Origin of the sequence: Burkholderia sp. Bp8998, from assembly GCF_003854235.1 — a bacterium.
Lineage (GTDB): Bacteria > Pseudomonadota > Gammaproteobacteria > Burkholderiales > Burkholderiaceae > Burkholderia.
Window position 1 is genome coordinate 113432 of the sequence record NZ_QTQF01000009.1, and the last position, 55608, is coordinate 169039.

At 65.7% G+C, this 55608-nt stretch carries 51 protein-coding genes and 1 pseudogene (1 of these 52 running past the window's edge); 14 read left to right on the forward strand and 38 right to left on the reverse strand.

The genetic code is table 11. The annotated features are described in order from the left end of the window. Window positions 1-377 carry the beginning of a M23 family metallopeptidase gene (locus DIE06_RS12335; protein ID WP_124661658.1) on the reverse strand. 994 nt of this gene lie to the left of the window's left edge, so only the first 377 of its 1371 coding nucleotides appear in the window; its start codon is at window positions 375-377; the stop codon falls past the left edge of the window. Window positions 378-705: 328 nt separating this feature from the next. Between DIE06_RS12335 and DIE06_RS12340 the strand changes: the two genes are divergently transcribed. Then, window positions 706-1581, forward strand: a complete 876-nt coding sequence (locus DIE06_RS12340) for a mechanosensitive ion channel family protein (protein ID WP_124661659.1) — start codon at window positions 706-708, stop codon at window positions 1579-1581. Window positions 1582-1636: 55 nt separating this feature from the next. On the opposite strand, the gene DIE06_RS12345 is transcribed toward DIE06_RS12340, so the two are convergent. Further along, the gene (locus DIE06_RS12345) at window positions 1637-2782 is read right to left on the reverse strand and encodes a branched-chain amino acid ABC transporter substrate-binding protein (RefSeq protein WP_124661660.1); all 1146 of its coding nucleotides are present in this window, start codon (window positions 2780-2782) and stop codon (window positions 1637-1639) included. Window positions 2783-2853: 71 nt separating this feature from the next. Next, window positions 2854-3891 (reverse strand): histone deacetylase family protein, encoded by a 1038-nt coding sequence (locus DIE06_RS12350; RefSeq protein ID WP_124661661.1) that lies wholly within the window; start codon window positions 3889-3891, stop codon window positions 2854-2856. A 125-nt stretch (window positions 3892-4016) separates the two neighbouring features. On the opposite strand from DIE06_RS12350, the gene DIE06_RS12355 reads away from it, so the two are divergent. The 5 genes from DIE06_RS12355 to dbpA all read left to right on the forward strand — a co-directional run bounded on the left by DIE06_RS12355 (window position 4017) and on the right by dbpA (window position 8941). Then, on the forward strand, window positions 4017-4505 hold the full coding sequence (locus DIE06_RS12355; RefSeq protein ID WP_057926304.1) for an Lrp/AsnC family transcriptional regulator: 489 nt from the start codon (window positions 4017-4019) through the stop codon (window positions 4503-4505). A gap of 60 nt (window positions 4506-4565) precedes the next feature. Further along, complete coding sequence (locus DIE06_RS12360) at window positions 4566-4886, forward strand: hypothetical protein (RefSeq protein WP_124661662.1); 321 nt, start codon at window positions 4566-4568, stop codon at window positions 4884-4886. 540 nt (window positions 4887-5426) lie between these two features. Then, on the forward strand, window positions 5427-7088 hold the full coding sequence (mqo, locus tag DIE06_RS12365) for a malate dehydrogenase (quinone) (protein WP_185733392.1): 1662 nt from the start codon (window positions 5427-5429) through the stop codon (window positions 7086-7088). A 261-nt stretch (window positions 7089-7349) separates the two neighbouring features. Next, window positions 7350-7547, forward strand: coding sequence for a hypothetical protein (locus DIE06_RS12370; protein ID WP_124612887.1), 198 nt, complete (start codon window positions 7350-7352; stop codon window positions 7545-7547). Beyond that, window positions 7544-8941: an ATP-dependent RNA helicase DbpA gene (gene dbpA, locus DIE06_RS12375; protein ID WP_124661664.1), complete on the forward strand. Its 1398-nt coding sequence runs from the start codon at window positions 7544-7546 to the stop codon at window positions 8939-8941. Before DIE06_RS12370 ends, dbpA begins: the two co-directional genes overlap by 4 nt. Window positions 8942-8981: 40 nt before the next feature. Here dbpA and DIE06_RS12380 read toward each other — a convergent pair whose 3' ends face one another. After that, window positions 8982-9806, reverse strand: coding sequence for a phosphate/phosphite/phosphonate ABC transporter substrate-binding protein (locus DIE06_RS12380; RefSeq protein WP_124661665.1), 825 nt, complete (start codon window positions 9804-9806; stop codon window positions 8982-8984). A gap of 296 nt (window positions 9807-10102) precedes the next feature. Here DIE06_RS12380 and DIE06_RS12385 point away from each other — a divergent pair, with 296 nt between their 5' ends. Continuing rightward, window positions 10103-11128, forward strand: a complete 1026-nt coding sequence (locus DIE06_RS12385) for a fatty acid desaturase (protein ID WP_124661666.1) — start codon at window positions 10103-10105, stop codon at window positions 11126-11128. Between the two features lie 227 nt (window positions 11129-11355). Beyond that, window positions 11356-12558, forward strand: coding sequence for a benzoate/H(+) symporter BenE family transporter (locus DIE06_RS12390; RefSeq protein WP_124661667.1), 1203 nt, complete (start codon window positions 11356-11358; stop codon window positions 12556-12558). Window positions 12559-12592: 34 nt separating this feature from the next. Here DIE06_RS12390 and DIE06_RS12395 read toward each other — a convergent pair whose 3' ends face one another. The 3 genes from DIE06_RS12395 to DIE06_RS12405 all read right to left on the reverse strand — a co-directional run bounded on the left by DIE06_RS12395 (window position 12593) and on the right by DIE06_RS12405 (window position 15671). After that, entirely contained in the window at window positions 12593-13480 is an 888-nt protein-coding gene (locus DIE06_RS12395) for an NAD(P)H-binding protein (protein ID WP_124661668.1), read from the reverse strand. 257 nt (window positions 13481-13737) lie between these two features. Beyond that, window positions 13738-14403 carry a hypothetical protein gene (locus tag DIE06_RS12400; RefSeq protein WP_221624049.1) on the reverse strand — a complete coding sequence of 222 codons (666 nt, stop codon included), beginning with the start codon at window positions 14401-14403 and terminating at the stop codon, window positions 13738-13740. Between the two features lie 350 nt (window positions 14404-14753). Then, window positions 14754-15671, reverse strand: a complete 918-nt coding sequence (locus DIE06_RS12405; RefSeq protein WP_124661669.1) for an AraC family transcriptional regulator — start codon at window positions 15669-15671, stop codon at window positions 14754-14756. A 192-nt stretch (window positions 15672-15863) separates the two neighbouring features. On the opposite strand from DIE06_RS12405, the gene DIE06_RS12410 reads away from it, so the two are divergent. Further along, entirely contained in the window at window positions 15864-16061 is a 198-nt protein-coding gene (locus DIE06_RS12410) for a hypothetical protein (protein WP_124661670.1), read from the forward strand. Between the two features lie 50 nt (window positions 16062-16111). Here DIE06_RS12410 and DIE06_RS12415 read toward each other — a convergent pair whose 3' ends face one another. After that, the gene (locus DIE06_RS12415; RefSeq protein ID WP_124661671.1) at window positions 16112-17065 is read right to left on the reverse strand and encodes a LysR family transcriptional regulator; all 954 of its coding nucleotides are present in this window, start codon (window positions 17063-17065) and stop codon (window positions 16112-16114) included. Window positions 17066-17165: 100 nt separating this feature from the next. Here DIE06_RS12415 and DIE06_RS12420 point away from each other — a divergent pair, with 100 nt between their 5' ends. Beyond that, on the forward strand, window positions 17166-18524 hold the full coding sequence (locus tag DIE06_RS12420) for an NAD(P)/FAD-dependent oxidoreductase (protein ID WP_124661672.1): 1359 nt from the start codon (window positions 17166-17168) through the stop codon (window positions 18522-18524). Between the two features lie 324 nt (window positions 18525-18848). Next, window positions 18849-19283: a phosphatase gene (locus tag DIE06_RS12425; RefSeq protein ID WP_124661673.1), complete on the forward strand. Its 435-nt coding sequence runs from the start codon at window positions 18849-18851 to the stop codon at window positions 19281-19283. A 95-nt stretch (window positions 19284-19378) separates the two neighbouring features. Here DIE06_RS12425 and DIE06_RS12430 read toward each other — a convergent pair whose 3' ends face one another. The 18 genes and pseudogenes from DIE06_RS12430 to DIE06_RS12510 all read right to left on the reverse strand — a co-directional run bounded on the left by DIE06_RS12430 (window position 19379) and on the right by DIE06_RS12510 (window position 38458). Further along, window positions 19379-20491, reverse strand: a complete 1113-nt coding sequence (locus DIE06_RS12430; protein WP_409364498.1) for a porin — start codon at window positions 20489-20491, stop codon at window positions 19379-19381. Window positions 20492-20635: 144 nt separating this feature from the next. Then, entirely contained in the window at window positions 20636-21388 is a 753-nt protein-coding gene (gene pepE / locus DIE06_RS12435; RefSeq protein WP_409364499.1) for a dipeptidase PepE, read from the reverse strand. Window positions 21389-21445: 57 nt separating this feature from the next. Beyond that, window positions 21446-22126, reverse strand: a complete 681-nt coding sequence (locus DIE06_RS12440) for an AroM family protein (protein ID WP_124661676.1) — start codon at window positions 22124-22126, stop codon at window positions 21446-21448. Between the two features lie 7 nt (window positions 22127-22133). Beyond that, on the reverse strand, window positions 22134-23072 hold the full coding sequence (locus DIE06_RS12445) for a DUF1177 domain-containing protein (RefSeq protein ID WP_124661677.1): 939 nt from the start codon (window positions 23070-23072) through the stop codon (window positions 22134-22136). Between the two features lie 14 nt (window positions 23073-23086). Next, complete coding sequence (locus DIE06_RS12450; RefSeq protein ID WP_124661678.1) at window positions 23087-24679, reverse strand: OPT/YSL family transporter; 1593 nt, start codon at window positions 24677-24679, stop codon at window positions 23087-23089. Window positions 24680-24877: 198 nt separating this feature from the next. After that, window positions 24878-25462, reverse strand: a complete 585-nt coding sequence (locus tag DIE06_RS12455) for an IclR family transcriptional regulator (protein WP_260433605.1) — start codon at window positions 25460-25462, stop codon at window positions 24878-24880. A 39-nt stretch (window positions 25463-25501) separates the two neighbouring features. Continuing rightward, window positions 25502-25651 (reverse strand): annotated as a pseudogene (locus tag DIE06_RS39540) (helix-turn-helix domain-containing protein); the annotation flags it as partial. Between the two features lie 201 nt (window positions 25652-25852). Further along, entirely contained in the window at window positions 25853-26662 is an 810-nt protein-coding gene (locus DIE06_RS12460) for an ABC transporter permease subunit (RefSeq protein ID WP_124661680.1), read from the reverse strand. Next, window positions 26659-27621: an ABC transporter permease subunit gene (locus DIE06_RS12465; RefSeq protein WP_124661681.1), complete on the reverse strand. Its 963-nt coding sequence runs from the start codon at window positions 27619-27621 to the stop codon at window positions 26659-26661. The genes DIE06_RS12460 and DIE06_RS12465 overlap by 4 nt, the downstream gene beginning before the upstream one ends. After that, complete coding sequence (locus DIE06_RS12470) at window positions 27618-28772, reverse strand: ABC transporter ATP-binding protein (RefSeq protein WP_124661682.1); 1155 nt, start codon at window positions 28770-28772, stop codon at window positions 27618-27620. The genes DIE06_RS12465 and DIE06_RS12470 overlap by 4 nt, the downstream gene beginning before the upstream one ends. Before the next feature lie 66 nt (window positions 28773-28838). Then, entirely contained in the window at window positions 28839-30320 is a 1482-nt protein-coding gene (locus DIE06_RS12475) for a DUF3138 family protein (RefSeq protein ID WP_124661683.1), read from the reverse strand. A gap of 95 nt (window positions 30321-30415) precedes the next feature. Continuing rightward, window positions 30416-31534, reverse strand: coding sequence for an extracellular solute-binding protein (locus tag DIE06_RS12480; RefSeq protein WP_185733393.1), 1119 nt, complete (start codon window positions 31532-31534; stop codon window positions 30416-30418). Window positions 31535-31547: 13 nt separating this feature from the next. Then, window positions 31548-33128 (reverse strand): hydantoinase/oxoprolinase N-terminal domain-containing protein, encoded by a 1581-nt coding sequence (locus DIE06_RS12485; protein WP_124661685.1) that lies wholly within the window; start codon window positions 33126-33128, stop codon window positions 31548-31550. Beyond that, window positions 33125-34216, reverse strand: coding sequence for a DUF917 domain-containing protein (locus tag DIE06_RS12490; RefSeq protein WP_124661686.1), 1092 nt, complete (start codon window positions 34214-34216; stop codon window positions 33125-33127). Before DIE06_RS12490 ends, DIE06_RS12485 begins: the two co-directional genes overlap by 4 nt. A 237-nt stretch (window positions 34217-34453) precedes the next feature. Continuing rightward, complete coding sequence (locus tag DIE06_RS12495; protein ID WP_124661687.1) at window positions 34454-36031, reverse strand: PucR family transcriptional regulator; 1578 nt, start codon at window positions 36029-36031, stop codon at window positions 34454-34456. Between the two features lie 317 nt (window positions 36032-36348). After that, window positions 36349-36591 carry an energy transducer TonB gene (locus tag DIE06_RS12500; RefSeq protein ID WP_260433610.1) on the reverse strand — a complete coding sequence of 81 codons (243 nt, stop codon included), beginning with the start codon at window positions 36589-36591 and terminating at the stop codon, window positions 36349-36351. Between the two features lie 130 nt (window positions 36592-36721). Further along, window positions 36722-37021, reverse strand: coding sequence for a hypothetical protein (locus tag DIE06_RS38975; RefSeq protein ID WP_260433606.1), 300 nt, complete (start codon window positions 37019-37021; stop codon window positions 36722-36724). A 546-nt stretch (window positions 37022-37567) separates the two neighbouring features. After that, window positions 37568-38458 carry a LysR family transcriptional regulator gene (locus DIE06_RS12510; RefSeq protein WP_124661689.1) on the reverse strand — a complete coding sequence of 297 codons (891 nt, stop codon included), beginning with the start codon at window positions 38456-38458 and terminating at the stop codon, window positions 37568-37570. Window positions 38459-38801: 343 nt separating this feature from the next. Here DIE06_RS12510 and DIE06_RS12515 point away from each other — a divergent pair, with 343 nt between their 5' ends. The 3 genes from DIE06_RS12515 to DIE06_RS12525 all read left to right on the forward strand — a co-directional run bounded on the left by DIE06_RS12515 (window position 38802) and on the right by DIE06_RS12525 (window position 42576). Next, window positions 38802-39620: a recombinase family protein gene (locus tag DIE06_RS12515; RefSeq protein ID WP_124661690.1), complete on the forward strand. Its 819-nt coding sequence runs from the start codon at window positions 38802-38804 to the stop codon at window positions 39618-39620. Window positions 39621-39777: 157 nt separating this feature from the next. Next, window positions 39778-41064 (forward strand): MFS transporter, encoded by a 1287-nt coding sequence (locus tag DIE06_RS12520; protein ID WP_124661691.1) that lies wholly within the window; start codon window positions 39778-39780, stop codon window positions 41062-41064. A gap of 63 nt (window positions 41065-41127) precedes the next feature. Further along, window positions 41128-42576 carry a tetratricopeptide repeat protein gene (locus tag DIE06_RS12525; protein ID WP_260433607.1) on the forward strand — a complete coding sequence of 483 codons (1449 nt, stop codon included), beginning with the start codon at window positions 41128-41130 and terminating at the stop codon, window positions 42574-42576. Window positions 42577-42662: 86 nt separating this feature from the next. On the opposite strand, the gene DIE06_RS12530 is transcribed toward DIE06_RS12525, so the two are convergent. The 12 genes from DIE06_RS12530 to DIE06_RS12585 form a co-directional block, all read right to left on the reverse strand. After that, window positions 42663-43829 carry a porin gene (locus DIE06_RS12530; RefSeq protein ID WP_124661710.1) on the reverse strand — a complete coding sequence of 389 codons (1167 nt, stop codon included), beginning with the start codon at window positions 43827-43829 and terminating at the stop codon, window positions 42663-42665. A gap of 404 nt (window positions 43830-44233) precedes the next feature. Beyond that, a complete protein-coding gene (locus DIE06_RS12535; protein WP_124661711.1) occupies window positions 44234-44938 on the reverse strand; it encodes a response regulator transcription factor in 705 nt (234 codons plus the stop codon). Window positions 44939-45010: 72 nt separating this feature from the next. Continuing rightward, complete coding sequence (locus tag DIE06_RS12540) at window positions 45011-45271, reverse strand: GlsB/YeaQ/YmgE family stress response membrane protein (RefSeq protein WP_124661692.1); 261 nt, start codon at window positions 45269-45271, stop codon at window positions 45011-45013. Window positions 45272-45295: 24 nt separating this feature from the next. Then, entirely contained in the window at window positions 45296-45709 is a 414-nt protein-coding gene (locus DIE06_RS38980; protein ID WP_124661693.1) for a hypothetical protein, read from the reverse strand. Between the two features lie 147 nt (window positions 45710-45856). After that, window positions 45857-47206 carry a tetratricopeptide repeat protein gene (locus DIE06_RS12550; protein WP_124661694.1) on the reverse strand — a complete coding sequence of 450 codons (1350 nt, stop codon included), beginning with the start codon at window positions 47204-47206 and terminating at the stop codon, window positions 45857-45859. Window positions 47207-47506: 300 nt separating this feature from the next. Continuing rightward, a complete protein-coding gene (locus DIE06_RS12555; protein WP_185733395.1) occupies window positions 47507-47836 on the reverse strand; it encodes an H-NS family nucleoid-associated regulatory protein in 330 nt (109 codons plus the stop codon). Then, window positions 47833-49026 carry a DUF2827 domain-containing protein gene (locus DIE06_RS12560; RefSeq protein WP_124661696.1) on the reverse strand — a complete coding sequence of 398 codons (1194 nt, stop codon included), beginning with the start codon at window positions 49024-49026 and terminating at the stop codon, window positions 47833-47835. Before DIE06_RS12560 ends, DIE06_RS12555 begins: the two co-directional genes overlap by 4 nt. Then, window positions 49023-49586, reverse strand: coding sequence for a hypothetical protein (locus tag DIE06_RS12565; protein WP_124661697.1), 564 nt, complete (start codon window positions 49584-49586; stop codon window positions 49023-49025). The genes DIE06_RS12560 and DIE06_RS12565 overlap by 4 nt, the downstream gene beginning before the upstream one ends. A gap of 5 nt (window positions 49587-49591) precedes the next feature. Further along, entirely contained in the window at window positions 49592-50725 is a 1134-nt protein-coding gene (locus DIE06_RS12570) for a DUF2827 domain-containing protein (protein WP_124661698.1), read from the reverse strand. Continuing rightward, window positions 50722-51861, reverse strand: a complete 1140-nt coding sequence (locus DIE06_RS12575; protein WP_124661699.1) for a DUF2827 family protein — start codon at window positions 51859-51861, stop codon at window positions 50722-50724. Before DIE06_RS12575 ends, DIE06_RS12570 begins: the two co-directional genes overlap by 4 nt. Window positions 51862-52122: 261 nt before the next feature. Next, on the reverse strand, window positions 52123-52818 hold the full coding sequence (locus DIE06_RS12580) for an OmpA family protein (protein WP_124661700.1): 696 nt from the start codon (window positions 52816-52818) through the stop codon (window positions 52123-52125). A gap of 93 nt (window positions 52819-52911) precedes the next feature. Beyond that, a partial coding sequence (locus DIE06_RS12585; protein ID WP_185733396.1) for a YadA-like family protein occupies window positions 52912-55608 on the reverse strand: 2697 nt, incomplete at its 5' end.

Sequence of the window (55608 nt, forward strand, 5' to 3'; positions counted from 1 at the left end):
GCATCGCAAAGGACAACGTACGGCGCACAGGCGCCGGCACGCGCGACGAACATGCCGGGATAGGTCTCCGCACGCACCCGCGCCGCCTGCGATTCCGGCGCGATGCCCGCCACCACCGTCGATGCAAGCAAGCCGCCCCAGAGGGTCCGGGCGGAATTGAAGAAAGGCACGTCGACAAGGTCGGCCGCTTGCACCGCCACGGGCGTGGACGGCTCGGCATCGGCGGATGCCAGCGCCATCGCGCCCTGCGTGCCGGCAAGCCATGCCGCCGCAACGACACCGCGCAGCAGCGCGCGGCGAATCGGGAAGCGGAGGGCGCCGCATTGCGCGGATCGACCTTGTTCGCGTGCGAGACGTAAACACAGGTCGAACCGCATCGCGTCGTCACTCGCTATCAATGAAAAACTGGAAAAGAACCGGATATTGCGGACGAGAGATCGTCGCGATCCGGGAACCTGACAGCGAGTGTATCGGCGCAATCAACATCGCCGAATAGGATCAATCCGATTTGTCCATATAACGGCTTCGTACTCGAACGAAAGCGAAATTTCGCCGTGAAATCGCGCGAGATCCGCCCCCATGCGTTCGCGCGAACCGCCACACGCCGTGTACAGTCGAGGGCTGCCCGCGACCGCGCGCATGCCCGCCCGACCACGGCGGGTGCGCCGCCCGTCGCGCCTTCCGTCCTCAACCCGGAATCCCGTCATGTTTCTCGATCATCTTCATCCGGAACGCTGGACGTTCCTGTGGAACGCGTTGTCCACGCTTTCACTCAGGCTCTGCGCCGCCCTCGCGCTGCTCGTCGCGGGCTGGTGGCTGTCGAAACGCATCGGCAACTGGCTGAGCCGGCTGCTCGCGAACAAGGAGCGCGTCGACGATACGCTGCGGCCGATCCTCTGCGACGTCGCCGTATGGGGCATCCGCATCGTCGCGATCGTCGGCGCGCTGTCACAGCTGGGCATCGAAACCGCGAGCATCGTCGCGGTGCTCGGCGCGGCCGGCCTCGCGATCGGGCTCGCGCTGCAGGGCACGATGCAGAACATCGCGGCCGGCATCATGCTGTTGCTGCTGCGGCCGTTCAAGGTCGGCGACTACATCGACGGCGGCTCGAGCGTCGCGGGGACGGTGGACGAGGTCGGGCTGTTCATGACGCGGCTGACGAAGCCGGACGGCATCTGCGAATACGTACCGAACAGCGCGTTGTGGGGCAGCGCGATCCGCAACTACACGCGCAATCCGACGCGCCGTCTCGATCTCGAAGTGGAAGTATCCGTGCACGACGACATCGATCGTGCGCTCGACGCGCTGCGCGCGCTGGCCGAAGCCGACCCCGACGTGCTGACGGAACCGGCGCCGGACGTGATGGTGATGCGCTTCGACGACAGCACGGCGATCGCGAACATGCGCCTGTGGACGCACACCGACAAGTTCTGGGCGATGCGCTGGCGCCTCGCGCGCCAGGTGCGCAAGACGCTCGCCGATGCCGACTGCGCGCTGCCGATCCGCACGCGCGAGCTGCACATCGTGCACGACGCCGAACAGCAGCACCGGGCCGCTCCGCGCCGCGTACAAGCGTCGTGAGACTTCGGGGGCGCCCGACCGCGCATGCCGCACAGCGCCGCGCGCCCCGGCTTCGTCACATCCTGACGATATCGAGCAGCGCCTTCTTGCCGCTCTTGTACGTGAACACCGAGATCGCGCCGTGCTTCAGGTCGCCCTGCGGCGTGAAGCTCGTTTCGCCGATCACGCCGCGATAGTCGGTCGCCGGCATCGCGGCCAGCACTTTCGCCGGGTCCGTCGAGTTCGCGCGCTTCATCGCGTCGACGATGATGGTCACCGCGTCGTACGAGAACGGCGCATACACCTGCATCGGCTGGTGATAGCGCGCCTCGTAGCGCTTCACGAACCCCGCGCCGCCCGGCATCTTCTCGAGCGCGATGCCGGCTTCCGAGCACACGACGTTGTCCGATGCCGGGCCCGCGAGCTTCGGCAGATCGGTCGAGCACACGCCGTCGCCGGCGAGGATCTTCGCGCGCAGGCCGAGCTGGCGCGCCTGCTTCGCGAGCGGGCCGCCCGTCGCGTCCATTCCGCCATACATGATCGCGTCGGGGTTCTCGCCCTTGATCTTCGTGAGGATCGCGCGGAAGTCGATCGCCTTGTCGTTGGTCGCGTCGCGCGAGATGACCTTCATCCCGGCCGATTTCGCCGCCTTTTCGAACTCGGTCGCAAGCCCCTGGCCGTACGCGGTCGAATCGTCGACCACGGCCACCGTCCTGATGCCCATGTGCTTCGCCGCGTACATCGCGAGCGCGGGCCCTTGCTGCGCATCGGTCGCGACCACGCGATAAGTGGTCTTGAAGCCCTGCTGCGTATACATCGGATTGGTCGCGGCCTGCGAGATCTGCACGACGCCGCCGTCGCGATAGACGCGCGACGCCGGAATCGACGTACCCGAGTTGTGATGGCCGACGACGCCGACCACCTTGTCGTCGACGAGCCGCTGCGCGACCTGCGTCGCGGTGCGCGGGTCGCCCGCGTCGTCCTGCGCATCGAGCTGCAGCGTGATCTTCTTGCCGCCGATCACGAGCCCCTTCGCGTTGATCTCCTCGACCGCGAGCCGCGCACCGTTCTCGCTGTCCTTGCCGAGGTGCGCGATCGCGCCGGTCAGCGGCGCGACGTGCCCGATGCGCACGACTTCGTCCGCGTGCGCGGACAGCGCGGACAATGCGCATGCCAGCGCCGCCGCGGTCGCGCATGCCGTCTTCTTCCGATGTCGCTTCATGTTCGTCTCCTTCCTTTGTCGCTCTTGGTTCGTGATCCGGAACGTCGTTGATGGCAGGCAAAGCGATGCGGTCACGCGCGCCCCTCGAAGCCGAGCAGCACGTTCACCGCGTTGATACCGATTTCGTCGACCATGTAGCCGCCTTCCATCACGAACAGCGTCGGCAGGTCCAGGCGCGCGAGCGCTTCGCCGATCCGCAGGTAGTCGGGCGAGCGCAGCTTGAAATGGCTGATCGGGTCGTGCTCGAACGTGTCGACGCCGAGCGACACGACGAGCAGGTCGGGCGCGTGCTTCGCGATCGCGGCGGTGGCCTGGCCGAGCGCCGCCGAGTAGGTGTCCCACTGCGTGCCCTTCGGCAGCGGCAGGTTCAGGTTGAAGCCTTCGCCCGCGCCCGCGCCGCGCTCGTCGGCATAGCCGGAGAAGTACGGATACGACACCGCCGGCTCGCCGTGCAGCGACGCGAACAGCACGTCCGACCGCTCGTAGAAGATGTCCTGTGTGCCGTTGCCGTGGTGGAAGTCGACGTCGAGCACCGCGACGCGCGACGCACCGCTCGCGATGCCGTGCTGCGCGGCGATCGCCGCGTTGTTCAGGTAGCAGTAGCCGCCCATGTACTCGCGGCCCGCATGGTGGCCGGGTGGGCGGCACAGCGCGAACGCCGCGCGCGCGCCGCCGTTCGACAGCAGGTCGGCGCCGGTGAGCGCCGAGTTCGCGCTCGCGCTCACCGCGTCCCACGTGCCGGCGTTGATCGGCGCCCCGGCGTCCATCGCGAAGAAGCCGAGCTTGCCGTCGATGAAGTCGGGCAGCGTCGCCGCCGACGGCATCGCGCGCACCGGCCACACGAGCGGCAGCGCCTGGCAGGTGCGGCCGGTCGCGGTCCATTCGTCCCACGCGCCGGCGAGGAAGTCGACGTAGCGCGCGCTGTGCGCGCCGGCATAGCTCGCGCGGTCGAACGCGCGCGGCGCGATCACGTCGCCGAGGCCGGCCGCGCGGACCTGCGCGAGCACCGTTTCGGCGCGAAGGGGGTTCTCGAACGATTCGGTGATCGCGCCGTCCTTCAGTTCGACGCCGCGATGCAGATGGTGATCGCTGCTGTAGACCGTGAGCATGGTTGACCGTTGCAGTGAAGGCTGTGAGGGGTGGCAATAGTCTATTGAGGCCGGCCGGCAATAACTTTGCTTTTCACCTCTTCGTTTCATACAATTTTGAGAAAACCGCCTACGGAGACCCGGGAATGAGCAAAAATCGCGCTTCGGTGGAACTGGACGGCGTCGACCGCGCGATGCTCCGGCTGCTGCAGGAAGATGGCGCGCTGTCCAACGCGACGCTCGGCGAACGGCTGTCGCTGAGCGTCACGCCGTGCTGGCGACGGCGCAAGCGGCTCGAGGACGAAGGCGTGATCACCGGCTACCAGGCGAACCTCGACCGCCGCGCGCTCGGGATGAACGTGTTCGCGTTCGTGCAGGTCACGTTCAACATGCATTCGGACCAGGATTCGGATCACTTCGAGGACGTGATGCGGCGCCACGACGAAGTGACGTCGTGCCACAAGATCACCGGCGCGGCCGACTACATCCTGCAGGTCGTCGCCACCGATCTCGACGCGTATGCGGAATTCGTCGAACGCGTGCTGCGCAAGCAGGCCGGCGTGTCGTCGATCCAGTCGAGCCTCGCGCTGCGCGAGGTCAAGTTCTCGTCGCGCGTGCCGGTGCCGGATGCGTGATCATTCATGCGCCCGCGCAGGGCATCCGCTGTCGACCTTCATCCCATGGAGCGCCACCGTATGAAACATCTCATTCCTTCCGCGTCGCTTGCCGCCACGATCGCTCTTGCGTTTGCGTTGGGCGCGTGCGCGACGCAACCGCCTGCCCCGCTCCCGCCCGATGTCGCCGGGCAGGACACGCAGGGCGCACAGACCGCCCAGGCCGCGCCGCCGATGGTCGGCGGCGATCGCGATGCGCATGGCTGCATCGGCTCGGCCGGTTACGCATGGTGTGAACACACGCAGCAATGCGAGCGTCCATGGGAACTCGCGAAGACGCGTGGCTTCGCGAATTCGGCGCAGGGGTACGAGCAGTTCTGCCGGAACGGCGCAGCGCAGTGAAGTGACGTGATGTGATGTGATGTGATGGGATGTGACCGGGTCGCGGTGCAACGCCGCGGCTCGATGAAGTGCAAGCGCGATGCGCGACATGCCCGTCGCGCGCATTTCGCCCCGCCGATCCCCGCCGTTTTTCCCGTTCCCCGCGCCGTCATTCCGGAAACCCGGACACGCAAAAACCCCACGAAAACAAGGATATTCCGCGCGTGCGACACGGCAATCGAGTTCGGTTATATTACGCGCCCCTTGCCATCCCGCCCCCGCGGAACGCCTTGCGCGCGGCCGCTTTCGACGCGGTCCGAAACGCCTTCCGGCGAGGCCCGCAGCAAGGGCCTGCGCGCCCGTCGCACGACCGGGAAGCCTGCGGTTGCACGGGCGCATGAAGCCGATCCGAAGGTGTCCTTCGCAACGGCTTCGCGTGCGCAAATGCAACGGCGAACGCGGTCGGTCCGGAATTCCGGATTCGCGGTCCGGATCTCCGGATACGCGAGCCGGTTTCGATTCCGCGTCGGCCGGGCGGCATGGCAAACCGATGCATCCAAGTTGAAAAAGGGATCTGCTGTGATCAAAACGTTACGGGTAATACTGTCGGCGCTCGCGCTGTGCGTCGCGGCGTCGTCCGCGCATGCCGCCGATACGAAGAAGATCGACGTCCTGCTGGTGGGCGGCGGCATCATGAGCTCGACGCTCGGCGTGTGGCTGCACGAGCTTCAGCCCGAGTGGTCGATGACGATGGTCGAGCGCCTCGACGGCGTCGCGCTGGAAAGCTCGAACGGCTGGAACAACGCGGGCACCGGCCACTCGGCGCTCGCCGAACTGAACTACACGCCGGAGAAGGCGGACGGCAAGGTCGACATCTCGAAGGCGATCGAGATCAACGAGTCGTTCCAGATCTCGCGCCAGTTCTGGGCCTGGCAGGTCAGGCAGGGCGTGCTGAAGAACCCGCACGCGTTCATCAACTCGACGCCGCACATGAGCTTCGTGTGGGGCGACGACAACGTCCGCTTCCTGAAGAAGCGCTATGACGCGCTGCAGGCGAGCCCGCTGTTCCGCGGGATGCAGTATTCGGAAGACCACGACCAGATCAGGCAGTGGGTGCCGCTGATGATGGAAGGCCGCGACCGCAGCCAGAAGGTTGCGGCGACGTGGACGCCGATCGGTACCGACGTGAATTTCGGCGAGATCACGCGCCAGTTCGTCGGCTACCTGAAGACGCAGCCGAACTTCACGCTGTCGCTGTCGAGCGAAGTGCGCGAGATCTCGCGCAACGCGGACGGCACGTGGCACGTGTCGTGGGTCAAGCTGCATTCGGATGAACCGCCGCAGGCCGTCGACGCGAAGTTCGTGTTCATCGGCGCGGGCGGCGGTGCGCTGCACCTGCTGCAGGCGTCGGGCATCCCCGAGGCGAAGGACTACGGCGCATTCCCGGTCGGCGGCTCGTTCCTCGTGACCGACAACCCCGAGGTCGTGAAGCGCCACCTCGCGAAGGCGTACGGCAAGGCGTCGGTCGGCTCGCCGCCGATGTCGGTGCCGCACCTCGACACGCGGATCATCGACGGCAAGAAGATCATCCTGTTCGGGCCGTTCGCGACGTTCTCGACCAAGTTCCTGAAGAACGGCTCGTACTTCGACCTCGCGAAGAGCACCAACCTGCACAACGTCGCGCCGATGATGCGCGTGGGCGTCGACCAATTCCCGCTCGTCGAGTACCTGGCCGGCCAGCTGATGCTGACCGACGACGACCGCTTCAACGCGCTGAAGGAATATTTCCCGGACGCGAAAAAGGAAGACTGGCGCCTGTGGCAGGCCGGCCAGCGCGTGCAGATCATCAAGCGCGACCCGAAGAAGGGTGGCGTGCTGAAGCTCGGCACCGAGATCGTCAGTTCGCAGGACGGCAGCATCGCGGGCCTGCTCGGCGCGTCGCCGGGCGCATCGACGGCCGCGCCGATCATGCTGAACCTGATGCAGAAGGTGTTCAAGGACAAGGTCGCGACGCCCGAATGGCAGCAGAAGATCCGCCAGATCGTGCCGAGCTACGGCACGAAGCTGAACGACAGCCCGGCGAAGGTCGTCGAGGAATGGACCTATACGAGCGACGTGCTGCAGCTGTCGCCGCCGCCGAAGATCGACATGAATGCGCCGTCGCCGGCGACGGGCACGGCCCCGGCGCGCCCCGCGAAGGCATCGGCCGACATGGCGCTGTAACGCGTCCGGCCCCGTTTCCTCGCCTCGCACGGCCGCCCTCCGGGGCGGCCGTTTTTCATGGCGGACAGGGCGCCCACTGCCCGCCCCCCGCATCCGCTAGAATTGCGGGCACGCGCGACGCCGTCGCCACCCGATCCACCATCCGCATCGACGCGGTCCACGCGACCGCCGGTGCGGCCCGCGCCCGAGCCGCGCGAGCGCCGCACGCCGTTGCCGCGCCCGCCGGGCGCGCCATCAACCGAATTCAGCTGGAGAAAGACCGTGTTTACTTGCCGAAACCAGAGCTGCGGCACGCAGTGGGAGACGTCCGACGTCGTCATCAAGGACGAAGGCCAGGGGCTGCTGTTCCGCTGCCCGCTGTGCGGCGCGCGCAACTATCTCGAACGCTTCGAGGACGACGAAGGCACGGTCGTCTACGAACAGATGGAAGGCCGCCCCTATCTCGGAGACCTCTCTTGAGCCAACCGACCGCCACGCCGTTCAGCGCGCTGTCGCTGACGCCCGCCACGCTCGCGAACCTCGCGCAGCTCGGCTACGTCGACATGACGCCGATCCAGGCCGCGAGCCTGCCGATCGCGCTGGCCGGCCACGACCTGATCGCGCAGGCGAAGACGGGCAGCGGCAAGACCGCCGCGTTCTCGCTCGCGCTGCTGTCGCGCCTCGACGCGCGTCGCTTCGACGTGCAGGCGATGGTCCTGTGCCCGACGCGCGAGCTCGCCGACCAGGTCGCGCAGGAAGTGCGGCGCCTCGCGCGCGCCGAGGAAAACGTGAAGGTGCTGACGCTGTGCGGCGGCACGCCGATGCGCCCGCAGGCGCAGAGCCTCGAGCACGGCGCGCATATCGTCGTCGGCACGCCGGGCCGCATCATGGATCACCTCGACCGCGGCAACCTGAAGCTCGACGCGCTGAACACGCTCGTGCTCGACGAAGCCGACCGGATGCTCGACATGGGCTTCTTCGACGACATCGCGAAGGTCGCGCGGATGTGCCCGACGACGCGCCAGACGCTGCTGTTCTCGGCCACCTATCCGGACGGCATCGCGAAGCTGAGCCAGCAGTTCCTGCGCAACCCGAAGGAAGTGAAGCTCGAGGAGCGTCACGATAACAGCAAGATCCGCCAACGCTTCTACGAAGTGACGGAAACCGAGCGGCTGCACGCGGTCGGCCAGTTGCTGAACCACTACCGGCCGGTGAGCACGATCGCATTCTGCAATACCAAGCAGCAATGCCGTGACCTGCTCGATGTGCTGCACGCGCAGGGCTTCCACGCGCTCGCGCTGCACGGCGAGCTCGAACAGCGCGAACGCGACCAGGTGCTGATCCAGTTCGCGAACCGCAGCTGCTCGGTGCTGGTCGCGACGGACGTCGCGGCGCGCGGGCTCGACATCGCGCAGCTCGAGGCGGTGATCAACGTCGACGTGACGCCCGACCCCGAAGTGCACGTGCACCGCATCGGCCGCACCGGCCGCGCGGACCAGGAAGGCTGGGCGCTGAGCCTCGCCAGCATGGACGAGATGGGTCGCGTCGGCGCGATCGAGCAGGCGCAGAAGCGCGACGTCGAATGGCATCCGGTCGCGGAACTGAAGCCGGCCGGCAACGACACGCTGCTGCCGCCGATGGAAACGCTGCAGATCCTCGGCGGGCGCAAGGACAAGATCCGCCCGGGCGACGTGCTCGGCGCGCTGACCGGCGATGCAGGGTTCGACGGCAAGCAGATCGGCAAGATCAACGTGACCGAGTTCTCGACCTATGTCGCGATCGAGCGCGGCGTCGCACGTGATGCGCTGCGCAAGCTCAATGCGGGGAAGATCAAGGGCAAGCGGGTCAAGGTCCGGTTGATGGACGAAGAGTGACCGCAAGCGGCGCGGCCGTGATGGCAGCCGCGCCGCCACATCAAGCCAGCTCGGGATACCCTTGCGCGGCCGCGTCCCGCGCGAAGCGGGCAATCGTGTCGTATGCGCCCGGCGGCAGGCGCTCGAATCCCTTCAGCCGCAGGACGTGCGCCCGTTCCGGATCGGCCGCGACCGCGTGATCGAGCGCATCCTGCAACGCCTCTACGCGCTCTCCTTCCAGCGCCTTCGACGCAATCAGCGGCAACCCCGGCGCCGACGCCGTCATGCCGATGATCCGGATCTCGTTCAACCACTCGGGCAGCGCGTCGCGCACATACGCGAAGGTCACGCAGTCGATCGCCGCGCAATCGGCTTCGCCGGCCGCCAGCGCGCGCAGCACGTTCAGGTGCGAGCCGAACGACACGACCGAACCGAAGAAACGTCCGCCATGCGCATGCGGCGCGACCGCATGCCGGAACGCGTTCATCCCGCTGTGCGAATCCGCGCCGTTGAATGCGGCCCGCAATCCGCGACAGGCAGCCAGCGTCGTCGCGCCGCCCGCATGCACGCGCGCCGACACGACCAGCACGCTGCTGTAGCGGGCGCCGTCGCAGCCGGGCGCATCGAAGGCCGGCGTCGCAATCAAGTGCACGGCATCGCGCAATCCGAGCATCCGGTACGGATAACCGCACGTCTGCGACAGCAGCAGGTCGTCGCGCCGCCACAGCGCGTGCAGATCCCCGAACGGCTCGTCGAGCAGCGCGACACCGGCAGGCCCGCCGGTACGCGCGAACGCGTCGAGCGCATCACGCAGCAGCGCGCGCCACAGTGCGGCGTGGCGCGGCGTCACGTTGTACATCGGCAGTCCGGCGATCCATGGGTTCATACGGGCATTCTACGCATCGGTGGCGCCTTGGAGAAAGCCCGTTCGCTTGCGCTTCGGCGGGGTCCGGCGCACGGCGGGGGCGGTCAATGCTTATCGGCGGGACAGCGATAAGCAAATGCGAATTGCTTGGTTGGCCTGGCTACGCGGCCCGGTTAGCGTTCGAGTGTCGCGATGCCGTCTCATGCCGCTTGAGCGGCTGGCCGCAAGCCGCGACGCATGCCGGCCAATCGCATCGTGCCCCGTACGGGCGCGATCATCCGCTACCCGCATCGCCTGTTTCATCCCGCCCCAGCACCATGGCCGAATACTTCGACGTCGACCACGCCCGCGCGATTGCCGCGCTCGACGCCCGCTTCACTGCCCGCACCGAGTGGCCGACCTGGCTGCTGGTCGTCGCGATCTACGGCGGCTGGCTCGCCGTGCTGCTGCTCGTGCGTGCCGAGCGCCTGTCGCTCGCGGCCGCGACGCCGCCGCTGATCCTGCTCGGCGCGTGGCACCTGTCGCTGCAGCATGAGCTGCTGCACGGCCATCCAACGCGTTCCGCGTTCGTGAACCGGCTGCTCGGCTATCCGCCGCTGACGATCTGGTATCCGTACACGCTCTATCGCAACACGCACCTCGACCATCACCGCGACGAGGACCTGACCGTGCCGGGCGTCGACCCGGAAACGAACTACGTGTCGCGCGAGCAATGGGCGCGGCTGCCGCGTTGGCGTCGCGCGCTGACGGTTGCGCGCACCACCTTCGCCGGACGTCTCGTGATCGGGCCGCCGACCAGCATCGCCGCAATGTTCGCCGACGCGTTCGCCGCGTTCCGGCGCGGCGACTTCCGCCATCTGCGGATGTGGCTGATGCACGCCGCCTGCGTGGTCGCGCTGCTCGCATGGCTGCAGTGGGCGATCGGCGTGCCGTGGTGGTACTACCTGCTGGCGGTCACGTGGCCCGCGCTGTCGCTCGCGATGATCCGTTCGCTGTACGAGCATCGCGCCGCGCGGCATCCGAAGGCGCGCATCGTGATCAACGAGGCCGGCTTCGCGATGCGGCTGCTGTACCTGAACAACAACTATCACCTCGTGCATCACGACCTGCCGAAGCTGCCGTGGTACGACCTGCCGCGCGCATACCGGATGCGACGCGACGCGTATGCGGAGAAATGCGGCGGCTTCGTGATTCGCGGCGGGTATCGCGAACTGCTGGCGCGCCATGCGTGGACGCCGACCGACACGCCCGTGCATCCGTACGACCAGGGCACGGCGTCGCTGTCGACCGGCAGCGGTGCGAAGGTCGCCGCGGTCGACGGGTATCTCCAGATCAGTACCTAGCATACGATCGGGCGCGCTTCGCCGTGAAGCCGCCCGATTCGGCGACGCACGCACAAGGCCGCACCGCCACCCCACGCGCATTTCTTACGAAACGCCGACAACACCGATCGTGATCGGCGAATTGCCAATTCCGCCGGCAGTGCCCAGAATGACGGCTCGACCGGGGCTTCCAACAATCATTCGCCCCGACTCAGCCTCCCGGCCGCGCGCCGCACTCCCCTACGACGATGCAACCGAACACCTCGCCCGGCGCGATCCGCTCGATCGGCAACGACTGGTCCGTCTCCGCGGTCACCGCGGGCTTTCTCGCGGTGCTGATTTCCTACGCGGGCCCGCTCGCGATCTTCTTCCAGGCATCGCAGGCCGCACATGCGTCCAACGAGATGGTGGCGTCGTGGGTCTGGGCGATCTCGATCGGCGCGGGCGTGTCGGGCCTGTTCGCGAGCTGGAAACTGAAGGTGCCGATCGTGACCGCGTGGTCGGCGCCCGGCACCGCGCTGCTCGTCGGCCTCTTTCCGCAGCTGACGCTGAACCAGGCCGTCGGCGCGTACATCACGGCCGCGCTGATCATCCTCGTGATCGGCATCACCGGCTATTTCGACCGGCTCGTGCGCCATATTCCGCGCGGCATCGCCTGCGGGATGATGGCCGGCATCCTGCTGCCGTTCGGCATGCGTGCGTTCTCCGCCGCGACCGCACAGCCGGTGCTCGGATTCGGGATGATCGCGGCATACGTGATCTTCAAGCGCCTGCTGCCGCGCTACAGCATCGTGCTCGTGCTGCTGACGGGCGCCGCGCTCGCGACGCTGCTCGGCATGGCGCATCTCGGCAACGTGTCGCCGAGCATCGCGCGGCCGATCTTCATCGCGCCCGAATGGACGCTCGGCACCACGCTCAGCCTCGCGCTGCCGCTCGTCGTCGTCAGTCTCACCGGCCAGTTCCTGCCGGGGATGACGATCCTGCGCGTGTCGGGCTATCACACGCCCGCGCGGCCCATCATCACCGCGACCAGCGTGATGTCGCTCGTCGTCGCGTGCTTCGGCGGGATCACGATCGTCGTCGCGGCGATCACCGCGGCGCTCTGCACCGGCAAGGACTCGCACGAGGATCCGGACCGGCGCTACATCGCGGGCATCGCGAACGGCCTGATCTACCTGATCGGTGGGCTCTTCGCGGGGACGATCGTCACGCTGTTCTTCGCGCTGCCGAAGGCCTTCGTCGCGATCCTCGCGGGGCTCGCGCTGATCGGTGCGATCGGCGCGAACGTGCACGGGATCTTCGAGGACGACGCGCATCGCGAGGCATCGGTGATCACGTTCCTCGCGACCGCATCGGGGATGACGTGGCTCGGGCTCGGCTCCGCGTTCTGGGGGATCGTGATCGGGTCGGTCGCGTATGTCGTGACGAGCCGGGTGCGGCGGGCAGCGTAACGCGCGTCGCGCGCCTTTTCAGCCGCCACGTCGCTCACCGCGCATGCTCGCGCACCAGCGTCGCGAATGCCTGCGCCGGTGTCGTCGTGCCATACACGCGCTCCGACACGCCGGCCTCGACATCGATCTGCCCCGCGTTGTGCACGTCATAGAGATCGACGATCAGTTGCGCATGACGCTCGCTGAGCCCCGCGCGCAACAGCGTCGCGGTCCATGCGTCGCGCGGCAGTTCGCGCGCGACGATCTCGTGGTCCGCGACCGCACCGAGCGTATCCGCGATGTCCCGCACGCTCATCCGCCGCGGCCCTTCGATGCTGACGATACGCGGCCCGTTGCCGGTTTCGGCGGAATCGGGCAGCAGCCGCGCCGCCGCGACACCGACATCGGGTGCCCACACCGTCGGAAACACCTTGTCGACCGGATGGTGAAAGCTCGGCAGCACGCCGGTTGCGAATGCGACGGGCAGCACGCGTGTCCAGTTCTGCAGGTGTTCGGCCGAGCGCAGCAGCGTGAGCCGCGTCGGAACTGTCCTCAGCCTTTCTTCAAGACCATGAAAGAGCCGCGTGATGCCCGTGTTGCCGTCACGCTCCGCGCCGTAGTCCGACAGCGCGAGCAGCGCCGGCGGCGGATTCGCGACGAGCGCGCCGGTCACGATGTCGATCGTTCGCTCCATCGTTGCCGCCGGGTCGCTGTCGGCGACCGGCACCGGGCACAGCATCTGCACGGCTTGCGCGCCGTCGATCGCCGCGGCAACCGCGTGGGCGTCCGTCAGGTCGGCGATCGCGACGTCGCAGCCGAGTTGAGCGAAGCGTTCACGCCGGCGTGCGTCGCGCAGCACCGCGCGCACGGGATGGCCTGCCTGGCGCAAGGTCGTTACAGTCGACAGTCCGACGTTGCCTGATGCTCCGAAGATCACGAACACGATCCGCTCCCGGGGGATGAAGGTGCAGTGATTGTCGGCACGCGCGGCCGTGACGGCGCGCAAGGATGGATGAAGTGAACAGGAAAGGATGACGGGATGCACGTGCTAACACACCCACGATGACAAACCTCGCATCATCGCAATGGATAGCGGCAGCATGTCGGCTTCCATCTATCTGAACGACATCCGCCGACTGCCATGAGTGGTACAGGCCGGGAAGCCAGCGACCTACGCTCAAGCAGGTTGAAAAAAGCGCTCTACGGTTTCGCCTTGATCGTGGCCAGCACAATTTGTGATTGGCTGACCCACATCGCCGTCAGGTTGCAGCGATGGTGAACCAGCGACATGATCGTCGAGTAGTCCTGCAACAGATTGCGGGTAAAGATCGGTTCGTGATGGGCGATGCGATTGCGCAGCTTCCGAATGTCTTCGAGCTGACCGTAGATCATCTGCCGATGTGCGGCCACCGAAGTGCTCGCGTCGAGATTCGGAAATACTCGGCGCAGGTGGGGATCCCAAAGACGGGTATCGTTACGAACGGTGAACATCTTCTGCCAAAACACGAACTTGAGTTCCGGGATCACCTTTCCTACCGTCGTCACTCCCTGTCGAGCGGACGTGAGGTCATTCCACTGACTGTATCCGGTTCGTGACCGTGGAAGGCTTCGCTCGAAACCAGGCGACCAGGGCCATCGCGGCCCATACACGGCTTCGAGCACATCGGAAACGGCGTTGCGAACTGCGACCTCGCATACGTGCAACACGGGCAGTAATGCCCCCGACACGGCTGCATTCCACGCGTATAGCTGCAGCGATGCCATGTCTTGGTCATTTGATGGGCGTGCAACTGCGTCGAATGTCGCCATCCGCGGGCGCGACAGCGCGGCGGTGACGGCATCGATGACATCCTTGTTGTTTGACATCACTTTTGGATTTGGATACTATCGGCCTCACTAGCTACGGGATTCGCGGGCGAAAGCCTCCCCCCGTGGACAGACGATAGTATCGAAGAAACCCGCTCCGTGCGGGTTTTTTCATTTCCCGACCCCATTTCTGAGAGCCGTCTGGCTTGGCGCTCATCGCCCCAGCCGCAGAACAAAAGCGCCCGTAGGCTCGGCTTGCTCACTGACGTGGTTAGCCTGCGCTGCGGGGGAACGGACGAAGCTCTGCTGCCAATATCCGCGGTCGAATTACTACGTTCCGGGGCTGGGATAAGCCACGCAACGAATCGAACACTGCGGCCGCAACGCCACGCCACGCCGCATCCACCCGGTTACACTCCGCTCCCACCGTCCTCGCCGTCATAAGCGAGCCGCAGCCCGCCCCGCGCCGCCGACCGCACGATCTCCGTCGGTGTCACGCCCAGCACGCGATTCATCCAGTTCGCCATGTGGCTCTGATGCGCAAACCCGGCTTCGAGCGCGATCTGGCTGATGCTGAGCCGGCCTTCGAGCAGCAACGCCTTCGCACGCTCGACCCGGCGCCGCACCACATACTGATGCACCGGCATCCCGAGCGTCTCGCGAAACAGCACCTTGAAATGCGGCACGCTGATCGACACGAGCGCCGCAAGCTCGGCAAGCGTCATCCGGCGTTCGAGGTTGGCCTCGACATAGTCGATCACGCGCGCCGCCGCTTTCGGCGCAAGCGTACGCCGGCGCTCGCGAAACGCCGGCGGGCTGTCGACCAGCCGCGCGACGAGCGCCGTGCACAGGCTCTCCGCATAGAGCGGGTCCGACGCGTCTTCCGCTTCGAGTTCGGCGGCCATCGCCCACGCGATGTGCTGCAGGCGCGGATCGCGCACCTGCAGCCGCCGGCGGATCTGCGCCTGCGACGGCTTCAGCTCGAGTTGCTCGAACGTGCGCCGCACGAACGTGTCGCTGAGCGCGACGTGCAGGATCCGGCAGTCGGCACTGTCGGTCCACTGGCCCGGCAGGCCGGCAGGAATCACGTCGATGTCTCCGTGGGCCTGGATGCGCGACACGCGTTCGCCGTCGCACACGCAATCCGCGCGCACCGGCGAGCCGATATGCACGCCGATGCGGTGATGCTCGGCGGCCGGGATCCGGTACGTGCCCGCGCGAATCTCCAGCAGCGACGCACCGAAGCCGCGCCAGCCAAGCCCGCGGCTGGAGCGCAGGCTGACCGGCACGCCGTTGTCGGTCGGCGCCGCGAGAATCGGATCGCTCATGGTTCCCCTCCACCAGATCGGGTGTCGAACGCGCATTGTGACGCTTTTCCGGGCCGCTTGCCGGGCTTGCATGGCGATGCCCGCGCCGAGCGGAAAAGGATCATCCGTTTCTGCTCCCGCCCATCCTTGCATGCGCGCCGGCGGGCGCCGCGCCGCTTACGATGGCGTCATCCGACACCTACGGAGACCGTCATGCCCCATTACTGCCCGCAACGCGCGGCGCTTACACCCGCTTCGCCGTCCCGCGCCGCCAGCCGTCCTGTCCGCCCCGCTCCCCGCAACGATCGGACCACCCTCGCCGCGCAATGCCTGCGCATGATCGGCTGGTACCGGCTCGAACGGCTGCTCGCGTCGATTCCCGACAGCAACGACGACTTCGGGATCGTTTGACCGCCGCAACACACGGCAACACACGGCACGCACACACCGCCCTCGTCCGCCTACTTGCGCCGCCGCTCGTGCGGCGCCACCGTCGCGCCGTCGATCACCGGCGCGCCCTGCTTGATCAGGAAGTCGCGGAACAACCCCGTCACCTGCGAGATCCGCCGGTCGGCGAGCGTGACCACATACCATTCGCGCTCGATCGGGTTGCCGGGAAACGGCAGTTGCCCGAGCAGCCCCGTGCGCAACTCGAGTGCACACGCGTGCAACGACAGGAACGCGACGCCGAGCCCCGCTTCGGCCATCTGCTTGATCGCCTCGTTGCTCGACAGTTCGGAGCCCACATGGAAACGATGGCCGGCCGTCTTGAACAGGCTCTCGACAGTCGAGCGCGTGCCCGCGCCGCGTTCGCGCACGAGCAGGTGCGCGGATTCGAGATCCTTCAGCGCGACGCGCTTGCGCTGCATCAGCGGATGGCCGGGCGCCGCGACGAACACCATCGGATGCTTCGCGAACTCGACCGCGTGCGTGCGCAGCTCCTTCGGCGCGCTGCCCATCACCGCGAGATCGATTTCATGCGTCGCGAGCATGCGGATGATGTCGTCGCGATTGCCGACCTTGAAATAGGTCTTCACGTGCGGACGCGTCGCAGTGAATTTCACCAGCAGCGGCGGGATCAGATACTCGGCCGTCGTGATCGCGCCGATCCGCAGCGTGCCGCCGAGATCGCCCGTCAGCGCGGCCACTTCGTCGCCGGCTTCGCTCCACAGATGCAGGATCTCGCGCGCATAGCGCGACACGATTTCACCGGCCGCGGTCAGCTGCACGCCGCGCCCCACCCGCTGCAGCAGCGCGGCGCCCACCGCATCCTCGAGCAGGCGAACCTGCAGCGACACGGCCGGCTGCGTCAGGTTCAGCTCCTCGGCCGCGCGCGACACGCTGCCGAGCCGCGCGATCATGTCCAGCGCCTTCAGCTGCCGGAACGTCGCGGTCTTTCCTATAAGTGAATACATATGAGTCGCTTATAAACATTAAATTGTTCGCGTAGGTTCAAAACTATATCGTCGGTTCTTGAGCAATGTCATCCGAATCGTCATCAGCGGGAGCCACAACATGGACACCATCACGCCTACCCTTGCAACGGATCGCGCACCGCGCGTGCCGCGCATCGTGATCGTCGGCGGCGGCGCCGGCGGCCTGCAGCTCGCCACGCGCCTCGGCGACACGGTCGGCCGCCGCGGCCAGGCCGACGTCGTGCTCGTCGACCGCTACCCGACGCACTTCTGGAAGCCGCTGCTGCACGAAGCCGCGTCCGGCCATCGCGATCCGGCGTCGCATACGATCGAATACGCGGCGCAGGCGAAGCGCCACGGCTTCCGGTTCGTGCAGGGCGCGCTGCGGCGGGTCGACCGCACGGCACGCACGGCGACGATCGCGGCGGTGCAGGACGCGGACGGCACGGAGATCCTGCCGCAGCGCGAGCTCGGCTACGACGATCTCGTGCTGGCCGTCGGCAGCGTGACGAACTTCTTCAACGTGCCGGGCGCCGCGCGCCACGCGTTGCCGCTCGAAAACCTCGACCAGGCCGAGGATTTCCGCCGCAAGTTCCTCGCCGCCTGCACGAAGGCGAACCATCTGGCCGAGCAGCAGCCGGCGCGGCGCGCGGCACCGATCTGCATCAACGTGATCGGCGCGGGCGCGACGGGCGTCGAACTGGCCGCGGCGCTGCGCCATGCGATCCAGCAGCTGACGACGTATCGCTTCAAGGCGCTGGTGTCCGCACGCGACGTGCACATCCGGCTGATCGAAGGCGGCCCGCGCATCCTGCCGGCGCTCGACGCCAGGCTGTCGGCCAAGATGCACGCGCAATTGCGTACGCTGAACGTCGACGTGCTGACGGAGACGCGCGTCGCGGAAGTCGGCGCGGATGCGGTCACGACGGCGACCGGCGAGCGGCTCGCAAGCGACATCACGATCTGGGCGGCCGGCGTCGCGGGCCCCGCGATCCTGCGGGAACTGGGCGACATCGCGCTCAACCGGTCGAACCAGGTGATCGTGACCGAGACGCTGCAGACGCCCGACGATCCGCACGTGTACGCGTTCGGCGACTGCGCCGCGTGCCCGTCGGCCGATGCGAGCGGCTTCCTGCCGCCGCGCGCGCAGGTCGCGCACCAGCAGGCCGTGTACCTGGGCGAAGCGCTCGGGCGGCGCCTCGCCGGCAAGCCGGTGGCGGGTTTCACGTTCCGCGACGCGGGCACCGTCGTGTCGCTCGGCCAGGCCGGCGCCGTGTATCAGGCCGACCTGGGCGTGCGTTCGCGCTCGCTGATCGTCGACGGGCTCGCCGCGATCGGGCTGTACAAGTTCCTGTACCGCAAGCACCTGTTCAGCGTGTACGGACTGAAGCGTGCGTTGTTCCAGTCGCTGAGCCACTGGCTGCAAAGCCGTAACCAGCCGTCGATCAAGCTGCATTGATCGCGGACTGCTACGCGGCATCGCAAGACGGCGTATCGGGCACACCTCGCCCGATGCGCCGTTATCTTATCCGCACACATCCGGTGCATTCGTTGCGTGCGCACGTTTGGTGCATCACATTGAAACCCGTCGATGCGGCGCAAATCATCCGCAAAACATCGGATCACACGCATCCCGCGCCGGCATTGGCTCGCCGCCCCATTCATTAGTCGAATCGTATGAGTCCACTATAAATATTAATTGGTCGCAATTTCCGGATCGACGCTAAGGTGTGGGGCATTCCCGTCCGCGAACGGATCGTCACGTCTCAGGAGAGGAATCACCGTGGTCATCGAAGCCATCGTCACCCGTCTCGACGCCGCATTCGCGCAGATCGAAGCGACACCGGATTCGCACGAATCGCGCAACCAGCGCGATGCGATCATCCAGTGGCTCGACAGCGCGTCGGAGCAAGGATATCGACTCGGTCTCGTCACGACGCTGCCGGCCGCCCGGCTCAGCGACATGTTCGAAGGCCAGTTCGGCCGTGCGAACCTCGACCGCTTCTCGGTCGTCGTGACCGACGCGCATCAGCAGGATTCCATATCAAACCAGCATCCGTTCGACGTCGCGCTGCAGGCGCTGGGCGTGCCCCCCGAGCGCGCGGTGGCCGTCGCGAGCAGCGAACCGGAACGCCGCGAAGCCGAGACGTTCGGCCTGTCGCGTTGCGTGCGCATCACCGACACGGTGCGATCGATCGCATCGGCAGGCGTGCACTGACCTGAGTAGCGGCATACGGGCCGGCTATCCGGCGGCGAATCGATCGGGAGGGCAACCTTCCCGCGGATTCACCGCCGCCTGAAAGCGCAACGCAATCAGAAGGAATGGCGCATCCCGATTCGTACGTCCGCCTGCGTCGCGGTCGACGACGGCACGAAACTATAACCGACGACGGCATTCACGCCGCTCGATGCCCGCACGTAATCGCCCGACAGATACACATCGGTTCGTTTCGACAACAGGTAATGAAGGCCGAGCGCACCTTCGTTCCAGTGATGACCTTCGAACGCGGTGTACTGGTAGCCGCCGATGACGCTGAACGATGGCGTCACCTGCCAGGCGGCGCCGCCTTCCGCGACCTTCATTCTCGAGGTCTGCCCGTTCCCCTTGATGGTCGAATACGTGAAGTTGCCCAGCAGGGTCACCTTGCCGATCGCATAGCTGGATCCAATCCCGAACGTTGCCTGCTTGTCGACCGGAAAGGGCGTGTTCGCGTAGAGGTCGGTCACGGCGCCGGTCGCGGCGTCGACGCTGACGGTCGGCTGCCCGAGGAACGTCCGGGTTCCGATCATCAGGTACGGGTCGAACGCATATATCCCGTGCGGATTATTGAGCTGCGTGTACGCGGCGCCGATCGAGAATCGTCCGGCTGCATAGCGCGCACCGGCACTATAGGCACTATTCTGATGGAACGATCCGGCGATCCCGCCGAACGAGTACATGCCGCCGAACTCCAGTCCCGCGAAATTGGCCGACTTGAACTTCACCGAATTCGGCAACCGGTCGCCGTTGAATCGGTCGAAATCGCCCTGGTGGATCGCATATCCGCTCCCCCATCCGGACACGTTGTAGTACGTGACAAACTCCTTCGTCATGTCCAGTTGATTGCCGAACGACAACGTACCCCACTCGTTCCTGAGTCCGACGTACGCCTGACGCCCGAACGCCGCGCCGCCGAAGCCGAGTTGCCCGTTCGCGACGCTGAAGCCGCTTTCCAGCGTGAAGACCGCGGCCAGTCCGCCCCCGAGATCCTCGGTGCCCTTCAGGCCCCAACGGTTTCCGTACGACACGCCGTCGTCGAATTTGACGACGCCGGACCCGCCGGTGTTGCTCACGTACGTGACCCCTGCATCGATGATTCCGTATAGCGTCACGCTGCTCTGCGCGTGCGCCATGCCGCCATACATGGACACCGATAAAGCAAGCATTCCTAATTTATATCCTTTCATCTTCTCCTCCCTGATTTCCTGCGTTTAAATGCGCTCGTACTTCATTGAATGGTCAACTCGTCGCGGGATCGATCGACGGCAAGCAGCCGCGACTCCGGTGTTCACCACCGATCGACCCACCGATCACTGCTTCGCGATGGGCCAGCTCCCGTCGATCACCGGCCCCTTGACGTCACCGAGGTTGAAGGCCTCGTTCGCCTTCAGACGGCCCGCCACGTTCGGCTCGACGAAATGCAGCGCCGCCTGACTGCCCAGTATCATGCCGGCGGCACCGTCGACGAGCAGCGCGGTTCCTTCGGGCAATGCAACGACATGCTCCCCGGGATTGATCGCTAGAAACTCGGCGAGCCGCTCCTCCCGGCTTTCGCCGTTGTGTCCCGGCGGCTTGCCGCTGATAAAATGCGGATTGATCTGGAAATGGATCAGCCCGAGCGCACGCAACGTCGGCGGCTGGACGATCGGCATGTCGTTGGTCGTGCGGATCGTCGGACAGGCGACGTTACCTCCGGCGCTCCAGCCGATATACGGCATGCCGTCGTTCACACGTTCCCGGATGGCGTCGACGATGCGTTCGTCATACAGGCGCTTGAGCAGCGCGAATGTGTTCCCGCCGCCGATCGCGATCGCCTCCGCCCCGGCAATCGCCCGGTGCGGATCCTGCCGGTGAATCGACTCGAATTCGAAGCCGCCCTGCTCGAACGCGGGACGGGCCATCGCTTCGTATGCGTCGTAGGTCGACGTAATGCCGCCGGCGTAGGGCACGAACAGAACCCGCTTCGCGCGCCCCTCCAGCACCAGGTCGATCTGCTCGCGGGCATGGGCGAGATACCCCAACTCACCCACGCGAGAACTGCTCATCAATAGAAGACGCTTCACTTTCCTTCCTCCATTCGAACGCCATGACGGCGAAAAAGGCACGGATGGCATCCGTATTCACAACCATTCGGCGATCACGCCGGCCACCAGCGTATTCGACAGGATCACCGGGCATCCGGCTGCCTGCATCGCACATTCTCGATGGCGCTGCCCGTATCCCATGCAGTCGAGCACCAGCATCTGCGCGCCGCGCGAGCGCAATGCACGCGCGGCGACCGACAAGGCCCGGGTGTCGCCCGCATAGGGTGACGCCGCTTCGTACAAGGCCGGCTTCGACAAGTTTCGCCACTTCGACTTCACCGTTTCGATCTGCTCCCGAAGCGGCACGATGACGCCCACTCGTCCGGATTGCGCCAGCACGCCGACGATCGCAGGAATCATCTTGTCGGGTTCGAACAAGCGCGCCCGCCGGCACGAGAGTCCGTCGAATTCGCCGGTGCACAGCAGCAGGACTGCATCGCATCCCCGCGCGTCGAGCCACGCGAGCTTGTCCTGCATCGCGCTGCCGACAGCCTCCTTGTCGAGCACCAGGGCCGTACCGTCGGCAACGCGTGTCACCAGCGCCGGCGTGTTCACCCGCGGCGCAAAGCGCCGGTCGATTTCCGCGCGCGCGACGCCGTCCAGCACCCCGGCATGAAGGCATGTCACGCCATGCGGCAGCGCGGCCTCGACGACCGACGTGATATCCGTCCTCGGCGCCTGACCGATCGTCAGCGTGGCCAGCATGCAATTGCCCATGGCCGCGTCACTCGACCGGGCGTCGCTGCTGAAGCCGTTCCAGCGAACCGTACAACTCGACGAGGCGGCCGTACTCCGCCGGGTCGTGGAACCGGCATCCGCCCTGGGTGAACGCCTTCGCGACCTCGGTCATGAATCCGACTGCCGATGCGATATCGATTTCATGACTCGCGCCCGTCCCGCAACCCGGCACCATCGCCTCGGTCGAGATCGCGACCCCGACCACCGGCGCCGACGTCGAAATCGACGGCTGCATGATGCTGTTCAGGTGATACACGCCATTCCCGTACGGCGTGATGTCCTGGGTCGTGACCGGAAACGTGACGGGCAGCCTGCCGGTCGCCATTTCCATGATTCGCAGCAGATCTTCCGACACGCGCAGGATATAGCCCTGCTTGACCGTCGGCGAAATCGCGAATCCCTTGTGATTGAGAATCCGGTTGCCTTTCGTCGTATCGACGGAGAGGACCGCGTCCATCTCCGGCATCACTTCATGCGCCTCGATCTGCTCGAACTCGACCGGCGAATCCATGAAGTCGACCGGCTCGTGCGGCTGGGTCGGCGCATCCGGACAGATATGCGTCGTGACGATCACGTCTCCGGCCAATGCGTCGCCCCGCTCGCACATGTTTGCCAGCTTGAGCGCCGTGGCCACCGCCGCTATCGCGCCGTCCGCATCCGACACCAGGCCGAGGCATGCCGGCCGCGCCCCCAGGCCGCCCAACCGCCCGACGATGCCGAGCGTCGGCGCCTGACCACCCGACCGCTTGCCCGCCCGGCCCGGGATCGTGATCCTGACGAAGTCGGTATCGCCCTTCGCCCCCACGAGATGCGTGACCGCGACCTCGATCTCCGGGAACAGCGAGAAGATCTCCCTGATCGTTTGACCCGATGCCCAAGCGCTGTCGAGCGCTTCGAATACCTGAATGGTTTGATGCAAACTCATTTCACTTACCTTGGTTATTTACCGGCCTTGCCCAACGTGACCAGAGGACTGACGAAACTGAACAACGCATCGCCCGCAATGACGCCAGCCGCGAACGTTTCCATGCCGCCGCGGGCCGCCTCGCCGCCCGTGCGCTCGATGACCAGACGCAGCGCGATGCCGATCAACACGGCCCAGCCGGCAAGCGGGCTCGAGATCAGCAGGCCGGTGGCCAGCAACACGCCGATCTGTCGTTTGGGGCCGCCCAGCCATTGCGCAAGCGCCCCGGGAATCGCCCAGATCGCCAGCGACTTCGCGACATCCGCGGCAACGCCTGCCTTGATCGTCGCCACGTAGACCTTCGCGACCGGCGGAATCAGCCCGGCGTGGAAATAGCTGCGATGCGTGAGAAAAACCACCACGATCGAGATCGCGAAGGCCAGCGTCGCCGCGAAGAACTGCTGCTTGCGCCCCTCGATTTCGAAGCGCGCGTTCCGTCCGTGACCGCGCAGGAGAAAGCCGGCTTTCAGGTCGTAGCCCATGTCGGCGAATGCCGGGCCGGTTGCCGCGGAAAAGCCGCACAGCAACGCCAGCGCAATCGGCGGAAAACCGATCAGCATGCCGACCAGCAGCGTGATCAGTGCCACCGCGAATGCCGGGAACCATCCGGAATGCATCGCCGCGATGCCGACGATCAGTTCATGGACGAACGCCGCCAGCGCCGCATACAGCACGAACGCCAGCAACATGCCGGGCGACATTTGCGTGTACAGCCCGCCCAGCACGGCGAGCATGACCGCGATCGAGACGTAGGCGATTGCGCCGAACCGCAGCGACTGACCGAACACGCGGGCATTCCGTTCGGAATCGGCATGCTCGTCCTCCGCGGCATGGCGACCGCGGATGATCATCACGGCCTGCGTCAGCGCGACCACGCCCGCCCCGATCATGATCCCGTGCGGGATATATGCCTTGCCGATGTCGATGCCGAGCATCGGCGCCGAATAACCGCGCACCAGTAAGCCGATGCCGAACATCACAAGCGACCAGGTATTGCCGATGAACGCCGTGCCGAACGCGGACATCGGAATGTTGAACCAGGATCCGATCGCCCCCACCGCCACGCCCGCGCCCAGAAGACGCGCCTGCCGCCCACCCTGGTCTCCGGCCTTGATCGCCTCCGCGGCGGCGATTCCCGGCGGCCATGCGCCCGAGGTGGGGAACAGTTTCGAGCCGAACATCCGATACAGCAGATAGCCGTCGAGCAGCATCGCGAGCGCAGCGCCGGCGAACATCGGCATCACCAGATCGGAACGGCCGAATACATAGGGAATCGCGATGGGCAGCAACAGACTGTTGGCAGCCCCGAACGTTGCGGCGGAAATCGCGCTTTGCGCGAGATTCTGCACATGAATCGACCGGTACCCGGCGAACAGCCGAAGCGGCACGCGCCCCAGCACCATCGCGACGAGCGCGCCGACGATCGACGTGATCGGCGTGACACCGAGGGACGTGACCACTTCGATACCGATGATCGCCCCGACAACACTTAGTAATGCCAATAGAACCGCGTTTGAAAAAGTGAACGCACCCGGATGGACTTCCCGAGACAGGTCTTCATCCGGCATTGTTTTCTCGATTGAGGACATATCCGTTTTCCTTTCGTGGAATATTTTCACGAATGATTAGTCATACTTATTTAGATGAACGCACCGGTATCCGGATCGATTCGGGCAACTCGTCGCCCTCGACCGGATGCCGGACCAACGTCCGTACACGAACGGCGGCGCCTCGTTCGACTCGGGCGCCACGCGTTCGACGCCGTGTCAGGCAGCCGCGGCCGAGCCGGCCGACCAATACGGATCGCCGACGGTGCGGCCGAGCTGGGATGCCTGCTCCCGCGTTATCGCGGCGAGGCGCTCGATCTCCGCCGGGGTACTCATCGTGAGCGGAAACGTCAGGCTGAATGCCAGCGACTCGCCGCTGGAAGGATCGCCGACCGCGCAGCCCACCGCGCCGATCCCCGGCAGCGATTCGTCGAGCGCGACGGAAAAGCCCGTGCGACGCGTTTCCGCGATCCGCCGCAAGAGTTCGTCGACCGTGGCCGGCGCGGCTGGCGAAGCCGGCGGCAGTCCCGCGGCGAACCGGCGCGAGATGGATTCGTCGGTCTCGCGCGCCAGCAGCGCCCGTCCGGTCGAACCGGCCCATGCCGGGCCGCGTTGCCCCGGAAAGGTGACGACCCGCAAAGGATGAACGCCCGGATGAACGCGCAGCACGACGACTTCCTGTTCGTCGAGAACGGAGATGTATCCGGTGTGGCCGGTCTGCTCGCACAATCCGCGCAATGCCTTGTCCATCATGCTCAGCAATGGCGTCGATGCCCGGACCATATGCGCGAGTTCGAGCAGCATCAGGGCCGGGCCGTAGGCGAGCGTCCCGGGATCGCGTTCGAGCAGCCGCTGCTCCGCCATCTGCTTCAGGACGCGCGACGCCGAGCTTTTCGGCATGTCGAGGTGCTGAACGACGTCGCTGACCGTCACCGCCCGTTGCAAGCGGGTCAGAAGCTGGAAGATCGCGCTGGTATTTTCGAGAGAGCCCATTATTGGTTCCGTATTTTGGAACTTAGTTCCACAATAAGAAACATGATGAAGGGCACCTCCCTAGACAACTAGTAGGAATTTCCCGGACGGCACGCCGTGATCCGCTCCCGTTTTTCGGCACGCCCCGGGAATCCCGCACGACGTCGAACCACCGTGCGGGCCATCACGACGGCCGGCTTGCGGGATCGACCCGCGCCGCCGTTACCGCGCAAACCGGACCTGCCGGCGCTTGAGACCGCTCGCGGCCAGCACGATCAGCGATACGCCGCCGATCATCACCGTCGCCAGTGCGTTCATCTCCGGATTCATCCCGAGCCGAACCCGGGAAAACACCACCAGCGGCAACGTGGTCGAACCCGGCCCGGAGAGAAACGCCGACAGAATGAGGTCGTCGAGCGAAATCGTGAACGACAGCAGCCATCCGGACAGGATCGCCTGGAAGATCGCCGGAAGCGTCACGTGAAAGAACGCGGCCACCGGGCCGGCGCCCAGATCGAGCGCGGCCTCCTCGATGGCGACATTCAGTTCCTTCACGCGCGACTGAACGATGACCGCGACGTACGACACGCACAGCACCGTATGCCCGATCGCCATCGTCATCCAGCCGCGCCCGGACGGCCAGCCGAGGCACTGCTCGAGCGCGACGAACAGCAGCAGCAGCGCGATGCCGAGCACCACTTCCGGAATGACGAGCGGCGCATTGATCAGCAGCGAAAACGCGGACCGCCCGCGAAAACGGTTGAAGCGCGCGAGGATGAAGCCCGCCCATGTGCCGATGAGGGCCGACAGGCACGCGGTGCAAAACGCGATCTTCAGCGACAGCCCCGCAGCATGCAGCAGCTCATCGTCGCGCGTCAGCTCGGCATACCATCGCAACGATGCATGGGACCACACGCTTGCCAGCTTCGAATCGTTGAACGAGTACGCGATCACGCTCGCGATCGGAAAGTACAGGAATCCAAATCCGAGCACGAGCACCAGCACGCTCGCCTTGCCAGTCAGTTTCTTCACGCCGCACCTCCACGCTCGCGATTCTGGTAGTGCTGAAATGCGGCGATCGGCACGAGCAGCAACACCATCATCGCGATGGTGATGGCCGCCGCCGCCGGCCAGTCCATATTGTTGAAGAACTCGTCCCACATCAGTCGCCCGATCATCAACGTGTCGGATCCGCCGAGCAATTCGGGGATCACGTATTCGCCGACCGACGGAATGAACACCAGCAGGCTGCCGGCGACGATGCCGTTTCGCGCGAGCGGGATGGTCACGCGAAAGAACGCCTCCACCGGCCCGGCGCCGAGATCGTAGGCCGCCTCGAGCAGACGCATGTCCATCTTCATCAGGTGCGCGCACAACGGCATGACCATGAACGGCAGGTACGAGTACACCATCCCGATGTAGACGCCGATATCGGTGTGATAGAGACGCAGCGGCGATGCGATCAGGCCGACCGCGATCAGCGCGCGGTTGAGTATGCCGTCATCCTTGAGAATGCCGCTCCACGCGTAGACCCGCAGCAGAAACGACGTCCAGAACGGCAACATCACGCCGAGCAGCAGGACGTTCCGGCGCGCCGGCGATGCACGCGATATGCAATACGCGAACGGAAAGCCGAGCACGAGACACAGCGCGGTCGAGATCGCCGCGATCTTCAGCGAACTCAGGTAGGTCGACACGTAGAGACTGTCGGTCAGCACGTTGGCGTAATGCTGCAGGCTCAGTACGATGCGGATCAGCGAGTCCGACACGACGACCGTGTCCGTATAGGGCGGGCTGCGAAGCGCGACGTCCGAAAAGCTGATCTTGAGGACCAGCAGAAACGGAATGGCGAGCACCAGCGCGAGCCAGGCCGACGGCACGGCGATCGCGAGGCTGCGCCGGCTCGGCGCAATCGATCCGAGCCACGTCGGCACGCGTTGCAGCACGACCGGCAACCGGCGCTGTGTCAATGGAATGCGGGTCGTGTTCATGCCGTCAGCACCATCACGTCGTCGGCGCTCCAGCAGACGGAGACTTCCTCTCCCGGAACGGGCGGGCGCTCGCTCGTCCCGCCCGCGACCGGCACATGCGACAGCAACGTCCTGCCGCCCGCAAGCGCGACATGAAAACTCGAATAGTCGCCCATATAGACCGTATCGACGAGCGTGCCGGCCGCGCAGTTGCGGTTCGCGCCCGCCCGGCGCCGCGAGATCCTGACACGGGTCGGCCGGACCGAAACGGCGACCGCCATGCCGGGCGCCCCCGTGATGCCGTGCCCGACGTAGATCTCCGATTCGAGCTGGTCGCAGCGGATCACCGCATGATCCGGGCTGCTTTCCTGCACGATCCCCTCGAGGATGTTGGTCGTGCCGATGAAGCTCGCCGTGAACCGGCAGTTCGGATATTCGTAGACGTCGCGAGGCGTGCCCGTCTGGATAATGTTCCCGCCGCTCATGATCGCGAGGCGATCGGCCATCGCCATGGCCTCCTCCTGGTCGTGCGTCACCATGATGCAGGTCACGCCGACCTTCTCGATGATCTTCACGAGCTCGAGCTGCGTCTGCTGGCGAATCTGCCGATCCAGCGCGGACATCGGCTCGTCGAGCAGCAGGAGCTTCGGCTGCTTTGCCAGCGAGCGCGCCAGCGCGACCCGCTGTTGCTGGCCGCCGGAAAGCTGGTCGGGCCGGCGGTCCGCGAACGAGGCCATCTGCACCAGCTCGAGCATCTGCATGACGCGCTCCTTGCGCGCTTGCCGCGTCATTTTTTCCCATTTCAGGCCGAACGCGACGTTCTGCGCGACGCTCAGATGCGGAAACAGCGCGTACGACTGAAACATCATGTTGACCGGCCGCCGGTACGGCGGACATGCCGTGATGTCCGTGCCGTCGACCAGGATGCGGCCCGAAGTCGGCGCCTCGAAGCCGGCCAGCATGCGCAGCAACGTCGACTTCCCGCATCCGGAGCTGCCCAGCAGCGCGAACAGTTCGCCCTTGCCGACGCAAAGGTCGACTTCCTGAACGGCAACCGCGTCGCCGAACTTCTTGACCAGCTTCTCGATGCGGACGAAACCGGCATCGCTTCGCGCCGGGTCGCTGGTGGTGGGTTGCCGCCGCAACAGCGGTGCGGCATCGGTAAGATTCATGGCTTGCTCGCTTGTCTGAATTGAAATCGGAATCCGCCAGCACCGCGTCGTACGCGGTGCCCGAGGTCAGAACGTGTAGACCAGCGTCGTGCCGATCACGTCGTTGCTTTTTCGCCAGGAGCCGTCCGCACGCTGGAACACGTTCTTGTTGGCCCAGTCGTGCCGGTATTCGACCTTGATCGTGTAGTTCACCGCCGGGTAGAACATCAGGTCGAACGCCACGTCCTGCCGGTTCGCCCCGCGGCATTCGAGCCCGTTGTCACTGGACGCGGCCAGACAGGCGGGATCGATGCCGAAGCCGTTCAGGCCGTCGGTCCCGGCCGAGGCGGCGCCCGCGAGCGCGCTGCCACCGACATAGGTGTTCCCGCCGCCGCCGCCGTTGCGGCTGTCGTTCAGATAATCCCAGCGCAGCGCGACGCCCATCAGCCCGATCGTCGGCAGGCGCCATTTGTGCGTGTACAGCATCGAAAGCCCCCACCACGTCGCATCCCGGCCGTTCCATGCCGCATGCTTCTGCTTGCCGACGTCGACTTCCGCGTTGAACGTGGTATCCGCGACCGCGTAGGTCGCGTCGATATCCATGAACATGTAGGTCGAGAACGGCGACGCGCTCGTGCAGTTGTAGCCGAAGCCGCCCGACGCACAGTCGCCGCCGGCGTTGCCCGAATAGATCGGCTGCCGGCCGATCGCGCCCGCCCAGCCCACGTCCCATGCCCCCTTGCTGCGGTCGATCCGCCAGTTGATCATCGGCGTGATGCTCGAATGCAGACGCCCGCTCGAATCGGACGCGGTCGGCGCGTGCGTCAGGTTCTGCGCATTGCCGACGATCACTTTCCAGCTGTAGTCGCCCTTGGAGCCGTTGTATCCGGCGCCGACGAAATAGCCGGGAATGCTGAAGTCGTACAGGAGGTTGTGCGTCAGCGTCGGCAGCAGGTTGGATTGTTGCGACTCGTACCCGGCGACGCTGGGCATGAGGCCGAACAGGAACTGGTTCGTGTCGTCGTGCGGAATCGTCACGAAGGCCGTATTGAAGATATTGTTTCCCCTGGCGCCGTCGAGCGTCGTATTGCCGGCGCCGCGGTTCGGCTGGATCTGGATTTCCGCCGAAGGCGCGGTCGGCCCGACACCGAACGTCTTCTTGATGTCGAGGTACACGTCGCCCATGTTGCCGCCGTAGTACGTATACCCGCTGTTGTGATCGAGAAACGAGACGCCGCCGCTGCGCGCATTCCGGTTGTACACATACATCGGGTCCAGATAGCCCGTGATCGACAGGCCGGCGATCGGCCCCTCGCTCGCCGCCGTGCTCAGCGTCTCGACCTGCAGATTCTGTCTGGCCACTTGCTGCTTGAGGTCGGCGAACGCTTCCTCCGATACGCCCGGATTCGCGCTCCCCGACTTCACCGGCGCATCCTTCGCGGCCCGCTCGAGGCTCTCGACCTTCCTTTGCAGCACCTGCAACTGGGCCTTCAGCTCGTCGACGACCGTATCCGCATGGGAAACCGCCGGCACGCAGGCCATCAGCAACGCTCCAATCCGCTTGTGCATCTCGCTCCTCCATACCCTTCAAATTATTTCGTTATGCAGATCAAATTGCCTGGTATTTGCCGTGTGCGACGCCGTTGCCACGGCGTCGCGGCCGGTTATCGTCCGGCTTTCAGCTCCAGGTAATCGCGATTGATCTGGCGCATCAGGGAGATCGGCAGCGGCTTCTCGAGCGTCACCCGCTTCATGTCCTCGGGCGGCGGGAAGATGGCCGGATCGTTCGTGATCTTCGGATCGATCAGCGGGCGGGCGGCGCTTACCGAGGTCGGATACTTGATCTCATTGGTTTGCATGGCCGACACATCCGCGCGCAGCATGAAATCGATGAACTTCATCGCGTTTTCCTTGTGCGGCGACCCGGCGGGAATGGCGAACATGTCGACCCAAAGCGGCGCGCCCTCCTTCGGGATGACGAAGGCCAGATCGAATTTCCGGCCGGCGGCTTTCGCCTGGAGCTTCGCCGTTTGCGCGTCGCCGGAATACGCGACGGCGGCGCAAACGTCTCCGCCCGCCAGGTCCGCGATATAGCTGGACGAGCTGAACTGGGTGACGTACGGGCGAATCGCCTTGAGCTTGTCGAGCGCAACCTTGAAGTCCTTCGGATCCTGCGTATCGGGATTGAGCTTTGCCCCGAACAGCGCATCCTGGAAGGTCTCGCCACCGTTGTCCTGCAACGAGATCCCGCACGACTTCAGCTTGGCGGCCCACTTCGGGTCGAAAATCATGTCCCAGCTATTCAACGGGGCGTCGGCGCCGGCACGCTTCCTGACTTCGGTCAGGTTATAGGCCAGCCCCGTGATGCCCCATACGTACGGCACGCCATATTCGCCCTTCGGATCGTTGACCTTGATCAGATTGACGATCTGCGGATCGAGATTCTTCAGGTTCGGCAACTTCGACAGGTCGAGCCGCGCGAACAGGCCGGCCTCCTTTTCCTTCGCGAAGTAGTTGTTGCTCGGCACGACGATGTCGTAGTCCGACCGCCCCGCGAGCAGCTTGGTCATCAGCGTGTCGTCGGTGTCGTAGACGTCGTACGTCACCTTGATGCCCGTTTCCTTCTCGAACTTCTCGACGGTGCCCGGCGCGATGTTCTCCGAGAAGTTATAGACATGAAGCACCTTGGCCTCGTCGGCATACGCCGCCGTGCAGCAGATCGCCGCCGTGATCGCGCACGAGACCGCCGCGCGCATCGCCTTCAGACTGGATTGAGTAAGCATGGCTGTCGTGCACCTATTGACGATGTGAAAGGTTCGCGGACGACACGAGGCGACCGGCCACCTTGAACCGGATTCGCGTTGCATTGCCGGGGAGATAGGAAAGCGGCACATCCTCCTGCTCGAGGATCTCGACCGTGGCCGGATCGGCGCCCGCGCGAACGGCGGACCGGATCGCCTCGTCGCGCAGGGACGCAAGCGTCTCGTCGCGGCTGTCGTCGCGCATCGTCACGATGCGATCCACCTCGCCGCTGACGTCGCCGATCGCCACGCCGATCGCGTTGGCCGCGCCGAAGTTGGCCGGGCGGATGACTTCGTCGGCCCCGTCGATGCGGTCGGGAAACAGCGCGCTTCCGCCGCCGACCAGGATGACCGGCAACGGCGCGCTGCTGGTCCGGATGCGCTCGACGCCGCCCGCCAGTTGCCGAAGCACCGTGTTGAACGCGGTGCGGCAAAAGCCGGCCGGCACGTCGGGCACGCGATCGCCGATGCAGAGCCCCGTGCCGAGCACCGACGCGACGTCGGTCAGCGTCAGCGTCGATCCGCCGAACACCATCGCTTCGCGGGTCAGTCGATAGCCGACGCTTTGCGGACCGATCACCGGACTGCCGTCCGGACCGCGCGCGATCACGGTGCCGCCGCCGATGCCGAGCGAGATGATGTCGGGCATCCTGAAGTTCGTCCGCACGCCGCCGATATCGACCGCGAGCGCGGACTGGCGCGGGAACCCCTTCATCAGCATCCCGATGTCCGCGGTGGTGCCGCCGACGTCGATGACGATCGCGTCCTTGCGCCCCGACAGGAACGCCGCGCCCTTCAGCGAATTGGTCGGACCGCACCCGATCGTGAGCACCGGGAATGCGCGGGCGACATCGGCCGGCATCAGCGTGCCGTCATTCTGTCCGATCATCGCGCGCGCATGGTCGAGCCGCGTCGCCTTGAGCGCGTTGCCGAAGCCGGTGATGACGTCCTCGATCACGTCGCCCAGCGCCGCATTCAGGATCGACGCATTTTCCCGGGGCAGAAACCCCACCGATCCGATCCGGTGCGAAAGCGTGACGGGAATGGCGCCGAGCTCGTCGCGCACCCACTGCTCGACCCGGCACTCCTGCTCGGGATTGATATTGGAAAACACGCCGCACACCGCGATCGCGTCGACGCTGCCGCGCCACTGACGAACGGTGTTGCGGATCTCGCTTTCGACGAGTTTGCTGAGCAGGCGGCCATCGTATTCGTAGCCACCGCCCACGATGCGCCATTTCAGGCCGACCGCCGCCGCAAGGTCGCGCGGCCAGTTGGCCAGCGGCGGCACGGATGCGGAGGCGGGCCCGGCCAGCCGGAGCAGGCCGACGCGCTGCAGCCGCTTGCGCTCGACGATCGCATTGGTGCAATGCGTGGTGCCGAGCATGGCCAGCCCGATCTCGTCGCGGGCGATGCCGGTGTCCGACAACAATTGCTCGATGGCGGTGCGCACGCCGCCGAACACGTCGACGGTCGTCGGCACCTTCGCCGTCGCGATGCAGGTCAGGTTTTCGTTCAGGATCGCGGCGTCGGTATTCGTGCCGCCGACGTCGATTCCGATTCGATAGACGGTCATGCGCGCCTCCTTGCGATCGATTCGACCGGTTCGTAGTCGACCTCGTAGCCGAAATAGCGGGGGCCGGTCGTCCGGACGCCCGCTGCCGTGCGCCACTGGTCGTGGCACGGGCAGGCGAGCAGCGCGACGCGCATGCCGTACGCCAGCGTCTCGGTCGGAATCGCGTGCCCGGTCTCGTGATCGACGAGCGTGATCAGGTCGGGGGTCGTCGCCAGCACGCCCTGCTCGTCTCGCGCGACCAGGAATTCGTTCTGGAAGTTCACGGTGACGCGACGTCCGCTGTCCTGCTCGATGCCGTCGATCGTCATCGAGCCGCGCGTGAATCCGCCCTTCGTGCGCCGCTTCAGGTCGACGATCTTCCCTTCGATCAGCAGATAGCCCTTCAGCGCATCGACCAGATCGGTCACGACGTTGCCGCTCTGACGGTCGCCGGCGCGCGAAATCAGCCTGCCGATCTCCTCGGCCAGCGTGATCGTGCCGGGTATCGCGCATCGGCGCACTTCCTCGCCGGTCAGCGGGAAATCGCACGCGGTCGCGTTCGCGCCCATGGCATCCACCAGCGGCCGGCAAAGACGTTCCCCCCATTCGCCGTCGCTCGGATGCACGGTCGCGCGATTACCGCGCTCGTCGGCAAACGTCGCGATGCGCGCGGCAAGACCGTGCAGGTGAAACGACACCATCTGGTACTCCGGAAAGGCGCGTCCCATCGCATCCGCGTCGACGACCGGTAGCCGGCGCCGCGCGGCCAGAATGAGTGGCACGAGCGAATTGCCGCCCCCGATCTCGACGGGCATCGTCGCGAACGCCCGCTTGCCGAGTGCGGTCTGCATATCGTCGAACACGATGTCCAGTTCACGCCCTGACGGCAACTTCTCGATCGAGACCGCGGGTGCGCCCATCATCGATGTCGGCAGGATCAGCGCGCCGGCCGGCACCTCGTTCACGTTCAGCAGTTCGATGGGACCGCTGCGGCGAATTTCTTCCAGTGCGATATAGAGCCCGATCGACGTATCGCCTCCGCCGCCGGTGCCGAGGACCGCCGCCCCCAATGCGATATGTCTGACCGCGTCTTCATTGAGTTGCCGCATGCATGCCCCCCGCCGCGGCCGCCGGCCGACTGCCCGGTTCGTGTGTCCGTCGTTCCATGTCTTGAGTGCCCCTTCGATTCTCGGGTTGGATCGCCACAACGGATGCAAATCGCATCCGGCAGCGTGGTAGCGAGAATCGGGCGCCAAATTCGGACGGTCACTAGACAAGATGCGCAGCGGCAGGCGCGTCGTTTATCCCGACGGGATAGCGAGCCAACCGGGTGGGACGAACGCGCGTCAGCCGGCGTTGCGCGACAGCTTCAGCGCGAAATGCAACGCGAACTGGGCGCCGTCCCGGATAGGCACGCAGCCGACGATCTGCTCGATCTTGTCCAGCCGGTATTTGAGCGTCTTGGGATGAATGCCGAGGCGATGGGCCGCCAGTTTATGCGACTGGCCGGCATCGAAGAATGTCTCCAGCGTGCGCACGAGCTCGCTCTCCTGCGCCCGGTCGTGACCCGCTAGCGCGCCGACCATGCTGTCGACCCAGCGCCGCGCGGCGGGTTGCGACGCGATCTGGCGGAACAGCACGTCGAGCGCGACATCGTCGTATGCGACCGGGCCGCCGGCCAGTGCGGCGCCATCGAGCGCCAATACCGCCTCGGCGTCCTGCACGCTGCGATACAGGTGCAACGCGGAATCGACCGGCGCGCCGCATGCGATCCGCCAGGTGCCGCGGCCGGCCTCCGTGAGCCGCTCCCAGATCTGGCGAAGCCGCACGGCGATCACCTGCCGCGCGCCGCCCGCCGCCGCGCCATGCGGAATCGACGGCAGCCAGAGCAAACGCCCGTCCCACTCGAACACGAGCGGCTTCGGCTCGACTGCATAGATCGCCCGCCAGACTTCCCGGCCTTGCGCCTCGAGGGGCGTCGACGCATCGCACGACGGCCGCGCGGGCTCGAACAGAACCGCCAAGCACAGCGTCGACAGGTCGAGCGACTTCGCCGACGCCAGCGCGTTCGCCCGGTCGACGTCGCCCGCGGCAAGATGCACGAGCCATTCCCGGAACGGTTCGGCGTAGGCCTCGTCGGCCACCCGCTGTTTCGTCAGTTCCAGCGTCAGGAGCGCCGCCGCCTGCTCCATCGTCGCGACCTCCAGCGCGCTGGGCGCGCGCCCGTCGGGCACGTTCACGATCAGGTAGCCGTCGATGGGCGTATCGGTCCGGCGCCCAAGGGCGACCATCCACGCGGACTGCCTGACGACGGTCCGGGTCGGTGCGATGGCGGCCGGCAGATTGGCGGCGATATCGGCAGCGCACCATTGGTCCGACGCCGCATACAGCACGCCGCGATCGTCCAGCACGGCGACCGATCGCCGCAGCACACGCGCGAGCAACGACACGAGCGTATTCAACCCGCCGCCATTGAGCATTTCGGTCAGCAACTGCTGCTGAATCACGCCGGCTTCGCGCGCGACGTAGCCATCCTCGCGCTGAACCGCGCAGATGAGCGGCGTGAGGATCTCCGCGTAATCGACACTGAGCGGGAGTTCGAACAGCGGTAGCGAAAGTTCGTCGGCCATGCGCAAGACGGCCGGCTGCAACGGGTCGATCAGCCCGCTCTGAAACACGAGCGCCGCGCAACCGCCGCGGCTCAATTGTCTGACCAGCGCGATCTGCCGGCTCGTGTCGCCGCCGGTAAAGCTCAACGTCGTCAGAAACAGATGATGGCGAATGTCCCAGTCGTCCTCGTTCTCGGTGACCGTTTCAAGGACGTTGACATGATTCACCACGTTCGACTGGCCGCCCTTGCCAGCGATCAGGCGCGCCTCCTTCATCCCACCGACGCGCGATGCCTCGTCGACTGTCATTCCCATACCGTTCCTCGTCTGTGCCGGTGTTGGCCGTCGCTTCGCCCGGACGTTCGACCCGGCGCCGCGAAGTGCCGGAATGATACTCAGCCAATACGCGTTTTGCGCATCCTTCCGGTATCGAGAATCAGGGGGCAAGTTGGCACACGGCAAGCCGTGCAGCCGGCATGGAGGTCCGGCGCCCGTCGGCCGGCGGATTGCCGGCGCCTTGCCGGCGGCCTCTCCGGCCCGCGGCGGGAAGCGGTACGCTGCCGACGTCGCGGAACAGCCGCCGCGAAGCGTCGCGCGATGTCTTCAGACGAAAGGGATTGCGTGCCGGCGCGTCATTCCACCGGGTACGCGAGATCATGCCAGCGCTTGGCGGATTTCCCCCCGGACCCGAGATGACCGCCGGGAAAGTGCATCACGGCAATCGCATGGAGCGCCTTCTCGTCGAGATCGGGATCGCCGCAGCTCCGCCGCACCTTGAGGTCTCGGACACGCCCCGCCTCATCAAGCCAGACGCGCACGATGACCCGCCTTCGCGACGATGCGTGCTCAACGCCGCGCGACAACAGTCGATCCATCAGCGACACGATATTCTCCTCAACTGTCCGGTTTGCCATCCATTCACACCGGGTTCGCCGACGGCCCGGCGACAGCCGCTCGCGGGCCGCATGCCAGTCGATCCGTGCATGCAGCCCGGCGGCTCGACGCTCAACGCTGCATGGCCTCGGCCGGGAGCGTGGCCGGCATTCGCGTCGGCTTCGCAGCGACGTATGGCTTCCGGCCGTTGCTCGCGGTGCTTTGCACCTTGTGCGCCTTGGCAGGCTGCGGCTGCGCGCGCGACACAGTGTGTGCCTTCGCCGCGGGCCGCGCTTCGGTGACCGCGGCGACCGAATGGTTCGATTCCGCTCGCTTCGCCTGCTGCCCTTGCTTTACGGCCACCGCATGGCCAGCTTTCGCAGGCAGCTGCTGAGGATGTCTTGAGTATTCCTTGACATCGTGGTCGCTCATCCACTCTTCCTTGTATGCCGCCACGGCGGAATTCGACAGACTGAGATAGGCGAGCGACGCCACGAGAAATGCACGAACATGCGTGCGACGGATGGATTCGGTAATGGCTTCTGCTCCTTGCGATCTGTCTCAACACACTGGCCGGCGTTGTCGTGGCGGCACAGTAGAGCAGTACGTCCGGCACCGCAAGCGCCGGACCGACGGTCCAAACGATTCTTGACGTTTCGGTCGCCGGACCGAAGCGGCGAGGCCGTCGACATGCCCCGACTATCGCGCCGGGATAAACGAATCGCGTTCCGTTACCCCTCTTGCCTAATGACGATTCGCGTCCGATGACCGATCCTCGGTACCGAGCACCGTAGGCACCACGCATCCAGGCGCGACGATGCCCCCGACGAACCAGGCGGACACTCGAACATGGCACGACGGACAACCGAACCGGGAAACCGGTTCAGCGCCGCGGCGGCGACATCGATGATGCTCGCGCCGGCGGTCTCGACCCGGCGACCACGTGCGCGGCATACGGCGCCCCTCATGCCAACCCGGTCATTCAGGGTCGCGCAACCGGTCGTATATGAAAGGACGAACGACCTTGCACGCCATGGGCAACGTGCGCCCCGTCAGGGAAACCCACGAATACTGCGCGTTGATATTCAGCGCCGGCTGCGTGGGAATTTCCACCAGATCCGGCGCGGCGTGACGTACACCGATGACGATGGTGTCGCTCAGACGCGCCAACTCGAACAGATTGCCCAGCTCCCCGCATTGCAGATTGAACAGGCGGTCCGGATGACCGTCCGGGCCGAAGCGTTCCATCAGCGTGCGCCGCGTCGCCTCGGGCACGATCGTGCTCGCGCACTGGTAGCGCTTGAGCTCGGTCAGCGTGACGGGCAGGCCGCCCGCCAGGATCGGATGCCCCGGACGGCACATGATGGCCGCCCGCATCACGCTGATGGGCTCGATGGCCAGATCGTGATCCGCCGGAATCGCACGCGAATCCACGATCAGGATATCCAGCGAACGTTCGCGCAACGCCTTCAGAAGCTGCTCCGGCTCCGTTCTCATGATCTGAAGCTTCAGGTTCGGCTGATGTTCCGTGACATATAACAGCAGCGGCGTCACGAGGATCGCCCCGGGGCCCGGCCCCACGCCGATCGACAGACGCCCCAGCGACCCCGCGACCATTTGCGCGGCGGAGTCGCTCAGCGCATCCGCATTGGCGCAGATCACCCGGGCCTGCTCGACGACATGCTGCCCGAACGGCGTGACTTCGATGCGATGGCCGACGCGATCGAACAACGCACCGCCCAATTCCTCCTCGAGCGCACGAATGCTGCGGCTCAGCGCGGGCTGGGTCAGAAAGGCGGCATCGGCCGCGCGGCTGAACGAACTCAATTCGGTCAGCAGGATCACGTGCCGCAACTGGGTGAGCGTCATGGTCGACTCCGTATGACTTCAACTCATTATATTTGACAAAACAATGCATTGGACGTCGATTTTGACCGACCCTAAGCTTGTCCCATCCTCGGGAAATTCATGGAGACCACGCTGCAGGTTTCCTGGGGACGGATCCACATCCCGCCGAGCCTCGCCATGACGGTTGAAGATCGCGGTTGACTCACGGCCCTTGCCCGTTTCCCGCCTATCGGGACACGAACCGCCGCGGGTCGTGCCGGATCCCGATGGGGACGGCGGCAACTCAGAGCGGCATCTCGCTATCGAGGCACGTTCCGTTCATGGCCGCAGGTCGGTAGAGAACAGATAATAGTCAGGATGTCGAATGAAAGTAGGCTACGCCCGGGTATCGACGGACGAACAGCACCTCGACCTGCAACTGAACGCGCTTCAGCAAACGGGCTGTGACCTGATTTTCTCCGATCGCGGCATTTCCGGTGCCCGCACCGACCGGCCCGGGCTTCAACACGCGCTGGCGTCGTTGCAGCCCGGCGATACGCTCACCGTCTGGAAACTCGATCGTCTCGGCCGCTCGCTCAGCCACCTCGTCGCGATCATCGGTGAATTGAACCAGGCCGGCGTGCGGGTGGTGTCGCTGACCGAGGCGATCGACACGCAATCGTCGGCGGGACGATTCACGTTTCACCTGATCGCCGCGCTCGCCGAGTTCGAGCGATCATTGATCAGCGAGCGGACCCGCGCCGGTCTCGCCGCGGCGCGCATGCGCGGCAAGAGGCCGGGGCGGCCGGCCATCCTCGATGCGGAGCAACTCGAGCAGGCACGCGGGCTGTTGATGCATCAGCCGGAAGTCGCCGTCGCACGTCGGTTCAAGGTGCATCAACGGACCCTGCAGCGCATGCTGAAGCGGGCCCGCGATCAGCGCGAAACCGCCTTGACGCCGGGCAATCCGAACGATGCAGCCGGCTCCTCGCTCGCGTACGAATGCCCGATCTGCATGCAAGGAACCATCGAAGCGGAAAGCATCGCGACGTTCGGCCGTCACCGGGCAAAAGGATTGCACCGCAAGACCGAGCTTCCGTCGTCGCCCCGCATGTCGGTCGCGGGCGCCGCCGTTCGAACGCGTTCGGCATGCCAGGCCGCGACGATGTGCGGCATCCCGTCGTGCATCGGTGCCATCACGTGACCGACAAGAAAAACCTCGACAACGCGATGCACAGCAAGCGTGAAGGCGGCCCACTGCCTTATCCTCCCGGTCCGGTATCCCAGGTCGCGCCCGCCCGCCACACACGTGCGTTGCTGGCCTTGCCGCGCACGTCCAGCCCGAATTGACAACAACCATCATGACCCAACCCGTGTCGCCCCCGCCGCTTGCCCGTCAGGTCAGCAAGAAACTCGTCGTCGCCGCGGTTGCCGGCAACGCGATGGAGTTCTACGACTTCGTGACCTACGCGTTCTTCGCCATTTATATCGGCAACGCGTTCTTCCCCGCATCGACGCCTTCGGCAAGCCTGCTGCTGTCGGTCGCGGTATTCGGCGTCGGCTTTCTGGCCCGTCCGTTGGGCGGCATACTCATCGGCGCGTTCGCGGACCGTGCGGGGCGCAAGCCCGCCATGCTGCTGACGATCGGGCTGATCTCCATCGGCACGCTGGGCCTTGCGCTCACGCCGGCCTACGCGTCCATCGGCATGGCCGCTCCGTTGATCGTGGTCGCGTGCCGGCTCGTGCAGGGCCTCGCACTCGGCGGCGAGGTCGGTCCGTCCACCGCCTTTCTGCTCGAGATCGCCCCGCCGGCGAAGCGGGGGCTCTACACGAGTTGGCAGCTCGCGAGCCAGGGCCTGGCGGTACTCATCGCAGGCGTGATCGGCTTGACGGTGATCCTGTGCCTGACGCCTGAACAGACACAGGCATGGGGGTGGCGACTGCCGTTCGCGGCGGGATTGCTGCTCTTGCCGATCGGCCTGTTCCTGCGCCGTTATCTGCCGGAGACGCTGGCCGACGATGCGCACGGGCCGCAGGACACACACGAGGCCGGGCTGGCCGGACTGAAGCAGTATCGCGGCATCATCGGACTCAGCATGCTGGCCATTCTGGGCGGCACGATCGCGACCTACGTGATCAATTTCATGACCACGTTCGCGATTTCCACGCTGAAGCTGTCGCCCGCGGTGGCGATGAGCGCCACGATCGTCAACGGGCTGTTCACGCTGGTATTCAGCGTGCTGGGCGGATGGATGTCCGACCGCTGGGGGCGCAAACCCGTGATGCTGTGGCCGCGCCTGGCCGCGGCTTTGCTCGCCGTGCCGGTGTTTCTGTGGCTGACCGGATCGCCGTCGCTCGGATCGCTGCTGGCAGCGACCGGGTTGCTGACGCTGTTTTCGTCGATGAGCGGAGCGGCGGTCATTCTCGGGATCCCCGAAATGCTGCCGCAGCGCGTGCGCGCAACCGGGCTGTCGATCGCCTATGCGCTCGGCGTCTCGCTGTTCGGCGGGTCCGCGCAATTCATCGTCACCTGGCTGATCACCGTTACCGGGAATTCGGTGATGCCGGCGTGGTACATGTGCATCACGGGCCTCATTGCCGTCACCGCCACGTTCGCGCTGCCCGAGTCGCGCGGACGCTCGCTGTGACACAACCGCCGATGCGCACCCCGACATCCGCATGGTCGACGCACCCGCGCCCCTCGTGAACGTATGCCGAACATGACCGCCGGCGAGAACGTCAGCCCGTCGGGGCTGCCCCCCCGACCCGAACAACGGTTGCGACTCGCACTGGCAATGCACGCATCCGGGCCGCCTGATCCAGCGATCCTGCGCGAAATCTGCCATGCGTTGATCGCATTGCAACGCGACGACGAACTTCTTCCCTGGGCAGAACAAGGGCTGACGCTTGGCCCGCGGGACGCCGACTTCCTGGCCATGCGCGCGTCGGCACTGAATCTGCTCGGTCGGCACGCCGAGGCGGCCGACGCCTGGTCGCGTGTTCCGGTCGCACCCGGCGTCACCGCGCCAAACCAGTTGCGGATCGGCTACGCCCGGATGATGGCCGGCGATCTGCCGCGCGCGATCCGCATGCTCGACGACGCCCGACGCGCGGCGGCGCCGGACAACGCGCAACTCGCCGCGCAAGCCGAGCATTACCTTGGCGAAGCCATGCTCAAGGCGGGCGATCCGCGCGGATTCACCCACTGGCTGATGCGCAACGACGATCCATCGGCGGCGGCCAGCTATGTGCCCGACGACGTTCCGGCCTGGCGGGGCGAGCACGACCTGCAAGGTCGGCGCGTATTGATCACGCATCAACTGGGATTCGGCGACAACTTCCTGCTCGCCGCCTGCCTGGCCGACTGGGTCTCCGCCGGCGCGCAGGTGATGATCACCTGCGACGCGCAAGCCCACGCGCTGATGCAGGCATCGTTACCGGATTGCGAGGTCGTCGGCGCGGAGCGCCCATCGCAGTTGCGCAGCGCGTTGCCCGAGGCCGCACGCTCCCGCGTCGACGCCTTCGCGCCGCACCTGTACGCAACGCTTTTGCATCTGCCGCTGATGCGTGCCGCGCAGGCGACGTCCGCGTATCGTTTTCGTCCGTATCTTCAAGCGCCGCTCGCAAAGCGGCGGATCGCCGCGCAATGGGCACGCCAGCTGCGCGCGGCACACCCTGGAAAGCGGCTCGTCGGCGTGTTCTGGGATTGCATGCAGCGCCATCAGCCCGAACTCGGCAGCCGCATGCGATGCTGGGCCGCGCGCCGCAGCATGCCCGTCGACGCGATCAACCGGATCGCGGCGGCCCCGACCGTCGCCGACCACGTGCATTTCGTGAATCTCCATCATCCGCTCGTCGCGACGTACGCCGGCATACCGACGGGTAACGTCAGCCCGTATCTGCCGGGCATCTGGCACTTCGACGACACCGCCGCCTGCATCGGTGAACTGGATGCCGTGATCGCGGTGGACTCCGCGGTCGCCAACCTCGCGGCGATGATGGCCAAGCCCACGTGCGTGCCGGTCAATACGTCGGCCGACTGGCGCTGGGGCAGCCGCGGCACGTCGAGCCCGTGGATCGGGAACGCAACGGTGCTGCGACAGCGGCGGGAAGGTGACTGGACTACCGTCGTGCAGGACCTGACGACGTGGTTGCGATAACGCGCGCGGCGGATCCGCGATAGCCGCCACGGATCCGCGCGTGCGGCAACGCGGAACGTGACCGACGTTCCGCGTTGCCGGCACGATCAGAACTTGTGCCGGATGCCGACGCGGGCAGCGACCTGCGACGTTCCCGTGGAATACCCGCCGGCACCCACGACGCCCACGAGGCCGTCCGTTCCGCTGGAACCCCTCTGATAGACCGCCTGCGCGTACAGATCGGTGCGCTTCGACAGGAAGTAGTCGGTCATCAGCCCGACGGTATGAAAATTCGCCCCCACGCGATCACCGTTCGCGCTCAGCGTCATGCGCGTGTAGTCGTACATCGCCCCGAGCGACAGCGCGGGCGTGACGAGATACTGCACATTGCCTTCCACGTTCAGGAACCGGGCATAGGCCGTCGAGGTCTGCATCAGCGATTCGCTGACCATCACGCCCACGGTCGCCGGCCCCATCGCATAGCTCGCGCCGATGCCGCCGGTGCGCTGATTCGTAAACGCGAGAGTGACGGGTCTTCCGGTGGCGGCACTGACGACGCCGCTCACCAGGCTGGCAAACGGCGTGCCGTCGGTCTGCGCGCCGGCCTGATTGGCGGTCGCCGCATTCTTCAGATCGAGATACGCGGCAGCCACCGTGAACGGACCGTTCGAGTATCGCGCACCGAGGCTCCACGCACGATTGTTCGCGAACTGGGTCGAATTGCTGAAACCGTACAGGCCGCCGAACTGGAAACCGCCGTAATTCGCGCTCGTATACTTGACCGAGTTGTTGATGCGGAACGAGTTGTCCGTGTTGTCGTTGTCGAACGGATGCGAGAAGAACGAGCCGCCCCAGTTGCCGTTGGCGGTCATCGGCCCGAGGTAGTCGACGACCGAATCGTACTGGCGACCCAGCGTGACCGTGCCCGCATTCGCCGACGCCAGGCCGACATACGCCTGACGGCCGAACATGCGTCCGCCCTGGCCCAATGCGCCGGTGCTGGCGTTGAAGCCGTTTTCCAGCTGGAAGACCGCCTTCATGCCGCCGCCGAGATCCTCGCTACCCTTAAGGCCCCAGCGACTGCCCTGCAGCACGCCGCTCTGCAACGCAAACACGTTGCCGCGCTTGACGGTGCCGTTCGGACCCGCCGTTGCCACATTGTTCGTGTAGCTCAGCCCTTCGTCGACGATGCCGTACAGGGTCACGGAGCTTTGTGCATGCGCCATGCCGGAGAAGGCACCCATGGTTGCCAGTACGATAATTGTTTTCTTCATGACGGTTAGGTCTCCATATCGGTAAGACGATTCGAGGATCCGGAAAAACGGAAGCAGCGGAGCCGATGTTAGCTCAGCCCATTCGACTTCCAAACGGGGGTGTTGCGAGCCAACATCGGACTATCAAACATTGTCACGACTGCCTTTCTGCGTGGAAATCCCGAGCGGGCTACCCGATAATCAGTCCGTCGAAGTCATGCGCTTCGATGCGCGATGAGACGAGCGAGAAGCGTCGCGCGAACTCTTCCTCCAAGTTGAACCCGCAGCAACATGTGTTGCTGCGGTGTTTTCATGACGGAAGCGCGACATCGCATATCGCATTCGGCCAGCTGCGAGGTCTGCCCGCCACTGTCTTCATGAAGTCTTCGTGAACGAGACCGGCGTCCTGTTTCGCACCGCATCGCTCACGCCGAATGCGCGATCGTGACCCGCTCCAGACGGTAGCCGTATCCATAAAGCGATATAAGGCGATAGCCGCTTTCCGGTCGCAGCCCCAGCTTCGTGCGCAGCGCCGACACGTGCGTGTCGATCGTTCGCGATGAAACGTCCGTCACCTGTTTCCAGACGAGATCGATGATATGCGCGCGCGATAGCGGTCGATCTAAGAACTGGAATAGCAGCAACGCGAGCTCGAACTCTTTCTGCGTGAGAGACACCGCCTTGCCGCCGACATAGGCCTGCTGCTGACTCATGTCGAAGCGGAACTGGTCGAATTCGCGCATCTTCTGCTTCGTATTGACCGTGTACGCCCTGCGCAGCAGCGCGGCGATGCGCGCGCACAGGACGGCGCCCGACACCGGCTTGACGACGTAATCGTCCGCACCGGCGTTGAGGATATGCGCGATCCCGTCTTCGTCACCCCGGCACGTCATGAAGATGATCGGCAGATTCACGCCGAACGGCTTCGCACGCACCCACTTCAGCACGTCTTCACCGGACATCTCCGGTACGTTCCAGTCGAGCACCAGCAGGTCGAACGTCTCGCGAAGCAGACGCCTTGTCAGGACCTTGCTGCGCGTGAATACGTAGCACGTATGGCCCGCGACCGACAGCGTTCGGCTGACGGATTCCGCTTGCATCACATCGTCGTCCAGGATGGCGATTCTCATGGCACCTCTTGAAAACATGATTTTTCCTCGTCGGTACAATCGGCTCGGCGCCACCGATCATGCGCACCCCGTTCAGGACAACAAACCGCGCACGAGCCGGATAGCCAATAAAAAAATGACCGCCCCCACGATCGCGACGATGGTCGACACGATGTAGCCGCCACCTGTCGCGATCCCCATCGTGGAAGACAGCCATCCGCCGACGAATGCGCCGACGATCCCCACCACGATGTCGATCAGCACGCCGAAGCCGACTCCCTGAACGATCAACCCCGCGAGCCAGCCGGCGATTGCGCCGATTACGATCCAGACGATAAAGCCATGCGCTCCCATCTCACACCTCCGGTTGTCCTGCCGTTAATGACCATGCTTCGTGAGGCGTAAGCCGAACCACAACGATCGTTTCGCGCCCGCTTTCGGGCCTGTCGGGGATTCGCCTGCGGACGGAAGCGCGTCATGCGACTCCGCCCGGATGTGCCGGCCCGCGGACCAGCGCCTCAGGTCGGCCGCCACCTGTTCGACGACCGGTCTCCACTGCCGGTATTCGGCTTGCCGATACAACGTCAGACTCGGATACCACGGACTGTCCGTACGCTCCGTCATCCACACCCAGTGCGGATTGACGTCGAGCAACAGCCAGGCCGGTACACCGACGGCACCCGCGAGATGCGCCACCGACGTGCAGACGGTAATCACGAGATCGAGTGTCGACAGCAACGCCGCCGTGTCGTCGTATGAATGCAGTTCGGCGGTCGGGTCGGTGATGGCCATGCCGGCCCCACGCATCGCGTCGAGCGCGTCCGGCGCATCGAGCTGCAGGCTGACGAACTCGATGCCGTCGATGTCCTTGAACGCGCGCGCATAGGCGAGCGGCTCGATCGAGCGCAGCGCGTTGCGCCAATGGGCGCGACTGCCGCTCTACACCAGCCCGACGCGCAGCCGGCCATCGCGGGCCCACCGGTGGCGCCAGCGCTCGACCGCATCCGGATCCGGCTTCAGGTAGTGCGTCGCACCGGGCAACTGGTCGAGCGTCACACGCAGCATCCTCGGCACGCTGGCAAGCGGCAGCTCGAAATCGTGTGCGGGCAGCACGGCGGCGTCATGTGGCACGATCGCGTCGACGACGCCCTCCAGCGTGCGGCTGAACAGCGTCAGAAACGGCGCGAAACAGCAGTACACGAGCTTGCCGCCTTCCGCTCGAACGCGTTCGGCAAGCCGCGGCACGAAACGCATGAACTGGATGGCGTCGCCGTTACCCTGCTCGCCCCACACGAACAACGTTCTTCCGTCGAGTGACTCACCCGCCCATCGCGGCACGGGCAGATTCGACGAAACGTCACGAAGCTCGTGCGAACCGAACCAGCGGGCGTCATGGTTCGCCCACCCATTTGCGTAATCGCCCTTCTGCAATTGCAGCATCGCCATTGCCCAGACGATCGACGGATTGTTCGGATCGAACCGGTGCGCGTGGCACACGGCATTCAGCGCCGCATCCCACTGCTGCCGCTCTTTCAACACCTGGGCATGCGTCAGAAACGCGACCGGATAATCGGGCGCCAGTGCGCACGCTCGCTCAGACGCCACTTCGCTGCCGTCCAGATCGCGCTTGCCGAGCAGGACGAGCGCCAGGTTGTTCCACGCCAACGCGTTGGCCGGCTCGGACGCGACCAGCGCCTCGAGCAGCGGCTGCGCATACGACAACTCGCCGAGCTCGACGTGCGCGGCCGCGATATTGTTCTGTACCATCGGCAGCGCCGGATCGAGCTGCCACGCGCGCTCGTACGCAACCAGCGCGGCCCGGTTCCGTCGCGCACGCTGATGCAGCAGACCGAGATGGAACCATGCCGACGCGTTGCGCGGGGCCGCTTCGCAGAACCGTTCCGTCAGGCTGCGCGCATCGGTATCGTCCGGGTGTGCGGCCAGCAATTCGATCCACTCGATCACCCACGGCTCGCCCGGCCACGCATTCTGATAGGCTCGCGCGTACCATCGGCTCGCCTGAGTCGGGTCGTGCGCCGCGACGGCCTGCCGCGCACGCTCGACCCATGCGGGCCCGTGGTCGGGATCCACGCTCAGCGCGCGTTCAACGAGCGCATCGGCATCGGACCTGCGGCCGCGCATGCGCAGGGCACGGCTCGCCGCGATCAGCAGCGACGGATCCCGTGCGTCCCGCACGGCGTGCACGTCGAAGAGCCGCGATGCGCCAATCAGATCGCCGCGATCGAGCAGCCGTTCGATCAGGGCGGATACGGGTTCACGCATCGTCATCGCGCCTCCCGATGGATTCGACCGTCAGGCTCGGGCAGAATCCGCCCCGTCCGTCACCGCGCCGCGCCATGTGCCGCATGACAGGCACGCGACGGAGCCATGCGTATGCGAACAACCCGTCATATGATTTGCTTGCGAGCCATGCGCGCAAACGGATCCATCGACCAAAGCGGTTCATCGTCCCGATCCTCACGTGTTGCGCGACGCAGCCGGACACCCGGCGGGTCACGCACCTGCCGCGCGCTTGCCGCCCGCGCTCCCGATCGCGCGCGTCGCCAGGGCACGCTGCCAATCCGGCTTTCATGTCGAGTCCTCCCCTTGTCCGTCCGGGCTGCCCGGAATCCGGTACTGCTCGCGATCGTCGCCTACCATCCAGGACGGTGGTCGGCCGCGGCCGCTCCAGGTTTGCCCGGTAGCAGAATTCCAGTATTTCGGCTCCGGTCGCTTTCTCTTGCCCGATCCGGATGTGCCGCGCGGCACCACGTCGAAGTCGAGGCCGAACTCCTCGAGGACCTCGCGCACGCGGGCGGCGACCAGATTCACGAGACGGTCCTTTTCCATGGCGCGCTCGTGTTCGATCTCGTTCTTCAACTTTTCGTATTGCTCGAGCAGCGTTTGATAGCGGCTCATCTCGTGCCTCCGATCGGTCCGTCGGCAGTGCCGTGCGAATCGCCCGCCCCGTTCGGCCACAGCAGCAGTTCGTCGTAGCGTGCGACGATCCCGGCATCGGTGGTCAGGAAGCGTCCGATGCGTCGTCGCTGGTGCGCCTGGTACGTCTCCCATGCGCGGTCGTGATACCGGATCGCCTGCACGAGCTGGCGCGCGCCCTCGTCGACGTCCTGGCCGGCGTAGTAGTAGCCAAGATCCCGGCACAGATGCGCGTTGTGCACGAACGGATAGCCGTTCCAGCACACGTCGAAATAGAAATAGTTCAGCGCGAGCCCCCACTGATGGGACACGACGATGTCGGTGTGCTCGGCCAGGAAGCGCGGCGTTTCGAACACGCCGACGAAGCTGGCCTTGTGATCGCGCACGATGTCCAGGTATTGCGCGATGCCGATGAATTCCGGGCGATGCAACGCCAGGTGCTGCGCATTCGTCACGTGCAAATGCGAAATCTCGTCGCCCACGAGCCGATACGCGGCCTCGGCGATCAGCATCGGATACAGGCAGAACTTCAGCACGTCGATGTTCGCCTCCATTACGGAAAGCCGCCGCGGCCCGCGGGCCGGCCGGTATTCACCGTGGTTCGGCAAGTCGCGCGTGCGCGCCTCGATGCACATCGGATCCCAGACGAACGGCACTTCGCGGGTCGGGCACCGGCGCAGCGTCTTGAAGAAATGCAGGCTCGTCTCGACCACCTGCGGAATGACCCACACTTCGTCGTAGCGCTGGTTGATGAAGACGGCGTCGCACATCCGGCGATCGAAGATCATCGCCTCCGTCATCTGTACGTACTCCGGCCCGCAGCAATAGCTGATCAGCCTCGTGCCGCGCGCCTTCAGGTAGTCGGTCTGGCCGGCATTGATCTGGCCGCCCAGTTCGATCAGCACGTCGAGATCGTCCTTGACGTCCTCGAAGCGACTGACCGGGTAGCGCTCGATGTCCCACGGCAGTTTCGGCGTGATCGCGACGGACGTCGTGTTGACCAGCGTCACCCGATGGCGCAGCGGCGAATGCTGGAACACGCGCATCAGATACAGCGCGTTCTGCTTGATGCCGTTGACCCACAGGCTTTCCGCCTCATGCTGCAGGCCGATCGTGATGCCGATGCGCAGCGATCGCGCCACGCCGGCGCGGCTCGACGATGTCGTGCTCATTGCGCCGCCCCCCACTGGAATTGCACCTGACGCCGCAGGATCAGGCAGGACGGCGGGGTGTCGACGAGCACGACCGCTTCGCGTGGATGGGACGAATCCGTATAGACCATGACGGCTTTGACGAGCGGCGTGGCGCGATAGCCGCTCAGCTCGGCACGGGCGACCTGCGCACAGGACAGCGGTGCGCTGGAAATGCGCTCGGCCAGCACCGAACAGCCGCCGGTGACGCCCGGGACCGTGACGAGCGACAGCAGCGCCGACGAATTCGGGAACTCGATGCCCGACATCGAAAAAAACGGGCCGATATCGGGATTCGCACGCTGCCAGTCGAGCAGGACATCGGCCCGCCGCGCGTGATCGAACACGCGCGCCGACACCTGGGCGACGGCGTCATAGCAGCGCCGGATGCCGATTTCCTGCGCCGCGTGCGCGAGAACGGTGACCGATGCGGCCGGCGCCGCGGCCGGTGCCTGCGCGGGTGCCGGTTGCGCGGGCGCGGAGGCTGCACGGCACAGTAGTGCAACGGCTGCGACGAGCATGCAAGACATACGGATGAACATGCTTGTCACCCTCCGCTGAAAACCGATTCGATGGCCGCGCCGTACTGCTCGACATTGGCGGGCAGCGTCGGATCCAGTTGCGCGAGGTAGGCTCGCGCGTCGCGGCGGTACGCGTCCAGCCGCAAGTCGTGCTCCGCGAACGCCCGACGCAATGCCAGTGCCCCCTCCCGACAATCGAAGCCGTCATAGCGGTACCCGCAAAGGCCCAGCAGCGTCGAGTTGTGGATCAGCGGAAAGCCTCCGTACAGCGCCTCGTAATACAGATAGTTCTGCGGGTTCTCCCACTGGTGCGACACGATGGCGTCGGCCTGATCGGGCAGGATGTCGTACACCGGCAACCGCGGCTCGAAGCTGGCGCGCCCCTGCCGGGTCAGGTCCAGACTGCGGGCGAAGCCGACGAAGGCCGCATCCTCCTTCAACGCCATTGCGTTGAATACGCGCAGATAGTCGATGAATTGCGGATCCTGCCGATGCGCGAGATCGGTGATCAACATCGCGATATGCGCGGTCTTGACCATGCAGATGTTCGGTTCGAGCACCGCGACGCGCCAGCGGGTACGCCCCGGCACATAGTCGATCGACCTGCCGACGCCGGCGGCCTTCAGCGATTGCTCCAGCAGCACCGGGCTCCACAGGTGCTGCATCGCCCGCACGGGCGCGCGCGATCCTGCCTCGTAGTAGCCGGTGCAGGTTTTCTCGAACCCGGGCAGGGTCCAGACCGCGCTGTACGGCGTGCCCGACAGCAGCAGCCCGTGCGGCTTGCCGAACATCATTCGTTCGATGTCGATCACGTAGTCGTTGGCGACCCGCATGCCGATCACGCGGCCGCCGCGATCGCGAAACCCGCGTGCCCAGTCCGGATTCAACTGCGCACTGAGTTCGATCACGACATCGAGCTTTTCGCGCGCGGTGTCGAGATCGATCACGGGCGCCGGCGACAACGCCAGTAACGACGCCGCGTCGGCCGGCTTGCCGTCGCCGCCGTTCACCAGATAGACGGCCTCGACGAGCGGCGAGCGCGCGAGCAGCATCGTGAGGAAATAGGCATTCTGGACAATGCCGCTCTCCCAGATCGATTGCTGGCCGGTTCGCAGAAAGAGCGTGACACCGACCTTGACGCGAATTTGACCCGGCATCATGCCTCCCCGCCACGGCCACCCGCGGTCACGTTCAGCAACTGCTGGAAATAGCGCGCGCCGTTTTCGGGCGCCAGCGGGTGCAATCCGGCAAGGAATGCGCGTGCACCGCGCACATAGTCGTCGTGATTCGCATCGTGCTGCTGCGCCGCGCGGACGAGCGCCTGGGCGCCGGCCGACACGTCGAATTCCGGATAGTAGTAACCGAATCCGCACAGCCAGGCCGAGTTGTGAATCAACGGATAGCCGCCATACAGCGCATCCAGGTACAGGACGTTCTGATCGTTCTGCCACTGGTGCGCGACGACGGCATTGGAGAAGCGGCTCATGTAGTCCGCGAAGTCGTGCCGATGATCGACGTGAACGCGGCCCTCGCGACGGAGGTCCAGCGCATCGCGCATGAAGGAGAAGGTCGGATGCTGCTCGAGATGGGCGCCATTGAGCACCCGCATCTCGGCGATGGCTCCCGGGTCGTAACGAAACGCCGTGTCGCAAACCAGCATCGGCACCATGCAGCATTTCACGACGGAAATATTGGGCTCGAAGATCGCCACACGCAGCCCGCGCGTCACGCCGTGTGGCGTATCGGCCGGAACGTATCCGAAGCGCCGCCCCTCGACGCTCAATGCATCCACGCGGCGATCGATGAACATCGGGTCCCACAGGAATGGGACTTCGTAGACCGGGCACCGGTGCAGGGTTTCGAGCATCGGTGCGAATGCGCGGTCCTTCGACAGGACCCAGATCTCGTCGCACCGGTCGGGGCGGGAGAAATATCCGCCGCGCTGAAAGATGCTCGGCTCGATCAGCCCGACATACGGCTGTCCGCAACACAGATAAACGACCTTCTTGCCGCGCGCGCGAAGGTGATCGAGCCATTCGACGTCGAGCCCGCCGCTCATTTCGATGACGACGTCGACGAGCTCCGTCGCCTCGTTCGGACGCAGCAGTTTCAGGTCCGGCATCAGCGCTTCCGCGTCCGCCGGCATGCTCGTCTCGAAGCCGCCGTTCAGCAGCACGACGTCGCGCACCGCCGGCAGGGCACGCAGCAACCTGGCGAGGAAGAATACGTTCTGCCCCAGCCCGTTGTCCCAAATGGTGTGACCTGGCCTCGTGGCCAGTGAAATTCCGATACGCATCGTGTCTCGTTTCGCCCTCGTGGGGCGTCCTCGTGTTTTTTGTGTCGATACGACTTCTACTGCGGTGCCGCTGCTACACCCCTCACCCGAATCGCGTATCGCCGCCGCGGCAAGCGGCGACGTTCGGGTGCCGACGTCCTCGTGTCGCCGGTATCGAATAAAAAGGAGGATCGAATCGGGGAATTCGATCCTCAAGCCCCAAACACTCGCCCGAACGCACGAGGAATTCGTCCGGAGAACAACCCAGCCCGGGGCGGTACATCAGTCTTGTGGCAGCACGATCTCGACGCGGCGATTCCGTGCACGGCCTTCAGCCGTGCTGTTCGTCGCAACCGGATCCGCCTCGCCGTATCCGTGCACATCGAAATGCCTTGCATTCAGCCCGTGCGCCTGCAGATAGCGCGCGACCGCTTGCGCGCGCTGCTCGGACAGGCGAAGGTTGTAGGCATTCGCGCCGACGTCGTCGGTATAGCCGTTGACGCCGACCGTGCCGTAGGTCATGCCCTTGGCGTCCGCAACCAGCTTGTCGAGTCGCGCCGTGGCGGCCGACGCGAGTGCCGCCTGATTGAATCCGAAGTTCGCATCGCCGGACAGCGTGACGCGCCGCGGTGCCGGCGCGACCGGCGCGGGGGCCGGTGCCGGCGTCGCGGCGGCCGCGGGCGTTGCCGCCGGCGCACCGCACTGGAACGTCAGGAGACGCGTGTTCGGCTTGCCGTCCGACGTTGTCGATCCGAGCGGCGCGTCATCCTGAACCGGCCGCACCGGCTGGTCGTGGCAAATCTCGCGAGCCTTGTCGTAACAGGTTTGCTTTCCTTCAAGCAGTCCATAGCAACTGACCCGGTAAGTTTTTTGCCCGTCCTGCCGGTCGACCGACCAGGCGCTGAAAGTCGGCCCGGACGATGACGAACAACCCACCAGCGCTGCCAGCGCCGCGATACAGAACATTGCCTTGTACATGTTGAACCTCGTGTCTTGTTCCGTCTGTTAGCGAATTCCGATCGTTTGCACGATCCGACGGGAACCGGGCGATGCCCGACCCCGTCGATCGCGTTACCACTGATAGCCCAGTCCCACGCCGTAGGTGCGACCCGCGCTGCTGGCCCCGACACCGCCCTTGAGTTTCAGGTTCTCGGTGATCCGGGCCGTGAAGCCGAGTGCAACCGCGCCATAGCCCTGGTAGGTCGCGGCGCCGATGCCGACTGCGATCGTCTTGCCCAGGTCGACGTCCGGAATCATCGTCAACGCCGTCGCGCCGGCGACGCCCGCGTAGGCCGTGCGCGCCACCGTGGTGACCGATCCCTGCACCGCATTGAGCTGCGACACGTTCACCGCATCGGTCGGGTTGACCCCCGGCCCGACGTTGGTGATCCGCCGCTCGCTGCCCGGCGCGCCGACCGAGACCGTGTTGGCCTCGCTGGCAATCGAACCGGCACCGAGCGCAACCGCGTTCGGCGCGCTGGCGTTCGCGCCGGAACCGAGCGCGACGCTGTTCTTGCCGCTGCCCAGCGCATTCGCACCGATCACCGTCGCACCGTCCCCGGACGCGTTCGCGCTGGCACCAACCGCGATGGCGTTCGCGCCCGATGCCGTCGCGTTGACGCCGGCCGCCGTCGCGTTGACCCCGGTCGCACCGTCGTTCGCGTAGTTGCCCTGCTGCGTGCCGTTGTCGTTCACGCTGTAGTAGTGCGTGCGTGCGGACGTGACCAGCGTCGACAGCGAAGTCGTGATGCCAACGGCCGAGCTGACGCTCGTCGACAGCGACGCGATGTTGCTGTCGGTCGTGGACAGGCCCGTCGACAGCGAAATGACCGAGCTGCTCGTCGTGCTCAACCCCGTCGACAGCGAACCGACCGCGGTCGAGGTCGACGTCGACAGCGACGCCACGGTGCTGTTCGTCGTGCTCAGCCCCGTCGACAGCGAACTGACCGCGCTCGACGTCGATGTGGACAACGACGTGACGTTGCTGTTCGTCGTGGACAGCCCCGTCGACAGACTGCCGACGGCGAGGTTGGTCGCGTTCAGTTGCGAGCCATTGACCGCGTCCGTGCTGGTCGCGCTCACGCGGCCGGCCGCCACGTTGGTGATCTGGCGTTCGGCGCCCGGTGCGCCGACGCTGACCACGCTGGTGGGGTTGGCACCGGCATAGGTGTAGACGTTTCCGGCCACGATGCCGGTCGCAACCGGGTTCGGCGCCGAGGTGATCGAACCGGAACCCAGCGCGACGTCGCCCGGATTGGCCGTGGCGGTCGCACCGTTGCCGATCGCCACGTTGCCGGTCGTCGACCCCGCGATGCCGGCCACCGAGTTCTGGCCCAGCGCGACCGAACCCGTGCCTTGCGCCGTGTTCGAGTTGCCGATCGTGACCACACCGTTGCCGGTCGCGGTGTTGTTCGCACCCACCGCGACCGCACCGGTGCCGGTCGCCGTGTTCGGATCGCCGATGGCCACCGCGCCGTCGCCGCTGGCCGTCTGGCTCTCGCCCAGCGCGATCGCGCCGGTACCGGCAACGACCGTCGAGTTGTGGCCGCCCGCGATCGAGCCGGGGCCCGCCGCTGCCGACACCGTGTTGCTGTCGCCGATCGCTACGGTAGATGCCGCGGCCGCGGTCGAGCTGTTACCCACAGCGACGCTTTGCGCGCCTGCCGCATTGGCCGCGTTGCCGACCGCCGTGGCCGCGGTCGCGCCGGCCGTCGCACTGGTGCCAGCCGCCAACGCGTTGACGCCGGTCGCGCCATCGTTCGCGTAGTTGCTCTGCTGGACGCCGTTGTCGTTCACGCTGTAGTAGTGCGTACGCGTCGCCGACACGACGGTCGACAGCGATGCGACGTTGCTGTTCGTCGTCGACAGGCCCGTAGACAGCGAGCCGACACCCGTCGACAGCGAGCTTTCCACGGTCGACGTCGAGGTGGAAAGCGACGCGACGGTGCTGTTCGTCGTGGACAGACCCGTGGACAACGAGCTGGCCGTCGTCGACGTCGAGGTCGACAGCGATGTCACGGTGCTGTTCGTCGTCGAGAGGCCCGTAGACAGCGAGGCGACGTTGCTGTTCGTCGTGGACAGGCCGGTGGACAGCGAGCTGGCCGTCGTCGAGGTCGAGGTCGACAGCGACGTCACGGAGCTGTTCGTCGTGGACAGACCCGTCGACAGCGAGCTGGCCGTCGTCGACGTGGAGGTCGAGAGCGACATCACGGTGCTGTTCGTCGTGGACAGACCCGTCGACAGCGAGCTGGCCGTCGTCGACGTGGAGGTCGACAGCGACGCCACCGTACTATCGGTCGTGCTCAGGCCCGTCGACAGCGAGTTGATGCCCGTCGAGGTCGACGTGGACAGCGAGCTGATCGAGCTCGTAGCCGACGACAGACCCGTCGACGTGGACGTCGACAGCGAGGCCACCGTGCTATCGGTCGTGCTCAGGCCCGTCGACAGCGAGTTAATACCCGTCGAGGTCGACGTGGACAGCGAGCTGATCGAGCTCGTAGCCGACGAGAGGCCGGTCGACGTGGACGTCGACAACGAGCTGATCGAGCTGGTTGCCGACGACAGACCCGTCGACGTGGACGTCGACAGCGAAGCCACCGTGCTATCGGTCGAGCTGAGGCCCGTCGAAAGCGAGTTGATACCCGTCGAGGTCGAAGTCGACAGCGACGTCACGCTGCTGTTCGTCGTGCTCAGACCCGTCGACAACGAGCTGGCCGTCGTCGACGTCGAGGTCGACAGCGACGTCACGCTGCTGTTCGTCGTGCTCAG

Excerpts from the sequence above, each read along its gene's own strand:
- DIE06_RS12500 (WP_260433610.1), bottom strand. The coding sequence starts at position 36,591 with ATGGATCGACTGTTGTCGCGCGGCGTTGAGCACGCATCGTCGCGAAGG.
- DIE06_RS38980 (WP_124661693.1), bottom strand. The coding sequence starts at position 45,709 with ATGGCCATCACCGACCCGACCGCCGAACTGCATTCATACGACGACACG.
- DIE06_RS12430 (WP_409364498.1), bottom strand. The coding sequence starts at position 20,491 with ATGCTTGCTTTATCGGTGTCCATGTATGGCGGCATGGCGCACGCGCAG.
- DIE06_RS12390 (WP_124661667.1), top strand. The coding sequence starts at position 11,356 with ATGCAACCGAACACCTCGCCCGGCGCGATCCGCTCGATCGGCAACGAC.
- DIE06_RS12550 (WP_124661694.1), bottom strand. The coding sequence starts at position 47,206 with ATGACGATGCGTGAACCCGTATCCGCCCTGATCGAACGGCTGCTCGAT.
- DIE06_RS12570 (WP_124661698.1), bottom strand. The coding sequence starts at position 50,725 with ATGATGCCGGGTCAAATTCGCGTCAAGGTCGGTGTCACGCTCTTTCTG.
- DIE06_RS12490 (WP_124661686.1), bottom strand. The coding sequence starts at position 34,216 with ATGCGGCAACTCAATGAAGACGCGGTCAGACATATCGCATTGGGGGCG.
- DIE06_RS12380 (WP_124661665.1), bottom strand. The coding sequence starts at position 9,806 with ATGAACCCATGGATCGCCGGACTGCCGATGTACAACGTGACGCCGCGC.
- DIE06_RS12555 (WP_185733395.1), bottom strand. The coding sequence starts at position 47,836 with ATGAGCCGCTATCAAACGCTGCTCGAGCAATACGAAAAGTTGAAGAAC.
- DIE06_RS12485 (WP_124661685.1), bottom strand. The coding sequence starts at position 33,128 with ATGACCGTCTATCGAATCGGAATCGACGTCGGCGGCACGAATACCGAC.
- DIE06_RS12520 (WP_124661691.1), top strand. The coding sequence starts at position 39,778 with ATGACCCAACCCGTGTCGCCCCCGCCGCTTGCCCGTCAGGTCAGCAAG.
- DIE06_RS12450 (WP_124661678.1), bottom strand. The coding sequence starts at position 24,679 with ATGCCGGATGAAGACCTGTCTCGGGAAGTCCATCCGGGTGCGTTCACT.
- DIE06_RS12345 (WP_124661660.1), bottom strand. The coding sequence starts at position 2,782 with ATGAAGCGACATCGGAAGAAGACGGCATGCGCGACCGCGGCGGCGCTG.
- DIE06_RS38975 (WP_260433606.1), bottom strand. The coding sequence starts at position 37,021 with ATGAGCGACCACGATGTCAAGGAATACTCAAGACATCCTCAGCAGCTG.
- DIE06_RS12445 (WP_124661677.1), bottom strand. The coding sequence starts at position 23,072 with ATGAGTTTGCATCAAACCATTCAGGTATTCGAAGCGCTCGACAGCGCT.
- DIE06_RS12350 (WP_124661661.1), bottom strand. The coding sequence starts at position 3,891 with ATGCTCACGGTCTACAGCAGCGATCACCATCTGCATCGCGGCGTCGAA.
- DIE06_RS12535 (WP_124661711.1), bottom strand. The coding sequence starts at position 44,938 with ATGAGAATCGCCATCCTGGACGACGATGTGATGCAAGCGGAATCCGTC.
- DIE06_RS12355 (WP_057926304.1), top strand. The coding sequence starts at position 4,017 with ATGAGCAAAAATCGCGCTTCGGTGGAACTGGACGGCGTCGACCGCGCG.
- DIE06_RS12410 (WP_124661670.1), top strand. The coding sequence starts at position 15,864 with ATGCCCCATTACTGCCCGCAACGCGCGGCGCTTACACCCGCTTCGCCG.
- DIE06_RS12565 (WP_124661697.1), bottom strand. The coding sequence starts at position 49,586 with ATGTTCATCCGTATGTCTTGCATGCTCGTCGCAGCCGTTGCACTACTG.
- DIE06_RS12465 (WP_124661681.1), bottom strand. The coding sequence starts at position 27,621 with ATGAACACGACCCGCATTCCATTGACACAGCGCCGGTTGCCGGTCGTG.
- DIE06_RS12420 (WP_124661672.1), top strand. The coding sequence starts at position 17,166 with ATGGACACCATCACGCCTACCCTTGCAACGGATCGCGCACCGCGCGTG.
- DIE06_RS12475 (WP_124661683.1), bottom strand. The coding sequence starts at position 30,320 with ATGCACAAGCGGATTGGAGCGTTGCTGATGGCCTGCGTGCCGGCGGTT.
- DIE06_RS12530 (WP_124661710.1), bottom strand. The coding sequence starts at position 43,829 with ATGAAGAAAACAATTATCGTACTGGCAACCATGGGTGCCTTCTCCGGC.
- DIE06_RS12495 (WP_124661687.1), bottom strand. The coding sequence starts at position 36,031 with ATGGGAATGACAGTCGACGAGGCATCGCGCGTCGGTGGGATGAAGGAG.
- DIE06_RS12510 (WP_124661689.1), bottom strand. The coding sequence starts at position 38,458 with ATGACGCTCACCCAGTTGCGGCACGTGATCCTGCTGACCGAATTGAGT.
- DIE06_RS12455 (WP_260433605.1), bottom strand. The coding sequence starts at position 25,462 with ATGCTGCTCGAACTCGCGCATATGGTCCGGGCATCGACGCCATTGCTG.
- DIE06_RS12525 (WP_260433607.1), top strand. The coding sequence starts at position 41,128 with ATGCCGAACATGACCGCCGGCGAGAACGTCAGCCCGTCGGGGCTGCCC.
- DIE06_RS12415 (WP_124661671.1), bottom strand. The coding sequence starts at position 17,065 with ATGTATTCACTTATAGGAAAGACCGCGACGTTCCGGCAGCTGAAGGCG.
- DIE06_RS12405 (WP_124661669.1), bottom strand. The coding sequence starts at position 15,671 with ATGAGCGATCCGATTCTCGCGGCGCCGACCGACAACGGCGTGCCGGTC.
- DIE06_RS12385 (WP_124661666.1), top strand. The coding sequence starts at position 10,103 with ATGGCCGAATACTTCGACGTCGACCACGCCCGCGCGATTGCCGCGCTC.
- DIE06_RS12575 (WP_124661699.1), bottom strand. The coding sequence starts at position 51,861 with ATGCGTATCGGAATTTCACTGGCCACGAGGCCAGGTCACACCATTTGG.
- DIE06_RS12360 (WP_124661662.1), top strand. The coding sequence starts at position 4,566 with ATGAAACATCTCATTCCTTCCGCGTCGCTTGCCGCCACGATCGCTCTT.
- DIE06_RS12560 (WP_124661696.1), bottom strand. The coding sequence starts at position 49,026 with ATGAGCACGACATCGTCGAGCCGCGCCGGCGTGGCGCGATCGCTGCGC.
- DIE06_RS12515 (WP_124661690.1), top strand. The coding sequence starts at position 38,802 with ATGAAAGTAGGCTACGCCCGGGTATCGACGGACGAACAGCACCTCGAC.
- DIE06_RS12440 (WP_124661676.1), bottom strand. The coding sequence starts at position 22,126 with ATGGGCAATTGCATGCTGGCCACGCTGACGATCGGTCAGGCGCCGAGG.
- DIE06_RS12540 (WP_124661692.1), bottom strand. The coding sequence starts at position 45,271 with ATGGGAGCGCATGGCTTTATCGTCTGGATCGTAATCGGCGCAATCGCC.
- DIE06_RS12340 (WP_124661659.1), top strand. The coding sequence starts at position 706 with ATGTTTCTCGATCATCTTCATCCGGAACGCTGGACGTTCCTGTGGAAC.
- DIE06_RS12470 (WP_124661682.1), bottom strand. The coding sequence starts at position 28,772 with ATGAATCTTACCGATGCCGCACCGCTGTTGCGGCGGCAACCCACCACC.
- DIE06_RS12400 (WP_221624049.1), bottom strand. The coding sequence starts at position 14,403 with ATGTCAAACAACAAGGATGTCATCGATGCCGTCACCGCCGCGCTGTCG.
- DIE06_RS12580 (WP_124661700.1), bottom strand. The coding sequence starts at position 52,818 with ATGTACAAGGCAATGTTCTGTATCGCGGCGCTGGCAGCGCTGGTGGGT.
- DIE06_RS12480 (WP_185733393.1), bottom strand. The coding sequence starts at position 31,534 with ATGCTTACTCAATCCAGTCTGAAGGCGATGCGCGCGGCGGTCTCGTGC.